This is a genomic window from Microcystis sp. LEGE 00066 (assembly GCF_015207925.1).
GTDB classification, from domain to species: Bacteria; Cyanobacteriota; Cyanobacteriia; order Cyanobacteriales; family Microcystaceae; genus Microcystis; species Microcystis ichthyoblabe_A.
In genome coordinates, this window is record NZ_JADEVX010000017.1 from 1 (window position 1) to 40772 (window position 40772).

32 protein-coding genes, 2 tRNA genes and 3 pseudogenes are annotated in these 40772 nt (G+C 44.3%); 22 read left to right on the top strand and 15 right to left on the bottom strand.

The features are described from left to right. The coding region (locus tag IQ224_RS04240) for a transposase (RefSeq protein ID WP_194032598.1) at positions 1–202 on the top strand (202 nt) is incomplete at its 5' end. 240 nt (positions 203–442) lie between these two features. Here IQ224_RS04240 and IQ224_RS04245 read toward each other — a convergent pair. Then, entirely contained in the window at positions 443–895 is a 453-nt protein-coding gene (locus IQ224_RS04245; protein ID WP_002744463.1) for an SRPBCC family protein, read from the bottom strand. Between the two features lie 104 nt (positions 896–999). Here IQ224_RS04245 and IQ224_RS04250 point away from each other — a divergent pair, with 104 nt between their 5' ends. From IQ224_RS04250 to IQ224_RS04260, 3 genes are all read left to right on the top strand, one after another. Then, positions 1000–1362, top strand: coding sequence for a cupin domain-containing protein (locus IQ224_RS04250; protein ID WP_002744462.1), 363 nt, complete (start codon positions 1000–1002; stop codon positions 1360–1362). Positions 1363–1367: 5 nt separating this feature from the next. Next, positions 1368–2213, top strand: a complete 846-nt coding sequence (locus IQ224_RS04255; protein WP_002744461.1) for a prephenate/arogenate dehydrogenase — start codon at positions 1368–1370, stop codon at positions 2211–2213. 68 nt (positions 2214–2281) lie between these two features. After that, entirely contained in the window at positions 2282–2740 is a 459-nt protein-coding gene (locus IQ224_RS04260; RefSeq protein WP_036401098.1) for a nitrate reductase associated protein, read from the top strand. Positions 2741–2848: 108 nt separating this feature from the next. Here the strand turns inward: IQ224_RS04260 and IQ224_RS04265 are convergent, their stop codons facing one another. Continuing rightward, on the bottom strand, positions 2849–3040 hold the full coding sequence (locus tag IQ224_RS04265) for a DUF2949 domain-containing protein (protein ID WP_002738067.1): 192 nt from the start codon (positions 3038–3040) through the stop codon (positions 2849–2851). A gap of 269 nt (positions 3041–3309) precedes the next feature. Here IQ224_RS04265 and IQ224_RS04270 point away from each other — a divergent pair, with 269 nt between their 5' ends. After that, positions 3310–4287: a glycosyltransferase gene (locus tag IQ224_RS04270; RefSeq protein ID WP_002744459.1), complete on the top strand. Its 978-nt coding sequence runs from the start codon at positions 3310–3312 to the stop codon at positions 4285–4287. Positions 4288–4355: 68 nt separating this feature from the next. On the opposite strand, the pseudogene gmd reads toward IQ224_RS04270, so the two are convergent. Further along, positions 4356–5442: pseudogene (gene gmd / locus IQ224_RS04275) on the bottom strand (GDP-mannose 4,6-dehydratase). Positions 5443–5743: 301 nt separating this feature from the next. On the opposite strand from gmd, the gene rpsT reads away from it, so the two are divergent. From rpsT to IQ224_RS04295, 4 genes are all read left to right on the top strand, one after another. Next, the gene (rpsT, locus tag IQ224_RS04280; RefSeq protein ID WP_194032599.1) at positions 5744–6037 is read left to right on the top strand and encodes a 30S ribosomal protein S20; all 294 of its coding nucleotides are present in this window, start codon (positions 5744–5746) and stop codon (positions 6035–6037) included. A gap of 50 nt (positions 6038–6087) precedes the next feature. Further along, on the top strand, positions 6088–6867 hold the full coding sequence (locus IQ224_RS04285) for a TatD family hydrolase (protein ID WP_194032600.1): 780 nt from the start codon (positions 6088–6090) through the stop codon (positions 6865–6867). A gap of 146 nt (positions 6868–7013) precedes the next feature. Beyond that, the gene (rpoB, locus tag IQ224_RS04290) at positions 7014–10325 is read left to right on the top strand and encodes a DNA-directed RNA polymerase subunit beta (RefSeq protein ID WP_194032601.1); all 3312 of its coding nucleotides are present in this window, start codon (positions 7014–7016) and stop codon (positions 10323–10325) included. Positions 10326–10541: 216 nt separating this feature from the next. Then, the gene (locus IQ224_RS04295) at positions 10542–14549 is read left to right on the top strand and encodes a DNA-directed RNA polymerase subunit beta' (RefSeq protein ID WP_002743223.1); all 4008 of its coding nucleotides are present in this window, start codon (positions 10542–10544) and stop codon (positions 14547–14549) included. 189 nt (positions 14550–14738) lie between these two features. Here IQ224_RS04295 and IQ224_RS04300 read toward each other — a convergent pair. The 3 genes from IQ224_RS04300 to IQ224_RS04310 all read right to left on the bottom strand — a co-directional run bounded on the left by IQ224_RS04300 (position 14739) and on the right by IQ224_RS04310 (position 15559). Continuing rightward, a tRNA-Pro gene (locus tag IQ224_RS04300) sits at positions 14739–14812 on the bottom strand. Positions 14813–14852: 40 nt separating this feature from the next. Further along, a complete protein-coding gene (locus IQ224_RS04305; RefSeq protein ID WP_002736326.1) occupies positions 14853–15368 on the bottom strand; it encodes a GNAT family N-acetyltransferase in 516 nt (171 codons plus the stop codon). A 106-nt stretch (positions 15369–15474) separates the two neighbouring features. Beyond that, positions 15475–15559 (bottom strand) — tRNA-Ser (locus IQ224_RS04310). A gap of 590 nt (positions 15560–16149) precedes the next feature. Between IQ224_RS04310 and IQ224_RS04315 the strand changes: the two genes are divergently transcribed. From IQ224_RS04315 to IQ224_RS04325, 3 genes are all read left to right on the top strand, one after another. Further along, positions 16150–16911: a peptidylprolyl isomerase gene (locus tag IQ224_RS04315; RefSeq protein WP_194032602.1), complete on the top strand. Its 762-nt coding sequence runs from the start codon at positions 16150–16152 to the stop codon at positions 16909–16911. A gap of 76 nt (positions 16912–16987) precedes the next feature. Continuing rightward, the gene (locus IQ224_RS04320) at positions 16988–19957 is read left to right on the top strand and encodes a peptidase domain-containing ABC transporter (RefSeq protein ID WP_002743209.1); all 2970 of its coding nucleotides are present in this window, start codon (positions 16988–16990) and stop codon (positions 19955–19957) included. Between the two features lie 139 nt (positions 19958–20096). After that, entirely contained in the window at positions 20097–21866 is a 1770-nt protein-coding gene (locus tag IQ224_RS04325; protein ID WP_002743208.1) for an HlyD family efflux transporter periplasmic adaptor subunit, read from the top strand. On the opposite strand, the gene hisA is transcribed toward IQ224_RS04325, so the two are convergent. Further along, positions 21863–22624 carry a 1-(5-phosphoribosyl)-5-[(5-phosphoribosylamino)methylideneamino]imidazole-4-carboxamide isomerase gene (gene hisA, locus IQ224_RS04330; protein ID WP_002743207.1) on the bottom strand — a complete coding sequence of 254 codons (762 nt, stop codon included), beginning with the start codon at positions 22622–22624 and terminating at the stop codon, positions 21863–21865. The genes IQ224_RS04325 and hisA overlap by 4 nt on opposite strands. A gap of 524 nt (positions 22625–23148) precedes the next feature. Here hisA and IQ224_RS04335 point away from each other — a divergent pair. Further along, positions 23149–23430 carry a helix-turn-helix transcriptional regulator gene (locus tag IQ224_RS04335; protein WP_002737431.1) on the top strand — a complete coding sequence of 94 codons (282 nt, stop codon included), beginning with the start codon at positions 23149–23151 and terminating at the stop codon, positions 23428–23430. After that, a complete protein-coding gene (locus IQ224_RS04340) occupies positions 23414–23965 on the top strand; it encodes a TolB family protein (protein ID WP_036400556.1) in 552 nt (183 codons plus the stop codon). Before IQ224_RS04335 ends, IQ224_RS04340 begins: the two co-directional genes overlap by 17 nt. 220 nt (positions 23966–24185) lie before the next feature. Here IQ224_RS04340 and IQ224_RS04345 read toward each other — a convergent pair. The 3 genes and pseudogenes from IQ224_RS04345 to IQ224_RS04355 all read right to left on the bottom strand — a co-directional run. Next, positions 24186–24401: pseudogene (locus IQ224_RS04345) on the bottom strand (IS5/IS1182 family transposase); the annotation flags it as partial. Positions 24402–24539: 138 nt separating this feature from the next. Continuing rightward, complete coding sequence (locus IQ224_RS04350) at positions 24540–25403, bottom strand: glycosyltransferase (protein WP_002743195.1); 864 nt, start codon at positions 25401–25403, stop codon at positions 24540–24542. 64 nt (positions 25404–25467) lie between these two features. After that, a complete protein-coding gene (locus IQ224_RS04355; RefSeq protein WP_002743194.1) occupies positions 25468–27072 on the bottom strand; it encodes a glycosyltransferase 87 family protein in 1605 nt (534 codons plus the stop codon). A 240-nt stretch (positions 27073–27312) separates the two neighbouring features. On the opposite strand from IQ224_RS04355, the gene IQ224_RS04360 reads away from it, so the two are divergent. Together IQ224_RS04360 and IQ224_RS04365 are read left to right on the top strand one after the other, a co-directional pair. Further along, positions 27313–28971 (top strand): hypothetical protein, encoded by a 1659-nt coding sequence (locus tag IQ224_RS04360; protein ID WP_194032606.1) that lies wholly within the window; start codon positions 27313–27315, stop codon positions 28969–28971. Next, positions 28968–29933 carry a glycosyltransferase family 2 protein gene (locus IQ224_RS04365; protein ID WP_194032603.1) on the top strand — a complete coding sequence of 322 codons (966 nt, stop codon included), beginning with the start codon at positions 28968–28970 and terminating at the stop codon, positions 29931–29933. The genes IQ224_RS04360 and IQ224_RS04365 overlap by 4 nt, the downstream gene beginning before the upstream one ends. 44 nt (positions 29934–29977) lie before the next feature. Here the strand turns inward: IQ224_RS04365 and IQ224_RS04370 are convergent, their stop codons facing one another. Beyond that, positions 29978–30343, bottom strand: coding sequence for a DUF1815 family protein (locus tag IQ224_RS04370; protein ID WP_194032604.1), 366 nt, complete (start codon positions 30341–30343; stop codon positions 29978–29980). A 519-nt stretch (positions 30344–30862) separates the two neighbouring features. Between IQ224_RS04370 and rpe the strand changes: the two genes are divergently transcribed. After that, entirely contained in the window at positions 30863–31570 is a 708-nt protein-coding gene (gene rpe, locus IQ224_RS04375) for a ribulose-phosphate 3-epimerase (protein WP_002736739.1), read from the top strand. Positions 31571–31836: 266 nt separating this feature from the next. Here rpe and hisN read toward each other — a convergent pair whose 3' ends face one another. After that, positions 31837–32643, bottom strand: a complete 807-nt coding sequence (gene hisN / locus IQ224_RS04380; RefSeq protein WP_004157254.1) for a histidinol-phosphatase — start codon at positions 32641–32643, stop codon at positions 31837–31839. A 490-nt stretch (positions 32644–33133) separates the two neighbouring features. Between hisN and IQ224_RS04385 the strand changes: the two genes are divergently transcribed. From IQ224_RS04385 to hypF, 3 genes are read left to right on the top strand one after another with little or no spacing between them, the layout of a single operon-like run. Beyond that, positions 33134–33628 (top strand): hypothetical protein, encoded by a 495-nt coding sequence (locus IQ224_RS04385; protein ID WP_084989989.1) that lies wholly within the window; start codon positions 33134–33136, stop codon positions 33626–33628. A 52-nt stretch (positions 33629–33680) separates the two neighbouring features. Continuing rightward, positions 33681–34355, top strand: a complete 675-nt coding sequence (locus IQ224_RS04390; RefSeq protein WP_004157250.1) for a hypothetical protein — start codon at positions 33681–33683, stop codon at positions 34353–34355. 50 nt (positions 34356–34405) lie between these two features. Further along, positions 34406–36670 carry a carbamoyltransferase HypF gene (gene hypF, locus IQ224_RS04395; RefSeq protein WP_194032605.1) on the top strand — a complete coding sequence of 755 codons (2265 nt, stop codon included), beginning with the start codon at positions 34406–34408 and terminating at the stop codon, positions 36668–36670. Positions 36671–36790: 120 nt separating this feature from the next. Here hypF and IQ224_RS04400 read toward each other — a convergent pair whose 3' ends face one another. Further along, complete coding sequence (locus tag IQ224_RS04400; protein ID WP_004157246.1) at positions 36791–37081, bottom strand: hypothetical protein; 291 nt, start codon at positions 37079–37081, stop codon at positions 36791–36793. A 365-nt stretch (positions 37082–37446) separates the two neighbouring features. Between IQ224_RS04400 and IQ224_RS04405 the strand changes: the two genes are divergently transcribed. Beyond that, positions 37447–39177 (top strand): diflavin flavoprotein, encoded by a 1731-nt coding sequence (locus IQ224_RS04405; protein WP_004157245.1) that lies wholly within the window; start codon positions 37447–37449, stop codon positions 39175–39177. Between the two features lie 72 nt (positions 39178–39249). Here the strand turns inward: IQ224_RS04405 and IQ224_RS24870 are convergent, their stop codons facing one another. Continuing rightward, positions 39250–39453 (bottom strand): DUF3368 domain-containing protein, encoded by a 204-nt coding sequence (locus tag IQ224_RS24870; RefSeq protein WP_004157244.1) that lies wholly within the window; start codon positions 39451–39453, stop codon positions 39250–39252. Between the two features lie 266 nt (positions 39454–39719). After that, positions 39720–40004: a UPF0175 family protein gene (locus tag IQ224_RS04415; RefSeq protein WP_002766977.1), complete on the bottom strand. Its 285-nt coding sequence runs from the start codon at positions 40002–40004 to the stop codon at positions 39720–39722. Positions 40005–40295: 291 nt separating this feature from the next. Between IQ224_RS04415 and IQ224_RS04420 the strand changes: the two are divergent. Beyond that, positions 40296–40577: pseudogene (locus tag IQ224_RS04420) on the top strand (flavin reductase family protein); the annotation flags it as partial. Between the last annotated feature and the right edge of the window lie 195 nt (positions 40578–40772).

Here is a 40772-nt window from a genome sequence, read left to right on the forward strand (position 1 = left end):
CTCCAGTGTTTTTACTAAGAGTTGTCAAACAATCCGAAACTGGTTTGGAGAAATAATTAGTTATTTCGAGCGAAGGACAACGAATGGGGTGGTCGAGGGAATCAACAATAAACTTAAACTAATAAAAAGAAGAGGCTATGGCTTTAGAAACTTTCGGAATTTTTGGGTTAGAAGTATGTTGTCTTGGCATCTTGTATGTTGATTTAGCATAAAGAGTAACGAAGAGCCAAACTGTACTGCATTTAAAATGGTTATTAATTTTAGTACAAATGCTCACCACCCCCTGCCTGCTCCCATGCACTCTTAACGAGTAATTATAGTCATTTCAGATAAGTCTGAGACACTCTAGACCGACAAGACCCTTATGAACTCTGGGATTGATATTCTCAATTTTAATTGAAATGACTATAAGATAGTCAACAGCTTACTGCCCATGATTCCGTCACCTTGGCGGCGTATTATTGACAATATTGAGCGCATAAACGCGAAAACGCTCTAGGTCGGCCTGCAGGGTTGATTCTACCACTCGACCGAGGAAAAGATTATCCATCAATTTTCCCAACCACCCAGGTATGGCATAGGCTGCTGTCAGTCGCACAATACTCCTACCATGACGGTCATAAAAACGAATCGCCCCGCGGTTAGGCAACCCGTCCACGGATTCCCATTGAATCATCTGGTGGGGGACAATTTTCATTATCCGTGACAACCAAGTAAATTCTAGACCACCACTGGCTAACTTCCAACGGGAAAGCTCTGGCTCCTCCTCTAGAATTTTCACCGATTCGATCCATTTCATCCAGTGGGGCATTTGTTCTAAATCTGACCAGAGTTCCCAAACCAGATCGATCGGCGCGTCCACTTCTACCTGTACACTATGTTCTAACCAAGTCATTCGTTAATTCTGGCGATGCTGAATATTTCTATGATAACGGCTATTAGTCTTTAGCTTTTCACTCAATGATAAAATAAAAACAATCTTCGAGGTTTAATTTTACTATGTTAATCAGAAAACTGCTCGAATGTGAGGAATTCATCGCTGGTGATCATACCCGATTGCGCGAGTTATTGCATCCCGATAAACAGCCCTTAAATCTACGTTATAGTTTAGCCCACGCGCGGGTAGATGTGGGGGAAACTTCTACTCCCCACGCTTTAAAAACTGCGGAAGTTTATTATATTCTGCAAGGACAAGGGGAAATGCACATCGATGAGGAAGTGCAATTAGTCACTGTCGGTGCTGCCATTTATATACCTCCTCTAGCTAAACAATATATTCATAATTGTGGAGAGGAACCCTTAATTTTTCTGTGCATTGTTGATCCAGCTTGGCGACTGGAAGACGAAATTATCTTTGAGTAAAAATAATGAATATTGGGATTATTGGACTGGGTTTAATTGGTGGTTCCTTGGGGTTAGATTTCCGCGCACAAGGTTATAAGGTTTTGGGAGTTTCCCGTCAACAACCCACCTGTGATATCGCTGTACAAAAAGGAGTGGTAGATGAATCTAGTATCAATTTAGAATTATTAGCCACTGCCGATTTAATCTTTATTTGTACTCCCATACATTTAATTGTGCCAACTTTGGAAAAATTAACTCCCTATTTAAAAACCGAAGCCATTGTCACCGATGTGGGATCAGTTAAAGGGGCAATTGTGGACAATTGTAGTCAATTATGGCCGAATTTTGTCGGTAGTCATCCCATGGCTGGGAAAACCGAACAGGGAATTAATGCTGCACAATCGGGTTTATTTGTCAATACCCCATATCTGATTACTCCCCTTGAATCTACTCCTAACTGTGCCGTGGAAATCTTAACCGAAATAGTACGAAAATTAGGCTGTAAAATTTATTATTCCTCCCCCGAAGAACACGATCGAGCCGTGGCATGGATTTCCCATCTGCCAGTAATGATTAGTACCAGTTTAATCCAAGCTTGTGGGAAAGAACAAGATTCGAATATTCGCCAATTAGCGGAAAATTTAGCTAGTTCTGGTTTTCGCGATACCAGTCGCGTCGGTGCTGGCAATCCCGAATTAGGTTTAATGATGGCTAAATACAATCGTCAAGCTTTATTGATATCCTTGAAAAATTATCGTCAAAATCTTGATCAAATTATTGACTATATTACAGGAGAAAAATGGCAGGAAATAGAAGAAATTCTCATATCGAGTCATCAATATCGAGCCAATTTTCTTCAATCAAAATAACATTTTTTCTAACAATTATACCCCAGCACTGTATTATAGATTTATCCTCAGTCAATCAATGAAATAATATGAACACCTTTTTTGACTTTGAAGCCGAATTTGTTGACTCCTTACGTTGCATACCGATGGCCGTGAGAATGAAACTAGATACCTGTGGAGTTAAATTAAAATTATCCCATTGGATGCAGTTGAGTCAACCAGAAAGAATGGTGTTAGTTAATATGGCTTGTACGACGGCAGTAGAAGCTGCAATTTATCGAGATTTTCTACAAAAATTAATCACGGAAAAAACTGGCAATCCCGCAGGAGAACTAGCAATAGATCCTCATCCTCCTTGGCTAGATGATAGCCAGATTCCTGATACAGTACTAGAAAAAGCCGAAGAATTCCAGATTGAAATTAGTTTAGAACAATGGCAAAAATTGCAACCATTCCAACGTTTTGCCCTGATTAAACTCAGTCGTCCCAGTCACGAAAATCTCAACTTTTATCCAGCCCTCAAAGAGTTACATATAGTCGATGTCTAACTCAAGAACCTATGCCAGATTAATTAAGTCCCTTCCTATCTTACTATCATGACAAGCAAAAAGGCGATCGAGTCGATAAATTAGTATTTTAGACCAGATCGATCTCGATTATACCGTTTCCATCCAGTCAAAAACTTGATTCAATTGCGACAAATCAATTAAACCGTACTGCCATAAAACCATCGGCAAAGAACCCACCGATGCTTCGCAGAGACGCACAGCCATATCGAGGGAACGGGGGGAAATTGCTAATTTTTCCAAGAGGAAAGTGCGGAGTTGTTTTTGTTGATGAGCTTCCATGATTAAAGATCATTTATAATGACAATCTGATTATTGAATAACTTATCCTCTATTAAAAAGAGATGCTTCCCTCACGGGGATCACCCAATTGGGTGATTTTGTCCAGCAATCACAATAATTTAAGAATTTATCCATAATATGTCCTACTATCCCGAAATTGTTAGTGGGGATATCAACACTTTATTTACTTAGAAAAACGATAAAGGGGAACTTTTGGGATAAGCTATTGATAACCTAGTTTTTGCTCGAGTAGGAGAGAATTGCCCCCAATGAGTCATGCTCCTCAAGTTTCCGTGATTATTCCTTGCTATAATCAAGGTCGCTATCTTGATCATGCGATCGCATCTGTTTTAGTTCAAACATACCAAAACCTTGAAATCCTTGTCATTGATGATGGATCCACAGAACCAGAAACCATCGAGGTTTTACAAAATTATCAACAGCCAAAAACTAGGATCATCCGCACAGAAAATCAAGGGGTTGCCGCAGCCAGAAATCTAGGAATTGCCCAAGCGCAAGGAACTTATATTCTTCCTCTCGATGCCGATGATAAAATTGCCGATTCCTATCTAGAAAAAGCGGTTACTTTGCTAGAAAGTAATCAGCAATTAGGTATAGTTTATTGCGAAGCGGAGTATTTTGGGGATAGACAAGGAACTTGGCCGCTGCCTGAGTATAAATTTCCCGATATATTAGTAGATAATATGATATTTTGCTCCGGTTTGTTTCGGAAATCCGATTGGGAAACTGTGGGGGGATATAATAGCAATTTAATTTATGGTTGGGAAGATCACGATTTCTGGCTATCGCTGATCGAATTAGGTCGAGAAGTCTATCGTATCCCAGAAGTGTTATTTTTCTATCGACAAAAAGCTGATTCTATGAGTCGCTCAATGACCGCAGAACACTATATCTATTCCTACACCCAACTTTTTTATAATCATCCCCAACTTTACTCCCAAAATATCCAAGCCATTTTTGCTGCTTTAGTCACCTTAAAAGTTGATATATTCGCTCAGTTGGAACAGGCTAGAGAACGAATTAAACAATTAGAAATTCATGAACAAGAATTGCAACAAGACTTGCAAAAAACCCAATTAGATTATCGAGAAAGAGACGAGGAATTACAAAAAGCTGAGAGTAAAATAGCCGCCATGGAAAAAAGTAAATTCTGGCAAATGAGAAGGGCTTGGATTAAAATGCAAAAATTGCTAGGTTTGCTGGAAAAAGACCCGATTTACTCCTAAAAGTCAGGTAAAAATGGCCATGGATCAAGACGGGGGTGGGTTGCCCTTCCCTAACCCACCCGACTTTGTTAATCGACGGCAATTAAGGAACGATTGCGAAGATAAGCCAAATCTTTTAATAACTGTCCGCTATCACCACCGTTATTAAGATTAATCCCCAAAGCCGCTAAATCCGCATCTACCATTAATTTTACCAGTCCCTCGAACGTCACCGACGGCTGCCAGCCTAATTTCTCTCTGGCTTTTGTAGAATCTCCTATCAATAAATCCACTTCCGCTGGACGCAAATAACGTTGATCAAACTCCACATAATCCTGCCAATTTAAATTAACGTATTGGAAAGAAATATCGAGAAACTCCCGGATAGAATAGGTTTCATTGGTCGCCACTACATAATCATCCGGTTCTTGCTGTTGTAACATTAACCACATCGCCCGCACATAATCCTTAGCATAACCCCAATCCCTTTTAGAATCAAGATTTCCTAGATAGAGTTTTTTCTGTTGTCCGGCAATAATTCGGGCCAAAGCGCGGGTAATTTTGCGTGTGACAAAAGTTTCTCCCCGACGGGGGGATTCATGGTTAAATAAAATGCCGTTACAGGCAAATAAGTCGTAGGATTCCCGATAGTTGATTGTTTGCCAGTGACCGTAAACTTTCGCACAAGCGTAGGGACTGCGAGGATAAAATGGCGTGGTTTCTTTTTGGGGAACTTCCATGACTTTCCCAAACATTTCCGAGGAACCTGCTTGATAGAAACGCACTTCGATGCCGGTTCTTTTTTGGTAATCCCGAATTGCTTCTAGTAATCTTAAGACCCCCACTCCCACAGCATCAACGGTGTATTCTGGGGCATCAAAACTAACTCGCACGTGGGATTGGGCCCCTAAATTATACACTTCTACCGGTTGCACTTGTTCGAGGATACGCCGCAGGGTTGTCCCGTCGGTGAGGTCGCCATAATGAAGAAATAATTTAGCATCGGGCTGGTGGGGGTCAATTTAGATATGTATGATCGATGCGATCGGTGTTAAAAGTTGAGGTACGACGGATGATACCGTGGACTTCATAGCCTTTTTCTAATAATAATTCGCTTAGATAGGAACCATCTTGACCGGTGATGCCGGTAATTAGGGCGCGTTTAGCTTCAGTCATCAGTAATTTACCTAATCGGGAAGAATAAAGACCAGGGCAGGGTCTGACTGCTTATAGCACACTTTAGCCCCTCATGACAAGTTTGGCGATTAGTTATCGGGACAGTCATGACAAGATTCCCTGAACCTGAATTCAGGTTTGGCAGTCCCTTTAACCCTTAATCCTTTCCCATCTGTGGAGTCCAAATCCTGACAATATCTCTTCTTGTCGGGAAAACTCTTGCCACAAATAGCACAAATCTGTTATGATGGTTTGTCTGTGTCCCGATCAACCATACCAGTATTGAGAACAAGAAACGACTGTGGCTAATACAAAGTCTGCACTCAAACGAGTCCAAATCTCCGAAAGAAATCGACTACGCAACAAAGCGTACAAGTCAGCCGTAAGAACCCTGATCAAAAAATGTCTTGTCGCTGTCTCGGCCTACGGAGCCAACCCCAGCCCGGAAGGGTTAGAAAGCGCCCAACAAGCTCTATCAGAAGCTTACAGTAAAATCGATAAAGCCGTCAAGCGCAACGTCTTGCACCAGAACAACGGCGCTAGAAAAAAAGCCGGTTTAGCCAAAGCTTTGCAAAAAGTTAGCCAAGCTTCCTAAGGAACAAGTAAGCTGTAATCAGGACAGACGCAACAAGCGATCGGGGGTCGATGCAATTAATAGATACGCACGTTCATCTGAACTTTGACGTTTTGCAAGCCGACTTGCCCGCTATCTCCGAACGTTGGCGAAGTGTGGGAGTCGTTCATCTGGTTCACTCCTGTGTCGAACCGGGGGAATTTGCGGCGATTAAAGCCATTGCTGATCAATTTGAGGAAATTTCCTTCGCCGTCGGTTTACATCCCCTAGATGCCCAAAAATGGCGAGATAATAGTGCCGATCAGATCGAATCCCTAGCCCGATCTGATCGGCGCGTCGTGGCGATCGGAGAAATGGGTTTAGACTTCTATAAAGCGGATAACCAAGAGCAGCAAAAACAGGTGTTTTGGACGCAACTAGAAATCGCCCATCGTCTCGATAAACCCGTGATTATCCATTGTCGAGATGCGGCCCTGGCAATGCGGCAGCAAATCAGTGCCTTTCGGCAACAAGTGGGCAAAATTCGCGGCGTGATGCACTGCTGGACTGGCAACCCCGAAGAAACTCAATGGTTTTTAGATTTGGGTTTTTACATCAGCTTTAGCGGCATTGTCACCTTCAAAAACAGTAAAACCGTGCAAGCTGCCGCCCAAATTGTCCCCAGCGATCGCCTACTGATCGAAACCGATTGCCCCTTTCTCTCCCCCAATCCCCACCGCGGTAAACCCTGTGAACCCTCTTTCGTCTTCCATGTAGCCGAAACCGTCGCCCGTCTGCGCGGCTATCCGGTCGAAACCCTAGCCGAACAAACCACCCACAACGCCCGCAAATTATTTCAACTCCCCAGTTAAAAAACATAGTTTATTAGACAGGAGAAAGGAGTCAGGAGAAAGCTTTTATTTATTCTCCGGTGTTCCCCTACTCCCCCATCACCCATCCCCTCACCGCTCACTGATATCCGACCGTCGCTATCGTGTCATCAGCCCTTGTAACCATAATGAACAATCTTACCTTTAACCTCTTACCCGACCTCATCGAAATCCAACACTCCAGTTTTCGGTGGTTTTTGGAAGAAGGACTAATCGAGGAACTGAACAGCTTTTCCCCCATCAGCGACTATACAGGTAAATTAGAACTACATTTCCTCGGCCAGGACTATAGACTCAAAGAACCGAAATACAACGTCGATGAAGCCAAACGACGTGATAGCACCTATTCCGTTCAGATGTACGTTCCTACCCGTCTAATCAACAAAGAAACGGGAGAAAACATCGAACAGGAAGTGTTTATCGGCGATTTACCCCTGATGACCGAACGGGGAACCTTTATCATTAACGGGGCCGAACGAGTCATCGTCAATCAGATCGTCCGTTCCCCCGGTGTTTACTACAAAGCCGAAATCGACAAAAACGGTCGCCGTACCTACTCCGCTTCCCTGATTCCCAACCGAGGAGCTTGGTTAAAATTTGAAACCGACAAAAACGGCTTAGTCTGGGTCAGAATCGACAAAACCCGCAAATTATCCGCCCAAGTTCTCCTGAAAGCGATCGGATTGAGCGATAACGAAATCTTTGACTCCCTACGCCATCCCGAATTTTACCAAAAAACCCTCGACAAAGAAGGCAATCCCACCGAAGAAGAGGCACTCCTCGACCTGTACCGCAAACTACGCCCCGGGGAACCCCCCACCGTCACCGGCGGACAACAACTACTCGAATCGCGCTTTTTTGACAATAAACGCTACGATCTCGGGCGCGTTGGTCGTTATAAACTCAACAAAAAACTACGCCTCAACGTCCCCGATAACCAGCGCGTTCTCACCACCACCGACATCTTATCGGCGATCGACTACCTAATTAACCTCGAATTTGACATCGGCAACACCGACGACATCGACCACCTCGGCAACCGTCGCGTCCGTTCCGTGGGTGAACTGCTCCAAAACCAAGTGCGAGTAGGTTTAAACCGCTTAGAAAGAATCATTCGGGAACGGATGACCGTCAGCGAATCCCAAAACCTCACCCCCGCTTCCCTAGTCAACCCGAAACCCCTAGTAGCGGCGATTAAAGAATTCTTTGGTTCCTCGCAACTCTCCCAGTTCATGGATCAAACCAACCCCCTAGCGGAATTGACCCATAAACGCCGCATTTCCGCCCTTGGACCTGGCGGTCTGACCCGGGAACGGGCTGGTTTTGCCGTGCGCGACATCCACCCCTCCCACCACGGTCGCATTTGTCCGGTGGAAACCCCAGAAGGTCCCAACGCCGGTTTAATCGGTTCCCTGGCCACCTACGCCCGCGTCAACGACTACGGTTTTATTGAAACCCCCTGTTACGCGGTGGAAAATGGCCGAGTCCGCTACGATCTCCCCGTTAAATACCTCACCGCCGACGAAGAAGACGATCTCAGAGTCGCACCGGGAGACGTGGCCACCGATGAAAATGGTTATATCCTCGGCGAAACTATCCCCGTGCGCTATCGGCAGGAATTCTCCACCACCTCCCCCGAACAAGTGGACTACGTTTGTGTTTCCCCCGTCCAAATTGTCTCGGTGGCCACTTCCCTGATTCCCTTCCTCGAACACGACGACGCTAACCGCGCCCTGATGGGTTCTAATATGCAACGACAAGCGGTTCCCCTGCTGCGTCCCGAACGTCCCCTGGTGGGTACCGGATTGGAAGCACAGGCCGCTCGCGACTCCGGCATGGTCATCGTTTCCCGTACCAATGGGGTCGTTTCCTACGTCGATGCTAACCGGATTCGCATCAAAGTGGCGGATGAAGACAAAGAGATTTTTGGCAAGAGCGAGATCGAGTACGAAATTCAAAAATATCAACGCTCTAACCAAGATACCTGCTTAAATCAGCGTCCTTTAGTCTATCAAGGGGAACAGGTTGTCCCCGGGCAGATCCTCGCCGATGGTTCCGCCACCGAAGGAGGGGAAATCGCCCTCGGCCAGAATATCCTCGTCGCCTATATGCCCTGGGAAGGCTATAACTACGAAGACGCGATTTTAATCAGTGAAAGACTGGTGGCACAAGATGTCTATACCAGTATCCACATCGAAAAATACGAAATCGAAGCCCGTCAAACTAAACTTGGACCAGAGGAAATCACCAGGGAAATTCCCAACGTCGGTGAAGATGCCCTGCGAAACCTCGATGAACGAGGCATTATTCGCATCGGGGCCTGGGTAGAAGCCAGCGATATCCTCGTGGGGAAAGTCACCCCGAAAGGCGAATCAGACCAACCCCCCGAAGAAAAACTACTGCGGGCAATTTTCGGCGAAAAGGCCCGGGATGTACGCGATAACTCCCTGCGCGTCCCCAACGGCGAAAAAGGCCGGGTAGTGGATGTGCGGGTATTTACCCGCGAACAGGGAGATGAATTACCCCCCGGGGCCAATATGGTGGTACGGGTTTACGTCGCCCAAAAACGCAAAATCCAAGTGGGCGATAAAATGGCGGGTCGTCACGGCAATAAAGGGATTATTTCTCGGATTCTGCCCCTAGAAGATATGCCCTACCTCCCCGATGGTCGTCCCGTCGATATCGTTCTCAATCCCCTAGGGGTTCCCAGTCGCATGAACGTCGGTCAGGTGTTTGAATGTTTACTGGGTTGGGCTGGCGAAAATCTGGGCGTGCGCTTTAAGATTACTCCCTTTGATGAAATGTATGGGGAAGAAGCCAGCCGTTTGACCGTCCACGGATTGCTAGAAAATGCCTCGAAAAAACCCAATCGTGATTGGGTGTTCAAGGAAGAACACGCGGGCAAAGTCACCGTTTACGATGGTCGCACCGGCGAACCCTTTGACCGTCCCGTTACCGTCGGTATGGCCTATATGTTAAAACTGGTTCACCTGGTTGATGATAAAATTCACGCCCGCTCTACCGGTCCCTACTCCTTGGTTACTCAGCAACCCTTGGGCGGTAAAGCTCAACAGGGGGGCCAGCGCTTCGGAGAAATGGAAGTCTGGGCCCTGGAGGCCTACGGGGCGGCCTATACCTTGCAGGAATTGCTAACGGTGAAATCCGATGATATGCAAGGACGGAATGAGGCTTTAAATGCGATCGTAAAAGGCAAGCCGATTCCCCGCCCGGGTACGCCAGAATCCTTTAAGGTTTTGATGCGAGAATTGCAATCCCTCGGCCTCGATATCGCCGTTCACAAGGTGGAAAATGCCCCCGATGGTACTTCCCGCGATGTGGAGGTGGATCTGATGGTCGATGTCGGTCGTCGCGCCCCCTCTCGCCCCACCTACGAATCCTTAACCACAGAAGACCTTGAGGAAGAAGAATCGGAAGTGTAATTTCAGTTATCAGTGAGCAGTAATCAGTAATCAGTGAGAAGTCAGTAGTCAGGAGACAGGAGAGAATTTTCCAGGAAAAAGCAAAAAAAAGGACAGTAAAGTAAAAATTTGCCTATTCCCTATTCCCCGTTCCCTATTCCCTGTTCCCTTTTCTAACTGAATGCTGAATGCTGAATGCTGATAGCTAATAGCTGTTTACTTGTTACCCGGATCGAGATGTTTTATAACCAAACTGTTGACAAAGGAAAACTGAAAAAACTGATCGCTTGGGCCTATCAAAACTACGGTTCGGCGCGCTGTTCACAAATGGCCGATGAATTGAAAAACCTCGGTTTTCGTTTCGCTACCAAAGCAGGGGTTTCCATTAGTGTGGATGATTTAACCGTACCGCCGGCTAAACGACAAATGATCGAAAGTGCCGAACAGGAAATCCGGCAAACCGAACAGCGTTATGTGCGCGGGGAAATCACCGAAGTGGAACGCTTCCAAAAAGTAATCGATACTTGGAATAGTACATCTGAATCACTTAAAGATGAAGTAATTCGCAACTTCCAAGTTACCGATCCCCTCAACTCCGTCTATATGATGGCTTTCTCCGGAGCGCGGGGCAATATGAGCCAAGTGCGTCAGTTAGTGGGAATGCGGGGATTAATGGCTAATCCCCAGGGGGAAATTATTGACCTCCCGATTAAGACTAACTTCCGGGAAGGATTGACCGTTACCGAATACGTTATTTCCTCCTACGGGGCCCGCAAAGGTTTAGTTGATACAGCCTTACGGACGGCAGATTCCGGTTATCTGACCCGTCGTCTCGTCGATGTGTCCCAAGATGTCATCGTCCGCGAGGCCGATTGTGGCACCAATCGTTACATCGAATTAACCGCCATGACCGATGGCGATCGCGTGTTAATTCCCTTAAGCGATCGCCTATTAGGTCGTTCCCTGGCCGAAGATGTGGTGGTCAATGGAGAAGTGATCGCCACCCGCAACCAGATTATCGATGACGAAACCGCCGAAAAACTAGGGCGACTCGTCGATAAAATCAAAGTCCGCAGCCCCTTAACCTGTGAAGCGGCCCGCTCGGTTTGCCAAACCTGTTACGGTTGGAGTCTGGCCCACGGTCATCCGGTGGATATGGGGGAAGCAGTGGGAATTATTGCCGCCCAATCGATCGGGGAACCGGGGACTCAGTTAACCATGCGTACCTTCCACACTGGGGGTGTATTTACCGGAGAAGTGGCCCGGCAAGTGCGGAGTCCCTTCGAGGGAAGCGTGCGTTTTCTGCCGGGGTTAAGTATCCGTAACGTGCGAACTCGCCACGGGGATGAACGGGACCAGGTGGAGGCACCAGGAGAAATTAAATTAACACCCAAGGATAAAACTAAAGAAACTGTCACCTACTCTTTGACTCCGGGATCACTGCTATTTGTCACCGATGGGGCAACGGTAAGCGAGGAACAGTTACTAGCGGAAATAACCTCCGATAAAGTCCAAAAATCCACGGAAAAAGCCACAAAAGACGTAACCAGTGACTTAGCCGGCGAGGTGCTATTCTCGCAATTAGTCCCAGAGGAAAAAACCGATCGCCAAGGCAATACCACCCGCATCGCCCAACGGGGGGGATTACTATGGATTCTCTCCGGAGAAGTGTATAACTTGCCAACCGGGGCCGAACCCGTGGTCAGTAACGGCGATCAAGTACAAGTGGGGGATGTTCTAGCGGAAACTAAGTTAGTATCCACTAACGGCGGTTTGGTGCGTTTAGCTCCCAATAGCCGGGAAATCGATATCGTCACCGCTTCCGTGTCCTTGGATCAGGCCGAAGTAAAAGTAGAGAGTAGTGCCGGTCGGGAACAGTTTATTATTCATACGGGAGATGGTCAAAGCTTCCTACTGAAAACCACTCCGGGGACAAAAGTACAGAATCATGCCATTGTCGCCGAGTTAATCGATGATCGCTATCAAACCCACACCGGCGGGATGATTAAATACGTCGATATCGAAGTCGCCAAAGGCAGCCGTAAACAGGGTTATGAAATCACCAAAGGCGGCACGATCCTCTGGATTCCCGAAGAAACCCACGAAGTCAATAAAGATATTTCCCTCTTACAGGTGGAAGATGGGCAGTATGTGGAAGCAGGGGAAGAAGTGGTTAAAGACATCTTCTGTAACTGTAGCGGTGTGGTGGAAGTGATCCAGAAAAATGACATCCTCCGGGAGATTATTGTCAAACCAGGGCTGTTATTTATGGATCTCGAACCGGAATCCTCCGGAATTGCCCAAGAACAGTTAATTTACCCCGGGACACAGTTGACTCCCGAAGTGACGATCGAGGAGTTACGGCAAGCGGAATGGGTGGAAACTAACGAGGGTTTGGGATTACTGCTGCGACCAGTACAGGAGTTCGCCGTAGAAGACCAATCCACTTCTCCCACCCAAGGTTCCGCTAACCAAGAAGGAGGACGACATATCGAACTGCGATCGGTGCAGCGCATCTTCTTTAAAGACGGGGAAAGAGTTAAATCCGTCGAGGGTTGTCAACTGATCAGCACCCAATTAGTCCTCGAAATTTCCAGCGAAGAACCAGAATCAGTCTCCCATCTGACGGCCGATATCGAGTTAGAACCGATTGAGGACAGGGATTGTCAGCGTTTACAGTTAGTTATTCTCGAATCTCTGGTGCTGCGTCGGGATAGTGATAATGATCCTTTAGGCGGTAATATTCAGACTCGCGTTCTCGTCCAAGATGGCGATGAAATCCCACCGGGGGCAGTGGTGGCCCGGACTGAGATTCAGTGCAAGGAAGCTGGAGAAATTCGCGGGATTCGCAAGGGTAGCGAACCGGTACGCCGTCTTTTAATTGTCAGTGACCGTGACGAGTTTATTCTCCCGCTCGCTGTTGCTCCCACCGTCAAAGCTGGGGATCTGGTAATCGCCGAAACCGAGATCGGCGCTGGAGTTTTAGCCCCCAATTCCGGTCAAGTGCTGGCCGTTGACCAAACCACCACCGGCTATGAAATCCGTCTGCGTAAGGCCCGACCCTACCGAGTATCGGCGGGGGCGATTCTGCACATCGATGAGGGAGATCTGGTCCAACGGGGCGATAATTTGGTGCTGTTGGTGTTTGAACGTTCGAAAACCGGGGATATCATTCAAGGTTTACCCAGAATCGAAGAACTGCTCGAAGCACGCAAACCGAAGGAGGCTTGTGTACTAGCACGCAAACCGGGAGTTTGTCAAGTGGAGTATCAAGATTCTGAGATCGTCGATATTAAGGTGGTCGAGGATGACGGCACGATCAGTGAATATCCGCTTTTAGGCAGTCAAAACCCCCTGGTGAGCGATAATCAGCGTATCGATGTGGGTCAGGCGTTAACCGATGGTCAGGCTAATCCCCACGAGATTTTAGAGGTGTTCTTTAATTATTATGTGGATAGCTTGGGCAGTTACGAAGCGGCCTTAAAAGCCTTGGAAAAAACCCAGATGTTCCTCGTTGATCAGGTACAGTCGGTTTACCAATCCCAGGGGATCGATATTGCTGATAAACACATCGAAGTGATCGTGCGTCAGATGACTTCTAAGGTGCGGATCGATGACGGTGGCGATACCAGTATGTTACCCGGGGAATTGTTGGAATTGCGACAGGTGGAGACGGTAAATGAAGCCATGTCAATCACCGGTGGGGCGGCAGCTAAATATACGCCTGTACTACTGGGAATCACCAAGGCTTCCTTGAATACCGATAGCTTTATCAGTGCCGCCTCCTTCCAAGAAACCACCCGCGTCCTCACGGAAGCGGCGATCGAAGGCAAGTCCGACTGGTTACGCGGTCTCAAGGAAAACGTGATTATCGGTCGTCTGATTCCGGCGGGTACTGGCTTCAATGCCCACGAAAACATGGCGGGGGTCAGCGATTACACCCCCCCGGAGGAGGAATATAACTACAACAACAATCGTGGTTATTACGCTCCTCCCGGCGGCCTCGGTTTCCCCCCTCGTCCCGGTTTCGGCGACAGTAGTGAGGATAGCGATATGATTCTTGACGATCAAACCGCTCGCGCCTACGCTGAGGGTGATGTGGTTGATTTAGAGGATGATGAAATGGCTTTCCTATCTTCCCGCGGCAGCAGTCGCCTTAGTCGCCAACCCATCAGCGACAGCTGGTCAGAAGTCGATGAGGAAGGGGGAGAGGAGGATTTTGAGGGGGATTACGAAGAAGAATAATCGTCTGTAGATATCTTAAAAGGAGGAGTGGCAGGAAAAACCCTTGTTATTCCCCAAAAACCTCCTCCTTTTCCCGACAAACTCCCTAATTTTTTAGCTAACTCACCAGAGTTTGGCAATAAAAGAAGGCAGCTTTTTTTGTCAACTGGAAAGGAGACAAAGTAAGGATTTTCTGAATTTTCTCTCAAGTCGGGATGACAGGATTTGAACCTGCGGCATCCTGCTCCCAAAGCAGGCGCGCTACCAAGCTGCGCTACATCCCGAAGTAAACTCTTTTTTTAGTATAGCCTAAGAGCCGCATTATTAATCGGGATACCAAAACATCCCTTTGATACCTTCGGGATCGAGAACAAAACCGAGACGACGATAGAAATCCACCACCTGCGGATCGGCGAAAAGAGTTATATTACTGATATCCTCACCCCGCAACTTCCTGATCATAAATTTCATTAATGCTTTACCAAAGCCTTTACTTTGATAGTGAGGATGAACAACCACATCCCAGACCGTAGCATTAAAAGCGTGATCGGAAGTGGCACGAGCAAAACCCACTAAACGACGGCGATTACCTCGCACTTCCCACATCGACACCACTAAAAAACTACATTCGATCGCTTTTTTAACTTTGCGTAAAGGACGACGGGCCCAACCTACCGAGTCACAAAGTTCTTCTAACTCATATAGATCTAGCTCTCGATCGGTACTAAAAAATACTCGCGTCTGTCCGAGGTCATTCTGGGCAACCTCTACCAAGTCTCCCGAATAGTCAGGTGATGCAGTGACTTCCGAGCTATTAAATAATCTTTTCCAAAAAACCATGCCGGGGGGCTACTGCCTCAATATTATCCTTTTAGCCTAGTATATTTTATTTTCCCCTCTCTAAGAACAATCGGGCAACCGGAGTCCAAATGTGATTGGGTGAGTACGGAGAGGGTGGGATTTGAACCCACGAACCATTGCTGGTTACTCGATTTCAAGTCGAGCGCGATCGACCACTCTGCCACCTCTCCAAGGCAGCTAGACCTATATCCTATCATTAGATTCCTTGCATAAATCAAAAAATTTTCCGCAAGTGAAAGGAAAAGGTGTGCATATTAGACCTCTTGCAGAAATCAAAAATCGTTGTTAGGGTTAGGAGTCAGTAGTCAGGAGAATTAAGAATGAATAATAATCAATTAAATGGTCTATTTACAAATTTTATGCCATTTAATCCTTATTTTTGCCGTTTTTGAACCATGAAAAATTGATTAGGGTATGCTGAATAAATCTAAAAACCTTGTTGGATAAGACTTTTAGGCTTTTTTTCCCTCAAAAAGTGCCAGCCATTGCGGGGATCGGGGGCAAAATCCCTGGACTTTTTCCCTGAAAATTAGGTAACTGACTACCTCAAAATCGGTAAAACCCCACACCCCACACCCCCCAAGATGACCGACTTATTCCTTTAATTTCTGTAATTTTCGGCTTTCAAAGGGGAAAAATCAAATTAGAATGGGGAGGGGTGCCTTAAGATTGCTGTTTTGGCGTATAATCACCTCAATAAAATTTAGAAGCTCCTAGAGTTGATAGTTTTAAACATTTCTGTGAGGAAAATGTATTTATTATGAGTTCAATTATTGAAATCGGCGACCAAAAAATTAGCGAGTCAGAGGTATTGCCTCTTTTGGCAAAATATGGTATGTTACCCCAGTTAATCCGGGAAGTAATTATCGAACAAGCGATCGCCAATATCACCTGCAATCCCGAAGAAAGAAACGCGGCCTATTCCCGTTTCTATCAAAATAATCAAATTGCCAACGATGAGCAAATGAAATCTTGGTTACAACAAAACGGGATGGATTGCGAGCAACTAGAATATCTAATTCTGCGGGACATTAAATTAGAAAAATTTAAACAGGAGACTTGGGATAACAAAGTAGAATCCTACTTCTTGCAAGTCAAAAGTCAATTGGATAAAGTGGTTTATTCCCTGATTCGGACAAAAAATATCGGCATTGCCCAAGAACTATTTTTCCGGATACAGGATCGAGAAAATAGCTTCGCTGAACTAGCCAAAAAATATTCCCAAGGATCAGAAGCGGAAACCGGAGGACTGCTTGGACCCGTGGAACTGAGCACTCCCCATCCCCAGATCGGGCAAATTCTCAAAGCAAGTAAACCGGGGCAACTGTGGCCACCGACGCAAGTGGGAGAATGGGTCGTGATTGTCCGGTTAGAAAAATATTTATCCTGTGAATTAGACCCTCCCACCCGTCAACGCTTACGGAATGATTTATTCCAACAATGGTTAATGACTCAAATGCAAACAGTGAAATCTATCCCCGAATCAACCCCAGTCAATAGCGAGCAGGTATCGATTACATAGCATTTCCTTGCAAAACTGGGTAAAACCAGTCTTTTCGCCTAATTATTTGTCAACTTAGTCAATTTTCGCCTAGCTAATGAGTTATACCACTTTAGATTTTACCGCCTTTCTGGAGACTGTACAGCCCTTTGATCGCCTGCCCTTCGAGGTTAGACGTTCCCTCGGTCAGAAATTACAACCCTTTCGCTATGAGATGGGCAATGCCATACTCAAGTGCGATCGCTTACCCTCTCACCTCGTCCTTCTCTACGAGGGAGAGGCCAGACTTTTGGGTTACGATGCTAGGGTTAACAATTCGCTGCCGGTTACTTTGGCTAAATTGCAGCCAGGAGATTTATTCGGGTGGATGAGTCTTCTGCGCGCTACCCCCTGTGAAACGGTGATCGCTTCTTCGGAAGTCACGATCTGTTTAACCTTAAAAGAAGAGGATTTTTGGTCTTTAATCAATAATTACCCGGAATTTAAGCAATATTTCTTTGAACAAACCTCGATCGCTGAAGTTTATGCTGTCCTAGGTTCCTATCTTAATCAACAGGCCTGGGGTGGGGGAGACCTGAAAGAAATGGCACAGGCCCTTTTAAACAAAGCTTGTGTGTCCTACAACCAGATTAATGATGATTATATCTGGTTAGTCAGCGAAAATAGCGATAATTATCCTATCGGCACAGTTATCACCCAGAATAATCCGACTAGCACGCGCTTATTAGGTCTTTCCTCCGACCAGTTAGATGAATTCCTGACAGTTGCAACCGAAGCGGCTGCGGAAACAGAAACCGATGATATCCTAGAAACCCAAGTCATCAAGGGAAATAAACCCACCCAGGTATTAGATATCCCCCAAGGAAGAATCAGCGACATCACCAGCGATATCGCCGTTGAAAAAACTCTCCAGAAAAACCAGAAATCCTATCCCTTTTTCAGGGGAAAAACGGAACTAGAGGCGGTGAGTGCCTGTTTTCAGATGCTCTGCAAATATTTTAATATTCCCTTTCGCAAGGATGTGATCCAACGCATTCTAGGGGACCAACTGCAAAGAACTGGCAGCCTTTCCCTGCCCCTGTGTGGGGCTGTGGCCGAGGTAGTGGGACTCCATAGCCAATTAGTACCCCTAAATGCTTCTTCCTTGCCCAATATCAACCCTCCTGCCCTAATTCGCTGGCAAGACAGCATCGTTATCCTCTACGAAATTAATCAACGGGAAACCACGATCGCTGTTCCCGAACGGGGGATAATTAAACGCAAAACCAGCGAATTTCTGGAATCTTGGGGCGAAAAAGGGGAAGTAATTCTGCTCAAACCCACCAAACACACCCAGCAACAGCGTTTTGGCCTATCATGGTTTTGGCCTTCTGTCAAGAAACATAAACGAGTCTTAATAGAAGTTTTTATTGCTTCTTTCTTCGTGCAGTTATTTGCCCTGGCCAATCCCTTGATGATTCAGGTGATCATCGATAAAGTGATCGTGCAGAATAGCCCAGAAACTCTGAATACCCTCGGGGTTTTCCTGTTAGTAATTGCCGTTTTTGAGGGAATTTTAACCTTTTTGAGGACATCCCTGTTTGTCGATACCACTAACCGCATCGACATGACCCTCGGTTCAGAAATTATCGATCACCTGCTGCGCTTACCCCTGAAATACTTTGAACGGCGACCTGTGGGGGAAATTTCGACAAGAATCAACGAATTAGAGAATATTCGGCAATTTTTAACGGGTACAGCCCTAACGGTGGTGTTAGATGCCATTTTCTCGGTTATCTACATCGTGGTTATGTTGATCTATAGCCCGATTCTAACCGTTTGGGCGCTGGGAGTCGTGCCGATTTTAGTTCTCTGCACAGCTATTTTCGCACCAATCGTGCGGCGACAACTGCGAGCAAAAGCGGAACGAAACGCCGAAACCCAATCCTATCTGGTGGAGGTGATGACGGGAATCCAAACAGTAAAAGCACAGAATATCGAATTGCGTTCCCGTTGGCAGTGGCAAGAACGTTATGCTCGCTATGTGGCCGAAGGTTTTCAAACGGTAATGACCTCAACTTTGGCCGGTTCCTTTAGTCACTTCTTTAACCAATTATCGGGTTTATTAGTGCTGTGGGTGGGAGCAGCCTTAGTTTTAGACGGACAACTCACTCTCGGTCAATTAATCGCCTTCCGGATTATCTCTTCCTACGTTACCTCGCCGATTCTGCGTTTGACCCAACTCTGGCAAAACTTCCAAGAAACCGGCTTATCCCTGGAAAGATTAGCCGATATCGTCGATACTCCCCAAGAAGCGGAACTCGATCGCCACAATATCCCCATGCCCTTAATTAAAGGCACTGTCACCTACGAAAACCTCGCTTTCCGCTTCAATCCCCACGGTGCCCTGCAATTGTACAACGTCAATTTAGAATTCCCCGCTGGCACTTTTGTCGCTTTGGTGGGAGAAAGTGGCGCTGGGAAAAGTACCATCACTAAACTATTAGCCCGTCTCTACGAACCAGAATCGGGACGGATTCTCATCGATGGCTATGATATCAACAAAGTGGAACTCTATTCCCTGCGTCGTCAAATCGGCATGGTTCCCCAAGAAACCCTATTATTTGACGGTACGGTACAGGAAAATATCTCCCTGACTAACCCCGATGCGACTGTGGAGGAAATTGTCTCGGCAGCAAAGGCAGCCGCAGCCCACGAATTTATTATGACCCTGCCCAATGGCTATAATACCCGCGTCGGTGAACGGGGGGCATCCCTATCGGGGGGACAACGACAACGGGTTGCGATCGCTCGCTCCGTCCTGCAAAGACCGCAAATTCTCATTCTTGATGAGGCCACCAGCGCCCTCGACTATAACACTGAACGGCAAGTGTGTCTGAATCTCAAAGAAGCTTTCAAGGATCATACGGTGTTCTTTATTACCCATCGTTTAGCTTCGATCAAATCCGCCGATATTATTGTCATGATGGATAAAGGGACAGTAGCGGAGGAAGGCACCCACGAGGAATTAATGGCGAAAAAAGGCCTTTACTATACTCTTTATAAACAACAGGATTCGCAAATCTAGTTAGTCAGGAGACAGGAGTCAGGAGACAGTAATCAGGAGTCAGAAGATTAGTTTTATTTATTCTCCCCACACCCTACACCCCATCACCCCACACCCACGAAAAACTTTTTCAGCAAACCCTAAATATAGGAGAATCCCCATGAACGGTAATTCTAACAACGGCCACAACGGCAACGGCAAAGGTAAAAGCGATGAACTGACCCAAGCGGGTAAAAACGTGGCCACTACCACGAAAAATAAAAGTATTACCCCTTCTTTACCCACTTTCAGCCCACCGGAACAATCGGTGATCCTGAAACAATCGCCCATTTGGTCACGGACGATTATCTGGACATTAATGAGTGTCACCACTGCCGCTTTAATTTGGTCAGCGTTCGCCAAAATCGAGCAGGTGGTCGGTGCCCAAGGACAACTTAAACCCCAGGGCAAAGTGCAAGAAGTACAAGCACCGGTGAATGGGGTGGTACAGGAAGTTAAAGTTAAAGATGGCGATCGAGTTAACAAAGGGGATGTACTGGTTTTAATGGATTCCAGTGCCTCGCAAGTGCAGTTAGAATCTTTGAAAAAAATTCGCGCCACTGCTGAGAAGGAAAATCAATTCTATCGTCTCTTAATGGCGCAGGATCTGACACCGGCAGCAGTGGAAAGTTCGATCGCTCAATTAAAATTACCGAGCGAAATCGCCGATTTAGCCCGTAATCGTGCCGCTTTGGTGGCAGAAAATCAACTTTATCAAGCACAGATCAATGAAGGTGCCTCTAGCTCTGCTCTACAAGGGGAAGAGTTAGCCCGTTTAGAGGCTGCCCGACGGGAGGCCAATTCTCGACAAGCGGCTGCTAGATTGGAAATGGAACAATTAGCAAAACAATTGAACCAAACCAGGGTACAGTTGGCCGATGCCCGCTCGCAATTAATCAAAGATCGTTTAGTCTTAGAAGAAATTAAGACTCGTAATGCCAATTCGATGAAACAGGGGCAAGAAGGCTTGGATATCGAGCGTAATATTCTTAAGGATATTGAACCCTTGGGGGATGAAGGTGCGGTCGCCCGTTATCAGATTAATAAACAAAAACAATCGGTAACTGATCGCCAGAATGAATTACAGCAGCAAGAGGCTAACGGCAAAATCGATCGAGAAAAACAAGAGAAAGAAGTACAAACCCGCATCGCCGAAATTTCCCGTTTGGAACAGGAAGAAAAGCGTTATTCCCTATTGATCTCCCAAGCGCGAGAAAAGCTGATTAATACCACAGTAATCACGGAAAAAGATGTGCGCGATAAAATGGCGGACAATCAGAAACGGATCGCTGAAATCGATAGTCAGATCAGTCGCGTGATCATTGATAACAACAAGCGCATTGCTGAGTTAGATAGTCAAATTAGTCAAGCACAACAGACGATTAAATATCAAAAAATTACCGCCCCCATCGATGGTGTGGTCTTTGATCTCAAGGCGCGGCCTGGGTTTGTTCCCCAACCAAGTCAAGCGGAAGCATTGTTAAAAATTGTTCCCGATGGCTGTCCCACCCAGATCAAAGATGCTGCTAAAGGTTGTTTAGTGGCAGAGGTGGACGTGACTAACCAAGACATCGGTTTTGTGCGCGTGGGACAAAAGACCGATATTCGCATTGATTCCTTTTCCTACAGTGAATACGGCGATATTAAGGGAGAAGTAATCTCGATCGGTTCTGATGCTTTACCTCCCGACGAAAATCACCGTTTTTATCGGTTCCCTGTCCGGGTAAGCTTGAGCAGTCAAGAGTTAGTTTTGAAAGATAAATCTACTCTGCCGCTGCAATCGGGGATGTCTGTGAGTGTCAACATCAAAGTCAATGAAAATCGCACGGTTTTGGGACTATTTACCGATATGTTCAATAAACAGGTGGATACTCTCAAACAAGTCCGTTAGGCGAAAAAATTCGGGGGTAGATCCTGCCAACGGCCTGATCCGATCGCGCTAATCGCTTCCGAGAGGTTAACCGCACCGGTATAAAGAGCGCGGCCCACGATTACTCCCGTTACTCCCAAAGGTTCCAAAGACAATAAACTCAGTAAGTCTGTCAGGGAACTAATACCCCCGGAGGCGATGACGGGAATTTCGACAGATTCGACTAATTCTCGCAAAGCGGCGAGATTCGGGCCAGAAAGGGTGCCATCTCGATGAATATCAGTGTAGATAATCGTGCTGGCTCCTCTTTTTGCCATATCTTGACCGAGTGCGATCGCATCTACTGAGGAAGTTTCTAACCACCCCCTGGTGGCTACTTTACCATCGCGAGCATCAATACCGACGATTATTTGCCCCGGAAAGCTTTGACAAAGTTCGCTGACCAATTCTGGCTTTTCTACGGCTACTGTCCCCAAAATCGCCTTTTCTACCCCGATTTTTAGGAGATTAGTCACCGTTTCTACATCCCGCAGTCCACCCCCCACCTGTACGGGAATGGCAATATCATTAAGAATTGTTTCAATGGTTGACAAATTAACCGATTTACCCTCTTTGGCTCCATCCAAATCGACTAAATGTAATCTGGTTGCCCCCTGATTGACCCATTCTCGCGCCACTATTGCGGGATTATCATTAAAAACCTGCGATTGTTGGTAATCTCCCTGATAAAGTCGCACACATTTGCCATCGAGAATATCAATAGCGGGGATAACTTCCATGTTTTTCTCAATATCTAACTAAGGAGCGTTTTTTATTATATATTACCAGCCTTGTCAGTTATCAGTTATCAGTTATCAGTTATCAGTTTTGAGTCTGATACCATTTTTCTTTATTCGCGTCACAACGAATGCAGGCTTGGCAACCATTCGAGCGTGGATGTCTGTCATGGATTTAGAAATTTGGTATGAGAGGGGAACAATCCCTCTCAACGCATTGTCCACAAAGGTTTTAAAGTGCCAGCCATTGCGGGGATCGGGGGGAAAATCCCTGGACTTTTTCCCTGAAAATTAGGTAACTGACTACCTCAAAACTGGTAAAACCCCACACCCCAAACCCCATACCCCACTCCCAGGAAAAGCTTTTTGCCGCAAACCATCTGTATTAAGTGTGCATGATCAAATGGCAGTAACAGTGCTGTCTTTTCACTGATTACTGTTTACTGATCACTGATTACTGATTATCGATTCCTAGGGGAAAAAATTCTTCTAGAATGATAAGTACATATACGAGAGGAATTATACTCATGTCTGCTGGGAAGTTTCAAACAGCCGCTTCATTATCCGATCGAGAGCTAGAAATACTCGATTTAGTGGCTAATGGTTTAACTAATCAAGAAATCTCGGAAAAGCTGGAGATTAGTAAGCGTACCGTTGATAATCATATTAGTAATATCTTGACGAAAACAAAAACCGATAATCGGGTGGAATTGGTGCGTTGGGCATTGCATTGGGGTAAAGTTTGTCTGGATGATATTAATTGTTGTATCCTTCCTTCCCCGGCGCTGACCGATGATCAGGTTTCCTAAACTTCTTCGACTTTTGCTTGCGGTTAATATCATCAGTCTGGGGGGATGTAGTGATGCGGGTTTTGTCACCCCTCCCCAACAGCTTTTAGGAAATACTTTAAATACCCCTTCCTCGGAAAATAATCCCCGTTTTAACTACGATGGTCGTTATCTGGTTTTTGCCTCCGATCGCAGGGGTCAACGAACGATTTATTTATTTGATCGAGTGGCTAATCGTTTAGTTCCCCTACCGGGGTTAAATCAAGCAAAAACCTATCAAGATCAGCCAGATATTAGTGCCGATGGTCGTTATATTGTTTATGTGTCGGAACAGTCCGGTAAACCCGATATATATATTTATGATCGACAAACTCTGCAAGCAAAAAATCTCACCGAAAATATCTTAGGAGAAGTGCGTCATCCGACGATTAGTGGTAACGGTCGTTTTATTGCTTTTGAAAGTAATCGTTTCGGTCAATGGAATCTGGAAATATTCGATCGAGGTGGCGAAATTTCTCCTTCTTTACCCCCGATAAATTCTTCCCCGTCCCGATAGTATTGGGAGAGAAGGGAGAAGGGTGCGGGGAACTCACAGGTGTAGGTATTTTACAAACCTGTGAAGAGAAGACAAGGAGGACAAGGAGGGAAAGTGGACAAGGAAGTTTTTAGGCGCAAAGAGCAAAAGTGAGATGAGGAAGTATTAACGGCAAGAGTAGATTTTGTCAGAGACTGTTGTGGAAATAAACCATTTAAAGAAATAGCGGCTCTTCTCGTTTCTGTTCAGTATTTTTATCAGCTACTAATTGGGATTTTAAAGTATGATAACCTCTTTTACTACCAAAAAAATCTTTCTGTTTCTTTTGGTGGCGTTCCCTGGGAGTTTCCGTTACATCCATTACCGTTACGACCGGTATCTCTGCTTGATTTAGTAGAGCTTTTTTTCCTTTTAAACGGAAGTTTCCCGATGGTAAAAGCATCCGTCTTTTTGAATTGTCCATCTGGTAAGTTTTGATAATCCATACTTTTGCTAATAAACATAGCAAAAGTATAGATGATTTCCTGACCTAAGATCACATTTTATTCTTTTTTCCACTTCCATCTAAAAATCGAGAAAAAAGAAAAACGCTGCATTATACCATAAAAAAATTATGTAAGAGGTTTATTCTTTGACAATAGAGTTGAATTCCTTGCAGCTTGGCTAAGGAGAATTTGGGTTTAATGGGAAGGAGCAGTAAAGATATAAAACTCATCCGCAGCAAGCGATAAACAAGGATAGTTAAAGTCGTATGTTTTTCGAGACTGAGAAGATAACCATAGATATTATGAGTTAGTCTTAGATAACCATAGCGTCGGGTGATAGAAGATGGTTCATGAATAATTTTAATCTGATTGGTAACAACGACTAAATAGCCTTGATTTGCGTATCTTCGGGAAAAATCAAAGTCTTCGTAGTAGAGAAAGTAATCGGGATCAAAATGGGGACAAGTGGAAAAATTAGAGAAATTAATTAATAAACTGCATCCCGTCACCCAGTCAGGAATAAGATAGGGTTTATTTCCATAGTCTAAGGATTCCTCTACCACGTTAATTGTGCCGATTTTAGCATTAAATTTTCCCCAACCAAACCAGATTTTACCATCCGGTTCGTAAATTTCTGTACCAGCGATGGCAACTTCGGGATATTGCTGAAAAAATTTGCTTGCTTTCTCCAGAGAGTCCGGTAATAAGTAAGCATCGGGATTAACTAACCAAACGATAGCTTCTTTGTCTTGTTGATAAATCCAATCAAGTCCTAGATTACATCCTTTCCCAAATCCTAAATTTTCTCCCGCTTCAATAATCTTGACTCTTTGCGCTGCTAAAGATTGGATATTTTTATCTTCAGTGGAATTGTTAATAATGATGAGAGTAGCAGATAAGTTATCGTTGAGGGAAGCGATTAAACGCTTAATTAATGCCCCGCAATTGTAGTTAACCGTCAATAGATAAATCATTACAGATAAAAGGTAGGAGTCACTGGCAATTAATAATGGTTAGAGAATAGCTTTTCCGTACTAATTACTTTTTTTGGAGAGGACAGAGATTATACTTTTCAATTTTACTGGAAAAGGGTTGACAATTTTGGAAGTCAATCTCTAGATTTTCTTTAGCTAAATCCTTCCCTAGCTCTGGAGATTTGCTATTAAAGTCAGTCATCAGAATATAGAGATTACCCACGGTGGTTTCTGCGATAAACTTTTCAGCATTTTTTCGCATTAAAGTTCCCTCACTAACTCCCATATTTCCTCGCAATCGCACAAAACGAGTCGAAGCGGGAAAATGGGGAACTAGATAACCCGTTCCTTCATCTCCCCACATAACAATCGTGGAATTTTCGTAGGGTTTTAATGCTTGACTATCGATACCAAAGTAATTATCTGACCATCCCATTCTCCACCAGTCTAAGGGTTTGACTGTAGCGGCAATTAAGGCCAAAATAGCGATCAAGATTATAAAAACTGTCCTTTTATGAGGATAAAGATAGGCAATGATCAGGATAATTAAAACTGGTGTAATTAACTCTAAAACTATCAAGTAACGATAGATAGAAAAACCCTTTAACCAGATCAGATAGGCACTACAATAAAAAGGTAATAGAAATCCGAGAATGGGTACATGGACTAAATTATTTTTTTGCTCTAGAGAACGGCGAGAGGTGTACTGATAAATAATCACTCCCAGAAGAATGACAATTAAAAGATAGGCAATGGCAAAACGAGTCTCTTTAAATTTTACCTCAGCCACTAGAGTTTGTTCCTGCACAAAATAAAAGGGATAAAATAAAAATTGCCAAACATCTTTCGGTAAAAACCGGGTATCTTGCAGGTTAAAATCTGTTTCGATGTAGGGAGATTGAAAAATTTTGTTGAAAAAGGGAAAAAGGGGATTAGCAAAATTAGTCCACATCAGGATTATCCAATAACCCATCGTCAGGGAAAAACCCACAGCCATAGAGAGAATTAAAGTCAGAAGATTACGCAGCTTTTCTTTGATGGTATTGGTTAAAAAACTAATCGCCACGATTAAACTGATACTATACAGTGCCGTGGTCAATTTTAGTCCCGTTGCTAGTCCTAAAAGCAATCCTGCGAAAATTATCGTTTTAAGCTTAACTGGTTGATTACGACCAAGACAAGCGATAATCAAAAATAATCCTGCCAAAACAAAAACACTGCTGGTACTATCTCCGATACTGGTTCCTAATTCGGAAATATAGGCTGCGCCAAAAATACTGGTAATCGCTGCCGCTATGCTTAAAGTTATCTTGTATCTTTCGCAAACCTTATCAAAGGAGTGATAAGTGATTAAATGAACTAACCACTGATTTAAACCGTGAAATCCTCCCAAGAAAAACCCAACCACCACCGGAGGTAGTTTTAGGTAATAGATAGCAACAAAAAAAGGAACATCCATCAAAGGATTAAAGAAAGTTTGTATCTGTGCTGGGAGGACATCATACTTAAAACGTCCCGTTAATAACATATAGGGATTATAAAAATGATAATTGCGTAAATCCCAGCTAACATCTTGACCTAAGATAACTGATAAAATCCCTAGTCCGATAAAATAAACTACTGCCCAGAGGAGGGGATGAGTCAGGTTGAACCGTTTTAATAATGTCATAACTTAATCAATAATTCTGGTGAATTTGACGAGAAAACTAACCCGTTTTTGTGCCATTAGACTAATTAGTAGCTCTGGGACGAGTCGGACTTTTAGCTGATAGCTTTTTACTTGATATACCATGTTTGGCTAACAAATACAAACGGAAACTTTTAACTCCCAAAAACGTCCTTAGGCGAGTTGACCAAATTTTGATATACTAAGGTGATAAAATTGCCCACCATACTGACTCGATCGCCCATGAAGTCCAGAAAAGGGTTAATCTCGGTCAAGCAAGCTTATCTAAAAATTCTATCGGTCATCCTAGTGCTGGCGATAATCGGTTTATCGGTAGTCGGAAACTATGGTATCACTTGGGACGAACCGATCGAAGTGGATATGGTCAGTCATAATCTCGAATATATCCGAGAAAACAAGCCCATATCAGAAATGTCGCGTCATTACGGCTTTTATTTTAACTACATCTCCCAGCTCATCTACGAGAGCAAAGAAAAATTTTTCCCCGCTACCCCCAATCTTCCTCCCAATCCCACTGATAAGGATAAATGGCTATCGAGGATCTGGCAAATAACCCGGGTTAAGCACGTCGTCACCTTTCTTTTTTCCCTGATTACCTATCTATCGGTGGTGGGAATCGTCGCTATCCTAGCAGGAATCGAATCTGCTTGGTTAGGTGCGCTAATTTTAGCCCTATTTCCCGCTTTTTGGGGTCATAGCTTCTTTAATCCCAAAGATATCCCCTTTGCAGCCATGTTCACCCTCGGAACCTTCGCTGGTTCCCTATTACTAGATAAATATTTTCAGTCCGAAAATCAGGCTATTAAACTAGGATTTAACCGTTTAACCGTTTATTCTTGCCTCTACGGGATTCTCGCTGGTTTAATCACCGGAATTCGCATCGGTGGCTTTTTTATCCTCTTTTATCTCATCTTCGCCCATCTGGTGGGCCGATGGGATATCAAAACCCTCCCCAAAACTGTCTGGCGTTTTCTGCCCCTATACGCAGTTATTATACTTTTTTGGGCAATAACCACCTATATTGTCCATCCTGCCGCTTGGAGAAACCCGATTACTTGGTTTATCGAAGCGATAACTCTCATGTCCAAGTTTAACATCTGGGATAATACGGTTCTCTTTGACGGTCAAAATATCCCCGGTCGTTCCCTACCTTGGTACTATCTACCCCGGCTATTTTCCCTCACCACCCCCGTCCTCCTGCAAATCGCCGTCCTATTGGGTGTAATGGGGATTTTGACAAAAATGACCAAATTAACGCCAAGCCAGCGTGCTTGCGCCCTAATCACCCTACTGCAAGCGTTTTTACTGCCTAGCGTTGCTATCCTGCGTCAATCCACTCTCTACGACGGCATCCGTCACTTTTTATTTGTCATTCCCGCCCTAGCAGCGATCGCATCTACGGCCATTATTTGGACATACCATAAACTCAAGCGAAAGTCAATAAAAATCTTTCTAACGACCCTGCTAATTCTCAACTTTAGCGTCATTGTCTATGACATGATTAGCCTGCATCCCTACGAGTACACCTACTATAATCGCGCCTACGGAGGCTTAAAAGCTACCCAAGGTCAACAGGAAACCGATTACTGGGGATTAAGTCTCAAAGAGGGGATGGAATGGCTTAATCAAAATGCCGCCGCTAACTCTACCATAGTCGTTGCCGGTCCGATGTTTGCGGCGGAAATGGTACAAGACTACCAAAAAAACTTGACAATGATCTATCGAGATGACTTTGCTTGGGGAAAGGCCCCCGACCCCGATTATTACATGGGTTTATCCCGATACGATTATTTCCAAGCTTTCCCCCATTGTCCCACTGTTCACGCTGTCCAACGCCAAGACACCCCCCTAACCATCATTAAAGATTGTCGTCAGCCATGATCGAAATGACCGCTATTCCGCCGATTTCCTTGCAAAACTACCGTATCGCTGCGATTATTCCCTGTTACAACGAAGAACTAACGATCGCTAAAGTGGTCTCGCAATTTCAAACTTTTTTACCAGAAGCGGCAATTTATGTCTATAACAACCGCTCTACCGATGATACCGTGACGGAGGCCCTGAAAGCGGGGGCGATCGTTCGTCAGGAAATCCAACCGGGAAAAGGCAATGTTGTCCGGCGAATGTTTGCCGATATCGAGGCCGATATCTATATTCTCATCGATGGTGATGATACCTACGAAATTGCGGCAGTACGACGCTTAATTGAACGAATGCTGCGGGAACAATTGGATATGGTCGTCGGTGCGCGTCGGGAAGCGGTAAAATCCTCCCAGGCTTATCGCCGGGGTCATCGCGCCGGTAATCTATTTTTAACGGGATTCGTGAAATTTCTGTTTGGAGCGCGTTTAATCGATATGCTCTCCGGTTATCGTGTCTTTTCTCGTCGTTTCGTCAAATCTTTTCCCGCTTTATCCAATGGTTTCGAGATTGAAACAGAGTTAACTATCCACGCTTTAGAATTAAAAATTCCCTTCGCTGAAGAACCAACCCTCTACGGGGAACGTCCCGAGGGTTCCCAAAGTAAGTTAAAAACCTTTCAAGATGGCTGGCGGGTATTGGGAACCGCTATCCTACTATTTAAAGAAATTCGTCCTTTTCTCTTTTTTAGCCTTGTCTCGCTAATTTTGGCGGTTATTTCCCTCCTCTTAGCGATTCCCGTCCTGTTTGAATACCTCGAAACCGGCTTAGTACCACGTTTCCCCACCGCTATTTTATCGGCCTCGATCATGCTTTTAGCCTTTTTAAGTTTGACCTCTGGCATGATCCTCGATTCCGTCTCCCGGGGACGAAAAGAGATGAAACGAATGGCCTATCTAGCTAACAGTTGGCTGAAAGCTTAGGGAAAAAAGCTCCCTAAACATACAAGTTTAGGTCACATCTCCAGTTAAACCGTCTCTAACCGTTGCAGCACGGAGGAGGGTTTTTTGTCAATAAATTCCGCCGGCGGAATTTGATATTTATTCAGATTGGCTAATTCCTGTAGTTGGCTGATGGCTTCCGCGCCTTCGAGTTTCATTAACTCTCGATCATCGCGCATTTCTGTCCAGGTGATGCCGTAATCGGACACGAGAAACCGAATTAGATGGGTTTCACCCAATCCCACCATAAAAGATGCGCTATTCATTTGACCGCCACAGGTGTAGCAAGATGCTAGATAACCTTGATTTTCTAAGGCGATCGCTAAAGCCTGTAAATCCATGACTAAGTCTTTGACCAGTTGGCGATGCTGTTCTGCAAGTCGTTTAAACACAATTTTCCTCCTGATAACACTCCTCAAGTATAAAACCTTAACACTTTTTTAAGATTCTTTTCTGAGAAAATAGGGTATGTGAACTAAGTTTTCTTACGGATGGTAAGTAACAAAATGTAAAGAACCCTAAATCTAGGGTAGCGTAAATTTCTGAGATAGCTAAGTATATATAACTACAGAGCCACCAGTTTATCCATCTTTCCACCCCCTCGATCCCAACTATTCCCATCATGCCTATTTTTAAAGTTTATGATCCAGTTTCGACAAAAAAGTTCGTAAATCTATATTGACAATTACATAAACCTATGCTTCTATGCCGGATGCGGAGGGGTGTGGGTTGTAGGGTGTGGGGTGTGGGGTGTAGGGTGTAGGGTGTGGGGTGTAGGGTGTGGGGAGAATAAATAAAAATAATCTCCTGTCTCCCTTCTCCTGACTCCTGATCACTGATTACTGATCACTGATCACTGATTGCTGATAAGATTGTTACGAAAATATAAACACGAAATTCTATAGTTAGCCATGACCCAAAACGGAAGCTCGAAGTCGATCGTTGTCTCTCCCTCGATCCTATCGGCGGATTTTAGTAAATTAGGAGCCGATATCGAGGCTGTGGATAAGGCAGGAGCCGATTGGATTCACGTTGATGTGATGGATGGTCGTTTTGTCCCGAATATCACCATTGGACCCCTGATTGTCTCCGCTATTCGTCCCTATACGAAAAAACCTTTAGATGTGCATTTAATGATCGTCGAACCAGAAAAATATGTGGCTGACTTTGCGAAAGCAGGTGCTGACATTATTTCTGTTCACGCTGAACATAATGCTTCTCCCCACCTCCATCGTACTCTTTGCCAAATTCGCGAACTCGGTAAACAAGCGGGTGTGGTATTAAATCCCTCCACTCCCTTAGATTTAATCGAATATGTGCTGCATTTATGCGATTTAGTCCTAATTATGAGCGTTAACCCCGGTTTTGGTGGCCAGAGTTTTATCCCGGAAGTTGTCCCCAAAATCCGTCAATTACGTCAAATCTGCGATGAAAAAGGCTTGGATCCCTGGATTGAAGTGGATGGCGGCTTAAAACCGGCTAATACTTGGCAAGTTCTCGAAGCGGGCGCTAATGCGATCGTAGCAGGTTCGGCGGTATTTAATGCCCCCGATTACGCAGCGGCGATCGAAGGTATCCGTAACAGCAAACGTCCCCAACCTCAATTAGCCACGGTTTAATTGCCGCAGGGGTGGGTTAGCTGTTGATTAATTAGGGTCTGCTGAAAAAGTTTTTTGTGGGGACAGGGTGTGGGGTGTGGGGTGTGGGGTGTAGGTTTTTACTGATTCCCATCTGGTCAATTACCTAATTTTCAGAGAAAAAGTCCCGTAATTTTCCCACGATCACTCCCATAACTGGTACTTTTTGATTGACAAAAAGTCTAAAAGTCTTACCCAACAAGGTTTTTAGATTTATTCAGCCAGCCTTAATTATCTTAGTATTGGCACTAACCCACTCTGCTGATTTGTTCTAAAACCTGCCGCCATAAACCCGAATTAGAGACGGCTAAAACTTCGCTAGAATCAGCTTTTAGGGGATTACCAGACCAATCGCTAATTATTCCGCCAGCACCTTCAATAATCGGGATTAAAGCACAAAAATCGTAGTATTTCAGGTCTGATTCCAGGATTACCATCGGCATGGCAGTGCAGCCAGTGGCTAACATCATATAGTTATAACAATCACCCCCAAAAGCGGTGCGTTTACAGACGCTTTGCAGCTGACAAGCGATCGCTTGTTGTCGTTCTGTGATAAACATTAAGGGAGTGGTGGAGGCTAAACAGGCATTTTTTAAGGCAAGTTCTTGATCTTGACAGTAGGGATTAACAATCATCTGGTTATTATAAAGACTCGCTTTTCCCTTCACTCCTAACCAGCGATCGCCTAAAATCGGTTGATCGACAATTCCTAAAATCGGTTGATTTTCTGCCACTAGGCCGATTAAAGTCCCAAAAATCGGTAATCCCTTGACAAAAGAGGATGTGCCATCGATCGGATCCAATACCCAATAACGACCACTTTCGGAGGGAATATTGGCTCCTTCTTCCCTAATAACCCCATCTTCGGGCAATTCTCGCTGAATAATCGCCACCATCGCCTCCTCAGCTTCTTGATCGGCGATTGTTACTATTGAGGAAACTTGATCGAGTTTTGTTTCGGTTTCTAGATGAGGCTGCCGAAAATAGCGCCGGATAATCTCTCCAGAAGTGTCCGCTAATTGATGAGCTAGTTGGATAGTGCGATCAATATTCATCAATAAAAGTTATCCATACAGGAAAACAATAATATTTATTTATGTTAAAGGGAAGTGGGGATTTAGCGGAAATTTCCCTATCACCCTAAATCCGGCTCTTCTAGGTTCTGTGTGATAAGTTTAACTTACATAGGATTGATCGATCTTTGTGTCCTTTGTGTCTTTGTGGTTCGTTCCACCCCCTCGCTAGGAGGAATGTATCTTAGAATACATTTTACCCACCAAACCTGGGAGAGCCTAAATCCCTATTGCCTCTTGGATAGTGCGATCGATATTCATCAATAAAAGTTATCCATAGTGGAAAACAATAATGTTTATTTATGGGAAAGGGAAGTGGGGGAAATTTCCCTATCAACCTAAATCCCTATTGCTGTGTCGAACCTAGAACCATCAATGGGGAACAGTTTGATTGTGACTCCATAATTAAGTTAGTCAACGATCGATTCAATCTCAAGACGAGAAAAAATTAATCTATTTAGGAGTTTAGCTGATGACGGCTTTTACGGAAAATGACCTAAAAAGGTTAGAAAATCTGATTATCAATGGACAAAAAGCGATCGAAACTCGTTTAACCTCTTTGGAGAGTGGACAAAAAGCGATCGAAACTCGTTTAACCTCTTTGGAGAGTGGACAAAAAGCGATCGAAACTCGTTTAACCTCTTTGGAGAGTGGACAAAAAGCGATCGAAACTCGTTTAACCTCTCTGGAGAGTGGACAAAAAGCGATCGAGAATAGTGTCGGAGAGATCAAAAGAGAAATTCAGGTCTTAGAGATAGGACAGACGGAAATTAAGGGAGAAATCAGGACTTTAGACGCAAAAATCACCGGTTTAAATGAAAGAGTGAAACTCATCGAGGCATCCGTGGGAAAAATTCCCGATTTAGCCGAAAAAATTGGGGAGGTAAAAAACTGGAAACAGATCGGTATATCGATTGTGACTGCTTTTGTGGGTGGGGTAATTGGTTGGTTAATTCGGGGAAAATAAAACTAGGCAATGTAACATAGTATTAAGCATTTGTATATTTTTATTAATTTTTATGGAACAGACAGCTTTAAATCTGATCGCGATTACCGTTTTTTCGATCACTCTTTCCGTATTTGTCACCCCTTTGCTGTCTATTTCGCCTTTTGTCCCCGCTTTAGCTACTTTTAGCCTCTTGGGATTAGTTACCGTCGATACTCTCACCTTTAATAACCGAGGCGTGACTTTACTACTGGATGCTCTTTCTCCTAGTAAACACCGTCAAAGAGTTATTCACCACGAAGCTGGACATTTTCTCACCGCTTATATTTTAGGCATTCCGATCGCCAGTTATAGTTTGACCGCTTGGGAAGCCTTTCGTCAAGGCCAGGAGGGAGTCGGCGGTGTTCAATTTGACCTAGCAGATTTAGAGCAAAAAGTCAAGAACTTTACTGATTTTCCTGCTTTTTTAGAGCGAATTTCTACGGTGTGGATGGCGGGAATTGCTGCCGAAACCTTAGTTTATGGTAAAGCAGCAGGGGGAGAAAGCGATCGATTTTATCTGCAATCGGCCTTAAAATTAGCGGGGGTTCCTGAGAATAATTATGCCCAAAAAGAGCGCTGGAGTTTATTACAGGCAAAAACTCTTTTAGAAAAACAACAGACTGCCTATCAAGCTTTAGTGATAGCTATGGAAAAAAGGACCAGTGTGGAAGAATGCTGTCGGGTGATTAGTGAAAGTTTAGTATAACGGGAAAAGTAATCAGGGATGAATTTGATGATTTCCCCGTTAAATTATTTATGAATAATCAGAGCATTCAATCGGATCAGCGATTAGCTTTAATTGTGCGCGGAGCAGTACAAGGAGTCGGTTTTCGTCCTTTTGTTTATCGATTAGCAACGGAATTAAACCTAACGGGTTGGGTGAATAATACAGCAGCGGGAGTTTTTATTGAAGTTGAGGGCGATCAAGACAAACTAGAAACTTTTTTGAATCGATTATCTTTAGAAAAACCACCTCAATCGCTAATTGAAAATATTGAGACTCAATGGTTAAATCCTATCGGTTATCAAAACTTTACCATACGTCCTAGCAGCGGCGGTGAAAAAAATACAATTGTTCTGCCCGATTTAGCCACTTGTCCCGATTGTTTAGCCGATATTTTTGACCCGAATAATCGTCGTTATCGCTATCCTTTTACTAACTGCACTAACTGCGGTCCTCGCTACAGTATTATCGAGAGTTTACCCTATGATCGCAGTGCCACAACTATGAGGGGTTTTAATCAGTGTCCCGAATGTCAAAGGGAATACGAAAACCCTCTGGATCGCCGTTTTCATGCCCAACCGAATGCCTGTCCTAGTTGCGGACCCCAAATTAGTCTTTTAGATAGTCAAGGAACTGTATTAGCGGAAAAAGATCAAGCTTTAATCGCCACTGCTAGAGCAATTCAACAGGGAAAAATTATAGCGATCAAAGGATTAGGAGGATTTCACCTAGTTGTCGATGCAAGAAATACGGAAGCAGTGCAAAAATTGCGACAACGTAAACAGCGACCGGATAAACCTTTTGCCGTGATGTATCCTAATCTTGAGTTAGTAAAAAAACATGGTTATGTATCTTCTTTAGAATCGAAATTATTGCAGTCTTCTGCTGCGGCAATTGTCCTGATTAAACAAAGAAAAAATTATCTTTCTCCTTCGGTTTCTCCGGGTAATCCCTATCTAGGAGTCATGTTACCCTATACTCCCCTACATCATCTTTTATTAGCAGAATTAGGCTTTCCTATTGTAGCAACCAGTGGTAATCTAGCCGATGAACCTATCTGTATTGAGGAAAAAGAAGCTTTAGAAAAATTAGGAACAATTGCCGATTTATTTCTAGTTCATAATCGTCCCATAGTTCGACCAGTGGATGACTCTATTATCAGGGAAATGGCAGGAAAAGCGATGATTTTGCGGCGAGCGCGGGGATATGCTCCCTTTCCCGTTAAAGTTAATGAGGGAGATTTCCCTCCGATTCTGGCCGTGGGAAGTTATTTTAAAAATAGCGTGGCTATCTACCAAAAAAATCAAGTTTTTATCAGTCAACATATCGGCGATTTAGATACAGTTAATGCCGTCAATCATTTTGAAAATATCGTCGATAGTTTAAAAAAATTATACGAGTTTATACCGGAAATTATTGCCTGTGATGCTCATCCTGAATATCTAGCGACCAAGTACGCTTATAGTTTAAATTTACCCGTTATTCCCATTCAACACCATTACGCTCACGTTTTATCCTGCATGGCAGAACATCAGCTACAACCTCCGGTTTTAGGGGTTGCTTGGGATGGAACAGGATACGGTTTAGACGGCACAATTTGGGGGGGAGAATTTATCCATATTGCTGCCGATTCTTGGCAGCGGGTCGCCCATTTTAAACCCTGGCCATTACTGGGAGGAGAAAAAGCAATTAAAGAACCCAGACGCGTAGCTTTAGGATTACTAGAAGTTATGGAAAATACTGGTAGGATAAAATCAGCTTTTAGTGAACAGGAATGGTCTATTTTTAGGCAAATGTTAACCAAAAAAATTAATTGTCCTTTAACTTCTAGTGTCGGACGTTTGTTTGATGGTGTGGCGGCGATTCTAGGTTTATGTTATCAATTAAGTTTTGAGGGACAGGCAGCAATGCAGTTAGAATTTGCCCTTGATGGCATTAAAACGGAAGAGTATTATCATTTTTCTTTATCCTCCGACTCCCCCATAGTTATTGACTGGAATCAGATAATTTTAGGAGTTGTTGAAGATTTAGAAAAACAAGTACAAATCGGCATAATTGCCGCTAAATTTCATAATAGTTTAAGTGAGATTATTGTAGAAATTGCACACCAAATAGGTAGAGAAAAAATTCTGCTGACGGGAGGCTGTTTTCAAAATCGTTATCTGACGGAAAGAACAATTAATCGCCTACAAGCTTCGGGATTTCAACCCTACTGGCAGCAAACCGTTCCCACTAATGATGGTGGTATTAGCCTCGGTCAAATTATCGGGGCTTTTTCTAGACTCAAACAGTTCTAGATAGGACAAAACTAACTTCTTGGTTAGGACAGGCAAGAGGTAGTTATAAACCACAGAGACACAAAGAACACAGAGAGCCGATTTTTTTCTAGACTGTTGAGATGGTCGAAAATTGAGATTTTAGTTTAAACGATGCCACTCAACGATTTTATTGCCTACTTTCAAAATAATTGCTTGACCTAAACCGAGTTCTTGTGTCACATTAACTAGATGGGCGAAATTTTGACGGGTGATTGCTAGTCCCTCCAAACAAGCTAGACAATCGAGACAGAGAACCGTGGAAAATTCCCAAGTTTGCCGGTAAATACGGCAATTGTCCGGTAAAAAAGCCACAAGAGTGCGAAAATGACTCAAAGCGGCTTTCTCAAAATTGGCGCTAGTGCAGTCAAAAGACGAGTGCTGATAGCTCATAAAAACTTTGCCTGATAGGGAGAGAGCAGGGTTCCCCTCAGACTAGCACCTCGCTTCTGGGGATCACCTTCCCTTTAGAATTTCTCAATAGACTGGCAAATCCCCCCAGAGGGGTATCCTTACCCGCAAACAAATTGCTAGAAGCTAGGTTTCTTCCCGGAGATGGTGTACTTTAGATATTGATGTCCTTCCTGCTGGCAAGATAACCTGTAAATTTCCCCACTCGTCCCTAGCGATAAAAGGCTGTATTTAGTCAAAAATCAAGTGTTGACTTTAATGCCAAACTTGCCTAGTAAAAAATGATGACAGCCTCAAGTTGCCGCTTAACTACTTGACTAATTAACTGATAACTGGTAACTAAGATTATGAATAATGCAATTGTCAAACCGAGAGATGTACAAGTAGCACCTATTGCCGTCGATACTTTTGTCTTTCGTTCCCGCACTTGGGACCGGTTAAAATTCGAGATCGAATATGGATTACAAAAGGGAACTACCGCCAATAGTTATCTGATTAAAGGTGAAAAGGTCGCTCTTTTTGATCCACCAGGAGAATCATTTTCGTCCATATTTTTAGAGGCTTTAACTAAAAGAATCGATCCGAAAACTATTGATTATATTATCCTCGGTCACGTTAACCCCAATCGTGCCGTCACCCTCAAGGCACTTTTAGAAATCGCGCCTCAAGTCACTTTTGTTTGTTCCAATCCGGGGGCAATTTCCCTGAAAAAAATTCTCGAAACCGAAGCATTAAATCTGTTGGTTGTCAAGGGGGAAGAAATATTAAATTTAGGAGCAAACCATCAATTAGAATTTATCCCCACTCCTAACCCCAGATTTCCCGATCAACTCTGTACCTACGACAGCAAAACCGATATTCTCTACACCGATAAATTATTCGGAGCGCACGTTTGTGGCGACCAAATTTTTGATGAGGGTTGGAGCGTTTATAACGAAGATCGGCGTTATTATTTCGATTGTCTCATGGCTCCCTATGCCAGCCAAATTAGCAACGCTTTGGAGAAATTAGCCGCTAAATCGCCCTTATTTTATGCCGTTGGTCACGGTCCTCTGGTGCGTTACGCGATGCACGAATTGACCCTTTCCTATCAACAATGGTTAGCAGTACAAAAGTCCCAAGAGTTGACAATCGCCCTGATTTATGCTAGTGCCTACGGCAACACCGCCACCCTCGCTCAAGCGATCGCCATGGGGATCACGAAAGCGGGAGTAGCAGTGACGGCAATTAATGCCGAGTCCGCCGAACCGGACGAGATCAAAACGGCGATCGAAAAAAGTGTCGGTTTTATCTTTGGTTCCCCCACTTTGGGAGGACACGCACCGACTCCCATCCAAACCGCCTTGGGGATTACCCTGTCCAATGGCGATAAAAGCAAGCTGGTGGGGGTTTTTGGCTCCTACGGTTGGAGCGGGGAAGCGGTCGATCTTTTGGAAGGTAAATTCCGGGATGGCGGTTATCGCTTCGGTTTTGAGCCAATTCGGGTTAAATTTAAACCCACGGAGGCAATTTTAAAGACCTGTGAGGAAGCGGGAACCGATTTCGCTCAAGCAGTCAAAAAAGCTCGCAAAAGCAGACAACCGAAAACTAATGTTAACCAATCCCAAAGCGATCGGCGATCGCAGGCCCTAGGCCGTTTGGTGGGTTCTCTCTGTATCGTCACCTGCGAATTGGGGGAATTGCGCGGCGCCATGTTAGCCTCTTGGGTGTCGCAAGCGACGTTCACACCCCCCGGATTGACTATTGCCGTGGCAAAAGAACGAGCGATCGAGTCTCTGCTCTATAGCGGTACGCCTTTTGTCCTTAATATCCTCCAAGAAGGTCAACATTTAGCTTTAATGAAGCATTTTCTTAAACCTTTTTCCCCCGGAGAAGATCGTTTCGCTAATATCGAAACCACTAAAGCTGAGAACGGTGGTCCGATTCTAGCCGAAGCGCTCGCTTATCTGGAATGTCGGGTAGAACAACGAATGGAGTGCGGTGATCATTGGCTGATTTATGCAATCGCAGAAAAAGGCAAGGTTTTACACCAGGGTTTAACCGCCATCCATCATCGCAAATCTGGCAGTTATTATTAACTCATGGTGACGGGCAAGGGATCGCAAAAAACAAGGGTTTCGGCTGATCCCGAAAGTGAACAATACTCTCCCCTATCCTTCTGCTACTGTTTGTAAAACAAGATCAATAAATTTCTGGCTGTAGTATATGCCTTGTTGTTGCATCGTTTCTATGTAAGGTTTGACTGCAGCGATCTTTCCCAACTGTTTTGCTTTAATTAAAATACCGATCGAACCTGTAATTGGAATATTGAGAGATTTACACACCTGACGAGCCGCTAATTCATCGATAAGCACTAAAGAGGCTTTTTGTTCTAGTGCAAGGACGATGACTTCTGATTCTCCTCGATCCAGAGTCGGTAATAGTAAGGAAACCTGCTGTTGAGAGGCGATTTCTCGGACAGAAATCCACTGTTCTCGTAATAGATCGATCGAGCCAGTTTTCTCTTGATCGTAAGTGCTGATTTCAAGAGCTACTGCCTTAGGAATAACGATGCTTTTAACTATTTCTTGTAAAAGACCGAGTTGACCAATTTGCGCAAAAGCGATGAGGGGGAGTAGCGTTACTTACAATCATCAGGCTCCAGTTTTTCTATTCCCTTTAATTCAACCGCTAACGCCGATTCGTCATAATCAAACAATACAATCCCTTTTTTAGACAAAATATCCATAAATTCTAGGCGATTAATTCTCGCTAATTCCGCCGCTTTTCCTAAAGAAAGTCGCTTTTCTTGAAAATAATAAATAGCGGCCAGAAGTTTAATTTCTTGACCGAGTTCATCAATTCCTATTTTTAAAGCGGCAAGAACATCGGGAGAAAATTCTAGATTTAATGTTTCATTTTTCATTCTAAGTACCTAGTTAAAAATAAAGTTAACTTTAGAGACAAGGGAACTCCGGAACAGAGAACAGAAGGGTTTCTGACTTTTTTTAAGATGTCTCTTAATTATTACAGCTTACAGCGTTTCTCATAAGGATGGCAGCAATTCTCATTTTGAAACGATTTTGCCTTGTTTCAGCGATCTAGAGATTCGTTAAGAATTTTAACCCCTCTAGGTGCAAAGGTTTTAATGTCATGAAACCTTAAAATGAGAATTGCTGATAATACCTCCCATCGACTCTACCCACTTTATATCCATTTTGTCCTTAATATCCGGCAAGAAGGACAACATATAGCTTAAATGAAGCATTTTCTTAAACCTTTTACTCCAGGAGAAGATCGTTTCGCTAATATCGAAACCACTAAAGCTGAGAACGGTGGGCCGATTTTGGCCGAAGCGCTCGCTTATCTGGAATGTCGGGTAGAACAACGAATGGAGTGCGGTGATCATTGGCTGCTTTATGCGATCGCAGAAAAAAGCAAGGTTTTACACCAAGGTTTAACCGCCATCCATCATCGCAAATCCGGCAGTTATTATTAATTTGTCGTTATGATCATTTCAGGGGGTGTTTTCAGGCAGGATAACGCACCCTGATTGGTCTAATCTAATACTAAATCAGGCTAAATATCAGGATAGACACTCCCGCAAGTGCAGTGACTCTTAAATTATTACAGATGTATCAGCGGCTGCGTGTAAGCATCCCACCGAAAAACTAATGCGCGGGGGGTTTGGGGG

Coding starts and splice junctions, on each gene's coding strand:
- IQ224_RS04350 (WP_002743195.1), bottom strand. CDS start 25,403: ATGATTTATCTATTGACGGTTAACTACAATTGCGGGGCATTAATTAAG.
- IQ224_RS04415 (WP_002766977.1), bottom strand. CDS start 40,004: ATGAAAAATGAAACATTAAATCTAGAATTTTCTCCCGATGTTCTTGCC.
- hisA (WP_002743207.1), bottom strand. CDS start 22,624: ATGGAAGTTATCCCCGCTATTGATATTCTCGATGGCAAATGTGTGCGA.
- IQ224_RS04405 (WP_004157245.1), top strand. CDS start 37,447: ATGAATAATGCAATTGTCAAACCGAGAGATGTACAAGTAGCACCTATT.
- rpe (WP_002736739.1), top strand. CDS start 30,863: ATGACCCAAAACGGAAGCTCGAAGTCGATCGTTGTCTCTCCCTCGATC.
- IQ224_RS04400 (WP_004157246.1), bottom strand. CDS start 37,081: ATGAGCTATCAGCACTCGTCTTTTGACTGCACTAGCGCCAATTTTGAG.
- hisN (WP_004157254.1), bottom strand. CDS start 32,643: ATGAATATTGATCGCACTATCCAACTAGCTCATCAATTAGCGGACACT.
- IQ224_RS04360 (WP_194032606.1), top strand. CDS start 27,313: ATGAAGTCCAGAAAAGGGTTAATCTCGGTCAAGCAAGCTTATCTAAAA.
- IQ224_RS04250 (WP_002744462.1), top strand. CDS start 1,000: ATGTTAATCAGAAAACTGCTCGAATGTGAGGAATTCATCGCTGGTGAT.
- IQ224_RS04315 (WP_194032602.1), top strand. CDS start 16,150: ATGAGTTCAATTATTGAAATCGGCGACCAAAAAATTAGCGAGTCAGAG.
- IQ224_RS04260 (WP_036401098.1), top strand. CDS start 2,282: ATGAACACCTTTTTTGACTTTGAAGCCGAATTTGTTGACTCCTTACGT.
- IQ224_RS04340 (WP_036400556.1), top strand. CDS start 23,414: ATGATCAGGTTTCCTAAACTTCTTCGACTTTTGCTTGCGGTTAATATC.
- IQ224_RS04270 (WP_002744459.1), top strand. CDS start 3,310: ATGAGTCATGCTCCTCAAGTTTCCGTGATTATTCCTTGCTATAATCAA.
- IQ224_RS04265 (WP_002738067.1), bottom strand. CDS start 3,040: ATGGAAGCTCATCAACAAAAACAACTCCGCACTTTCCTCTTGGAAAAA.
- IQ224_RS04355 (WP_002743194.1), bottom strand. CDS start 27,072: ATGACATTATTAAAACGGTTCAACCTGACTCATCCCCTCCTCTGGGCA.
- IQ224_RS04255 (WP_002744461.1), top strand. CDS start 1,368: ATGAATATTGGGATTATTGGACTGGGTTTAATTGGTGGTTCCTTGGGG.
- IQ224_RS04285 (WP_194032600.1), top strand. CDS start 6,088: ATGCAATTAATAGATACGCACGTTCATCTGAACTTTGACGTTTTGCAA.
- IQ224_RS04365 (WP_194032603.1), top strand. CDS start 28,968: ATGATCGAAATGACCGCTATTCCGCCGATTTCCTTGCAAAACTACCGT.
- hypF (WP_194032605.1), top strand. CDS start 34,406: ATGAATAATCAGAGCATTCAATCGGATCAGCGATTAGCTTTAATTGTG.
- IQ224_RS04245 (WP_002744463.1), bottom strand. CDS start 895: ATGACTTGGTTAGAACATAGTGTACAGGTAGAAGTGGACGCGCCGATC.
- IQ224_RS04320 (WP_002743209.1), top strand. CDS start 16,988: ATGAGTTATACCACTTTAGATTTTACCGCCTTTCTGGAGACTGTACAG.
- IQ224_RS04305 (WP_002736326.1), bottom strand. CDS start 15,368: ATGGTTTTTTGGAAAAGATTATTTAATAGCTCGGAAGTCACTGCATCA.
- rpoB (WP_194032601.1), top strand. CDS start 7,014: ATGAACAATCTTACCTTTAACCTCTTACCCGACCTCATCGAAATCCAA.
- IQ224_RS04335 (WP_002737431.1), top strand. CDS start 23,149: ATGTCTGCTGGGAAGTTTCAAACAGCCGCTTCATTATCCGATCGAGAG.
- IQ224_RS04390 (WP_004157250.1), top strand. CDS start 33,681: ATGGAACAGACAGCTTTAAATCTGATCGCGATTACCGTTTTTTCGATC.
- IQ224_RS04325 (WP_002743208.1), top strand. CDS start 20,097: ATGAACGGTAATTCTAACAACGGCCACAACGGCAACGGCAAAGGTAAA.
- IQ224_RS04385 (WP_084989989.1), top strand. CDS start 33,134: ATGACGGCTTTTACGGAAAATGACCTAAAAAGGTTAGAAAATCTGATT.
- IQ224_RS04295 (WP_002743223.1), top strand. CDS start 10,542: ATGTTTTATAACCAAACTGTTGACAAAGGAAAACTGAAAAAACTGATC.